The organism is Pseudomonas sp. AP19 (genome assembly GCF_001728855.1).
In the GTDB taxonomy this organism is placed as follows: Bacteria; Pseudomonadota; Gammaproteobacteria; order Pseudomonadales; family Pseudomonadaceae; genus Aquipseudomonas; species Aquipseudomonas fluorescens.
Genome location: NZ_LXJP01000021.1, coordinates 1 through 57,671, shown reverse-complemented (window position 1 = coordinate 57,671; position 57,671 = coordinate 1). Strand labels below are relative to the sequence as shown.

Genomic DNA, 57,671 nt, shown 5'->3' with positions numbered 1-57,671 from the left:
GGGCTTACCCGATTGGCCACTTGGCATCGATTGGGGTTGTCTCCTCAGACGGACCGTTCCAACCGTTAATTAGGGGCGCAGGCATGCACCTTCACTTCAAGGGGCTTGAACCTTTTTGGGATGGCCAACCGATGGCGCCAATCTACTATCAAGCCGAAAAGCAGGTTTCGAACCGAATCAAATCCAGCACCAAGAAAGGCTGATCTGTCCGCCTAGGAAGGGAGTGCAGCGAGGTAAGCGGTACCGTATCGCCAGCCAAGACTCGACGGCATCTGAGCCATTCTCAGTTTTCCGATTGCGCATTCATTTGTTCTACCTGGGCAGCATTATTGTCCATCAATCACGCCCGCAATAAATGCTCTCCGACGTCTTGAACCTCATTGATGGCCAGCAGCGTCCCATAACCCGGGTCTTGCTGGCGCATGCGCTGAGCCAACGTGATCTCGCCAAGGGCATCGAATTGACCTCTCATTGTAAATGGCAAGCTGCGCACGGCTAGGGGTACTCAATCTGGCAACGGGATGAAACGCAGACGGTCTTCAGTTTCTTCGACCAACGCGTCGATCAACTCCTCATCAGTTCTAAACTCGTTGCGGTGCACTGTGCGGATCAGCATATGGTCGGCGTCGACTAGTTTGTCGGGGTCAACGATAACTAAAAGTCGCTCTGCACCTTCGGCGACGTCCGTCTGCACGCACGCGATGCCGCCGTCAACAACGTCGAAGAAGCGGCTGCCGGTATTGAGCACATCTGATCCGAGCTCCCGCAGCTTCTTCGCGATGCTCAACTCAGGAGCGTCGGCGGAAACCAGAGGGGTGGGAAAAAGGGCCAGCCACCATGGAGGATCGGCTGGGGGCTGGCCACTGTCTCCCAATGCCTGGTTAATTCGGGTCTTCATGGTTTCAGTCGTTGCGACGGAGAGACGCACAGCAAACAGGCGTAATCCGCTTGAAATGACCTTAGGGGAGGGCGCACGGATTGTCAGCAGCGATTCGAACGCTGCGACGTTCGCAGACAGGATGGAAAAAAAATAGGCTTCGTCGGCGGAGTCTTGGTCAGTGACCAACAATGGAAGCACATTGCGCTTATCAAGGATCACTGCCACCGCTATGGGCATTAGGGGAAACTCGAATTCATTACGACGGATGTGCCCGCCGGCTGCCAAGGCAGCCTGGACGGCATACGAATCACCAGACCTCACGGACTTCTTCAGTTGTAGGTCTTCAGGGGCCAGGTTTGTGGGCTCGGCGGCGGCTAAGCAGGCTGCCGCCCACAAAACGATCACCAAAAATGCATGGATGGCGCAACGGGTACAGTTGCGCAACTTTGGCATCGTCCATTTCGGATTAGTGCCCACGCTCCGCCCCTCCTCGGACCGGTGCAAGGTCGTTGATTAAATGCTGCGCAAAAACCGGCATGCCATCCATTTTGAACCGCCGCAGCAATCTCCAGACAGAAGGATTGTGTTGCCTAATGACCAGATTGTAGACCGTTAATTCGGGCAACCCGGACCACTGAGCGTGTGTTGACCATTTCAAGAAACTGCACGGGCGCGCGGAGCGTAAAGGTGATTCCGCCGGAGGGATTTTTACGGAGTGGCGACAAAGGGCAGCAAACGGCCGACTCTGTTGAAACTCGGATTTTCAGCCTGCGTAAAATCAATTACGGCTACCACCGTAAATCAAAGCTATGCAGAAGGTGATTGGCCGGGATGTGATCTTCAAGGTTGAAGGAGAAAGCAGTCGCTGTTGCCCACTCGATAACTGACCCGTCATGCTCTGTGATCCCTCGCCAGCCAAGGCAGAGATTTTGCCCGCGCCAGAAAGGCGAGTTACTCTTCCAACAGAATCGACGGTTTGCTGCCCTTATGCGAGTGGCCAAGGAAAATGACGATCGATAAAAATGCTGATCAGTCAGGTTCAGGTACAACAGGTAAAGTGTCCAACGGAGCAGCAGCTCCATCTAGCCCCGAATTGCAGCGCTTTAAGGGAGATACCACGCAGAAGTTGGAACAATGTTGGGCATGACGGGAGTCCTAGGGCGTCGGCGCGCAGGCATACATTCAAAGCCATCAGCGCTAGCGAAGCTTAGCGGGTTAGTCGTTGCTTGAAGTCTTGCAGCCAGGCGCTTGCCATGGACGCGTAGGGGGCCTCTGGCGCGGCGGCTGCCTTAAGCTCATTCAGCATACGGTCACGCAGCAGCCGCAAACGTGCGGCGACGCCTACAGCGGGTGTACCAAGCAGTTGACGCTGGGCAGCAGGCGCCTCCAAGTCGGCAATCGATTTCGCCAAATCAATGATCAGGTCCCCGAGGAACTCCATTGCCCGCAGCACCCGGGTTCGGTCTTCAAGGAGCTTGAGGCGGTTTAACCCATAGACCTGAATCGAAACCGCGCCGCGTTCTCGCTGTTGCGTACTGCCAGTGGGCACGATCAGGCCGGTGGGATGTGCAGGATCGACGCTGTACATCAGGTGGGCGGCAGGATCATCATCGCAGGGATTGAGGAGCAATGGCTCCTCCCTGATAAAGTCATTAGACTCCGCCGTAGCCCGCACCCCGCTGTTGGCCAGGGGGAAGCTGTTTTTCTTACCTGCCTGGTGCAACTTGGGAGATGCGGTGGCAGCAAGTGCCGCGAGGCTAGTGGAAGCCTCGACGATCACCTGACCACGCTTGCGATTACAGTCGATACAGGACGGCAGCAGGTTTTCCCACTGCATGGCGATCCACCAATATCCCCCGTGTGTTTCAGCTTCGGTTACGCCTCCTTTCGGTCGATAGTGCTCGATGTCCACCGGTGCCGAGGCTGCGTAGTAAGTTTCACAGTAAGCACACTTGCCGTGGAACATTTTTTCCAGGGCGCGTCGTACATCTTCACCCTTGTAGGCCGTGTACACGAAACTCTGTTTCTTTTTCCCTGCAGGAGGAGGCGTGTTGCGGTGTAGTCGCAGACGGGCTAGTTCATCTGTACCTGCAGCTCCTGGCAGCAAAGATGGGGGGGTGGAAACGCGGTTAACGCGGCGCATGCTCAGAGGTTCTCCAGGGCGGCCAATATTTCGTCTTTAGCCTCGCGGCGCAATGCATGGAGCGCCTCGCTGCTCGCGGCACGTCGCCTGCCAAGATACTCTGCAACGGCCTGTTGTACGATCCGATGGACCTCGCTCGAACCAATTGGCAGCGCACTGGTAATGTCGCTGCTGAAATTGGTTAAAACCTGTTGATCCTCAGCACTGAGTGCCTCTCCGCGGGAGCGCGCCGCCATCAGGTCGGCGATGCTGGCCAAGCGGCGATCAGTATAGGCATCATCGGTGGACAGCATCTGGAAGAGATCCGAGGTCAGCAGCTGTTCGAGCCGCAAGTCCGCGACCGAGGGTAACCCCTCCATGCTTTCGATGATCATCGGCATCTGACTGTCAAGTTGGGTTTCAGATGTGGCTACACGTTGAAGTACCGCCACTTCGCCTTCTCCCATGCCTCGCAGGCACAGCGGATCATGCGTGGTCACGATGAAGGTCATGTTCGGCAATGCGGCACGCAGACGGGACATCACCTGGACCTTCCAGCGCGGATGAAGATGCGCCTCGATTTCGTCGATAAGGATTACCCCGCGTGCGGACTGAATGCTTTCAAATCCAGGGTGAACGGCTGGGCTCATGAGCCCTTTTATGATGTCGCAGACCATCGCCAGCATTGAGCGGTAGCCTGATGAAACAGCGTGAAACGGCGTGCGATTATAGCGGGTTGTTCCGTCGCTTTCGGTGATCGCGGTCACCACGCGTAGTCCATTGCTGTCCGCTGTTCGCTGAATGACATCAAAATCGCCATCAATTGCGAGCACATCGCGTAGCGTTCGGATCACCATGTCGAATCGGTCCTGCCGTAGCGTGCTCAGCCATGCCTCAGGATTGGACAGTGTATTGCTATCGAATAGGTTATGAACGTGTGCATGCCTGGTCACGCGTGGTTTGCCGTTGGTAAATCTACGAAACGCGCCATACGCGAAAACCGGAACCTGCTGGTTGCCAAGACTGCTGTCGTGAAGGTGGGTATGATTGTCGATACTCAGCGTCACCCAGTTGTCTTGAGTAAGACCAATGCGAATCTCGGCACGTAGTGCTTGAGTGGCACGTTCCGCCCCGAGCTGGCTGGGGTCAATCACCAAGTCCGACCAGGACACGCCAAGTGCACTGCGTGTCGCAGCAGGAATCAGGGCCAAGGCGATTGCCTCAAGGATCGAGGTTTTACCGGTCGCATTTTCTCCCAGTATGACGAGAGACGGAGCGGTTTTGCTCTGCCGCTCTGTGGAGCGAACAGCCGGCTCCTTGAGACTGAGCTTCAACTGCTCAATGGCTTTGAAATTATTAATCTGGATCGTAGTGACGGATTCTCTGATGGCGCTAGGTGCCACGGCCCGCCCACCATTCGCCCTGAGTGCTAGTTCCTCACGCTGAAGCCCTAGCAACGAGCGCTGAAGAATCGCTAAGGCATCGGGCGACTTCGCCAGCCTGTGAAAGGCGGGAACGATCTGCTCAGGCGTCAGAGTTCGAGCGATCCCATTGATCGGCACATGGCTGAGAAGGCGGCGTAGCAACAAGTACCAGGAGCCGCCGAATTCCAGGCTGGCAAAATCGAAGATTTTCCCGAGATCGGGTCGGTCCGGCTCCTTCAAGAAAGTGCGTAAATCGCTCAAGCGCGACAAGTAAGCATGATAGCGCTGGTTGCGGCGCGCAGATCGATTCAGATCGAAAATTGCAATCGTCGCCTCACCTTGCGGAGTGCCGTAGAGCAATTCACCGTCCAGGGTTGGGATGAGGTGTTTGACAAAGCTTCGAGTCTCCGTCGGATCTAACAGCAGCGCACGCTCCTTAGGTAAGTCTGAAGACCAGACTCCATCGCCGCGTGCAACGTAGGCTTCAACATGTTGAAGGCCGGGGAGGGCACAGCGTGCTCCCCGAACAGGGAACTGGGGTTCAATCGGCACGCAGCCGGAACAGATAGGTAACAGGTTTTGCCAGGCATCGGCCAACCAGAGGTAGTAAAGGTGGGCCTGACTCGACTTGACCAAGGGCAAGGCATTGCCTGTGGGACGGAATCGGTAAACCAAAAGCTCGTCGGTGGCCTCGCAGAACGCACACCGTTGTCGGCTCATTTGGCCGAGGGCATCTCGCAGTTGCGCATCCTCGGGGTCGAAACCGATCGCTGGCACACTGGTTTGGTCGCGTCGGCCCGACTCCAGTTGCCAGAACTGGAGCATCTGCAAACGAGACGCTTGCGCCTGCCGGGACTTGAGGGCTACGGGCGGCTCACCGGGGCGCTCAATGCTTTGCATGGTGATCTCCCGAGTGATGTTCGAAGGTGAAATGGAGGTCAAGATCGGCAGCGATGAGGGCGACTTGCTCAATACGCCACGGGCTGGGATCAGCTGCCTCCATTGCAAGCTGCACCGCACAGGAGCGCATGTAAGCACGGAAGCGTGGTACCGGATGGATTTTCGCGAGATCGAGAATCGCTTGGTAGGCGATCTGCCTTGGTATCTCGCTTAACAAGCCGAACAGACGCTCCCGGGCATCTTGGGCGTCGTCGCGAAGCGTCGGGGAGTAGACACCTTTATTCGCGCGGTCTAGGTCATTCGCCACCCTTACCGCGCTATGAACCAGCAGGTACAACTGTTTCAAATAGGTCGGTGTCTTGAACTTACCGATGGCGTTGACCGCGTCTCGCCGTCCACCGAGCAGCGCCACACTGAATCGCTCACCAAATTCCGCTCTCTCGTAGGCCGACCCTCTCCTGAACACTTTTTCCAACTTAGGTAGCGCCAAGGCGGGGTCTGCATCAGTCCTGATTGCATACCAGACAGGCAGTAGCTCTGAGGGCGTAGTAGAGTCGTCTATTTTTTTTGCCGCCAGAATGGCGATGTCAGACGCCTGGATCCCTCCAGCAGTCATGATCGCCCGACTGTAGCGCAGGCAATCTTGATTCAGCACCTGGTGCTCCGACAACCAGTGATAGACCATAGGTGCCAGATGATCGTGAAGATCGGGGGCGTGGTACACCAGGTCGTGCAACACATAGTAGGAAGACTGCTCAGGCAGACCGGTGGAAAGCTCCCATTCGATTTCCTGACGCAGAACCTTGCCAGTTACAACCGGCCATTGCTGTAAAAGGGCTTTGAACCAGCGGGGAAACCCATTGAGTTCCCAGAGCGCGTAACGCATTGCCGATTCCGCTTCAGCTTCGTTCAGGCAGGCAATCGCTTGGGCGTTTTCGAGCTCAATATCGAGGCCCGCCAAGCCGAACACGACGGCATAAGGGATGCTATTGGGTTCAGCACCCTCCGATCGAGTTAGCGGCTGGCTGGCCCGCCAGAAAGCTATGGCAGCATCGCGATAGGCTTCGGCAACCTCATTGCCAAACTCCGGGATCAAGGCCGTCCAGTTACTACCCTCCGATCTTTTCGAAAGCCCCTGACCTTCACGAACGTGGTCTAGCAAGTTAGCCTGGTTATGGCTCAATTGATCCGCTTTCAATCCCGGAGGATGCCGGATGATTTCTGGGTTGGCTTTCATGTGAGCGACAAAGGCGTCCCATTCCTTTTTTTTGGTTTGCTGTCGCCGGGTATGTTGTCGCTGAAATTTTTTATCTTGCGCTTGGTACCGCAACACCGCCGGATCAGGTGACGGGTTAAGCATGACCTGCAGGGTTGCTTGAATTTCGGCATCCTCGCTCTTCAAGCCAAGCAGTTCGTCACGCCAGTGATCAAGCTTGCCGTTTTCAGCGTAAGTGCGGTGCGCGCGAGCCAAGGCCACATATCGATCATCCGCAAGCGGCCGCTCCTGTACCCAGGCAAGCGTTCTGGCGAAGCTGGCCTCATCGAACGCCCAGAAATGCCCTGGCCAGGTCACCGGCCAGTCATCCCTGAGATTTTGGCCGGTCCGCTCCCTCTGGCAGCGGCATTCCGCAACGGTCCACCAGAACAACGCGTCGTTAAGCGCGTGCCATTTCGGAACCAACTCAGCCAATTTGCTCTTTGGCATCTGCAGATCAACGTCCCCCCAGAGCAGCAACGCAGGGACAACCGATAGGATGGTCAGAGACGTTGTCGACAAAGCCTGAGAGGAGCGCGCTCGGACGAGGCGCTCGACACACTGCAAGGCGATTGGCATGAGCCAGTGGTACTCTTTCGACACCGCACATTCGCCGCGCTCGAAATGAGGTTCGTGTTTCAGATACCCCAGCAAGCCTTCGGCAAAAACGTGCAACAATTCGACGTCATCGGATTGTTCGGTGAGAGGCAGGCGCTGAACGAGCCCGGTTAGGTTGCTGGTTAGACCGGTACCTTTATATCTATCATGCTTCCCTGATCTTGGAAGCGTCTGCAAAATTAAATCCACAGATTCCGCCAGGGGCGGCGCGTGCTCTACTATTTCGGTGAATAGTGCACGCGGAATCGCCGGCTCGTCGGCCAGAATTGCCTTCCAAAGCTCATAGAAACGGTCCACGCCACTCAGGGACGCGATCGCTCTCACCGATACTATACGTGCGTACACGTCTCGTGCTGGATCCGAAGCAATAGTGAATAGGCGCTCCGCGCACTGCCCCATTTTCCCTTGCCAGGCCAAACGTCCCAGGAAGAAAATTGCGTCGTCGCTGTCGAAGTGCTCGTCAATCAGGCGGAGGGTGAGCTGTTCCAGATCTGGGCGGGCGATTCTCACTATGGCGCCGTTGTCCAACCCTCTGAGGGACGAGGTGGCGTCAGTGATCTGCGCGAGCACACGGGATAAGGTTTCCTCTCGGGCAATTAACGGGAGCGTTGCTGCGTCCCCACCTTCGAGCACTACGTCAGGATACTCCGCAATGATTCGGTCTCGAATGGGGTCGTCGAACAGGATCAACCAGGGTAGCAGGGGGCGCAGGCGCGAACTCAGCACTGTTCTGCCGTACTGCCAACGAAAGATCCACGACTCTAGTTGGAGTCGGTTGGCTTCACTACCCAATCGGTTGCTGATCCAGTGGGCCGCCAGCAGTTCACGGATCTCGCGGTGGCGAAAGCGCACCTCGCCATAAACGGGCTCGCCAAAAATCCCGCTGGTTAACAATGCGGTGAGTTCAGCCGAAGACCAATCGCTAAGGAGGTTAGAAGGCTGAATAGCCTCTGCGGAGTTGAATCCCGGCAATCCTATGCTTGAAATGCCGGTCAGTACGACACAGATGGCGAGTAGCTGAGCAGCCGCCTCCATACGCGGCAGCGCAAGGCCCGGGAAGTCTGGGATGGCCTGGCTCAACTGACGCCTAACACTGTCCTGCAAGATCGTTAATCTATTAGAGAAAGCCTGCTCATCCTTCCAAGTGCTGATAAGGTCGCGAAGATCAAAGGGTAACTGAGCGAGAGAGAGGAGGTCGCCTCTTTCGAGTTCATTCATGAACAAGTTGCTGTCTGCAACACCGCTGTGCTCCGCAAACACTCGCACATCGTCTTTGCCAAGGGGAGTTAGCTGGTAAAGGCGCAGAGAGGAGAGGGGGTTATCGGTCTTGATTGTGGAATAACTGTCGACACTTGCTTGCGTATCGGCGATGTCATCGGTGGTCGCCCCACTGTTGAGCGAAGTCATCTGAGAGTCAAATGGAAGCACTTCCTCGACGAACGAACGGTCGCGCTGGGGTCTCCATGCGTAAGGCCGACTCGAAACATAGATGTGAGCCCTTTGGCCAGCTTGGCCAATCCGGCTGGCGAAGCTTCGTAAGGCCAGTTCGAAAGCCCGCGCCTCCGTCAGGCGGATTTCATCAACGGAGTCGAGAAAGAACCAGGCCTCGTCGGTACCCTCCAGCCAGGCAGCGAATGCTTCCGCTGTACCCACCTCAAAGGCAGCCTCAAAGCCATCCGTGAGATCTTCGACGCGGATGAAGAAGGCAGACTTGTCGCAAGCAGCCAGATGTCGCGCCGCCCACTTCAACTCATATGTTTTGCCCGCTCCAGCCTCAGCAAGGATGATCACACGGTACTCGCTAAACAACTCATCCCACGTTTTCTTTTCTCCATGGGCGTAGCCCAGCCAGAACTCTCCGAGCGGATGGTCTTCTTTCTGGAAGATGTCTGGAATGGGCGTGAAATGACGGGTGAGTGGTACTGGAGGCATCTAGCGTCCCTGCTGAGAGTATGGCGCATTGCTGTACGCCAATATATGTAGAAAATGGCAGAATGATATCCCAATTTCAGACACCCGGGCTGCTGCTCAAACACTGGCCCCGCAGTGGGTGCAGGGGGATGATCTTCACTTATGTACGCGAGCCTCCATTTCGAACGCGCCGCCTCGAAGTAGAATTGCAGGCACGGAACGATGTCTTTCATTACCTTTTTTTAGGGCTTATTGGCGACAACCGATGCTGCAGCTTCCTGTGCAGAGATTTTGGCAACTGGCTTGACGTCGCTCGGCTCCCCGAGCGAGGAGTTTAGGCTTACCAGCTCATTATTTTCGTCCAGTTCCACAGTAATCAAAGACCTGTACACTGGGATGTCGTGCAAGGTCTGGCGAAATTTGACCGTTTTGGTATCAGTCAACGGGACGGTTTCCGTGCCGATTACTTTGAACTGACTCTCGGCCGTTGGCGTCGTAAGTGCTGTGAATCCAGGCGCGTGATTACTCTCAAGCGCTAAGTAGAGGTATCGTTTCGTTGCTGTTTCTGGATCTGCAGCTTCGGTCGGTACCGCGGCAGCACTGAACGCTTTGAATGATGTGCATTCTTCCGCAAGGTCGCGAATGTGGGGCTTGCGCTGTCGTCAGCCGAATGAATAGAGAAGGACTTCAGCCCGTTCCCTTTTTCCTTTTCCATCTTGAATGTTGGCATTTCCTATTGTCTGCTGATTGCCCGCTACATCAGAATTCAACGGATATGGTGTTAGATCGGCACCCAAAGTTCATGACTCTGCCGGGTTCCCGCGCAAGGCATCAATGATGTCAGTATGGGATTGCAGATAGCGCGTTTGCTTACGGTAGTTGAAGATGGTGGCGCCGGCCATTGCGCCCGGCCAGGCGCAGCCCACGATGAGTAGCGATGTTCAGTCGCCCAATGAAAGCAATGTGTAATGCCGGCCCAAGCCAGATACGGCTCCAACCTTAAGGACTGACGATGCAAGAACGGACGACTTACGAAGGCAATGCGGAATTCATCCGCCAAACGGTGCAACGGCTCGAGGCCGGCGAAGTGTCGATCGACGAGCTTGAGACGCTGACACAGGAAATGGCCACGGCCATGAAGTTCTGCCAGGAACGACTGACCCGGACACGTCAATGCGTCGCAGAAACCATGAAACAGCAGTCGCCGCAGGGCGAGAGCTAACATGTCCGAACCCCAGGTCAAGGGGCACGTCACACTCCACGCGTACCTCCTCAACGTCCAAGGACTAATCAAGGAACACCTTGGCGGGCGCACGTGGGTGATCGCAGAACTCACAGAGTTCAACGTCCGTTCGAACGGCTACTGCCACATGGCGTTGATTGACGCTGTCGACGGCAAGGAAGCTGCCAAGTGCACTGCGACGATGTTTGCCAGCGTGGCCAACCTGCAGATGACAGCATTTCGGTCTGTCACCGGCTCTGATCCCGCACCTGGTATGAAGGTACTACTCAACGTTAGCGCCAGCTTTCACCCTCAGTACGGTTTCAAGCTGGAGGTCTTCCAGCTCGACGGAAATTACACGCTAGGGGAAATGAAAGCCCGTGTGGAGCAGATCGTTGAACGGCTAAAGGCCGAAGGCTATTACAGCAAACAAAAGCAACTCGCCTCGCCATCAGGCTATTGGCGGGTGGCCGTGATATCACCCGAAAATGCCGCCGGTCTTGGGGATTTCCGGCAGGATGCTGACTGCCTCAACCGCCATGGTCTAGTGGAGTTCGCCTACTACGACGCTGTGTTCCAGGGTGAAAAATCGCCTGCGTCAATCAAAGAGGCGCTTCGGCTGGCCTTTGCCGATCACCAGCGCACGCCATTCGACGCGGTCTGTCTGATTCGAGGTGGAGGCGCCAAGGCGGACCTTGCCTGGCTGAACGACTATTCGCTCGCCGTCTGGGTATGCCGTATTCCCATCCCGGTATTTACCGGCATTGGTCATGAGCGTGACGAAACGATCCTGGACCTGGTGGCCCACACTCGCTTTGACACTCCTTCCAAGGTGGTCGGAGCGCTCATGAGACATTTGCAACACGAAGCTCAGGAGCTGCAGAGGGACATTGATCGCAGTGGCATCGAAGTGGAGAGGTTGGTTTCGTTAGAAGAAAATCGACTGCAGGGGCTGGATTCTCGATACAGGCACTCCGTCCACCAGCAAATCACAGGTGCCATTCACGATTTCAAGGACAACGCGGCGCGCTTCGACGCCGGCATCAAGCGCCTACTGCATGAACAGGCGCTCTTTCTGCAACGCACCCAGTCCAGCATTGACCTGTTGATACAACGGCTTCTGGCTGAGGCGAGTGCGCAGCTTGTTGATTGGGGACAGCAGTACAGGCTGTCAATTTCTCAGACGGAGCGTGGAGCGACCGAAGGGCTGCTACACGCATGGAGTGAGGCATCGAGCTTAATGCGGACTCTGCTTCAGGAAGAGATCACTCGGTACCGCCAGGCCTATCACTCCTATCAGCGGCTAGTGCCGGCAATGCTGTCCCATGAGCAAACCCTTCTGCAGCAATCGTCCTTGCGGACTCAAGAGCTTTCTAACCGTCTACTGGACCAGAACCATCTGGAGTTGCAACACGCGGGAAGCAAGGTGGGCAGCATGGTCGGAGCTTTGGTCCATTCCCATGAATCGGATTTGAACATCCTGCGTCAGCGTTACGCGAGTGCCGTACGCTCCGCGGTCCAGGCCGAGGAGCATCGACTCGATCGTTACGGCGTATTGTTTTCCGCCCTCGATCCTCGAGCAGTGATGGCGAAAGGGTTTGCACTTATAAAGTCGCAGGAGGGCAAGCTGTTTCACAACGCCGCTTCGGTTGAGGCTGGCGTTGAACTGCTGATCCAGTTCCACGATGGCCAGGTACAGGCAACTGCCGGTGGGAGAGACGTCTGAACGCTAAGGTCCGGTGCAGTCCGCCCGCACCGCCCCTCCGAAAGTGCGATCTGTGTGCCACTGCTTGCTGCAGAAAACTTCCGATAAATGTAAAGCTCCGCTCCCAATTTTAACATTCGAGCCTCCGATGAGCAGCTACAAGCCATGGCCGACCTGGAAAAAACTCATGGGCGCAGTGCCAACTCAGAGGTCACCAGCGCCGTGATGGAGTTCCTGGCCGGGCGCGTGCATGCGCGAGCAACCCTCAAGATACTCGCGGCGCACCTGGGTGCCCGAACTCGCGGAATAAGTGATCAGCCAGGTTGAGCCCTTCGAACGCTCTGAGATCCGGGGGAAGTCGACAATTGTTATTCGACTACCCGAAGGCATTCGGGTAACCCGCGTGAGTGCTGCAAACGAAGGCGCACAGCGCACCAAACTCCTCCGGAGTACCGAAACGTTTAGCCGGGATATCGCTACGACAAACAGCGAGGAATGCTTCACTGTCCTGCCACATCTCTTGCGCAGCGGCGACGAATCCTGAAAGTCTCAAGATCACGCTCTAACATTAATGCTCGTAATTCGAGCGAGAGCCATTTGAGGTTGAAAGAGCTGGAAACATAGGGAGCTTGGAGGAGGGCGGGTTGAAGACAGGTTCCATTGTCGAGCAAAGTAAAATCACGTGTATATTACGATGAGCTTTCCAGCTCTAGTTTCCGATCAAAATAATCCAGTTAAAATGTTGTCGGGCTCATTACCTAAAGTTTAGAGTCGATATATAACTCAACTAAACATCTATTTAGTTGAGCTATTCTCATAGGCTATTTGCAGAGGAGGGGATCAGTTTCAGGAGTATAGGGGATATCCACCCAGAAACGATCATCCTCCATGGGTTCTATCAACAAACCGGCTCTTTCAACTAAGTCATCGATGATGTCTGCAATTAGAGTAAAGCTGGCCTTATTTTTCCACTCACCATAGTCTTTCGCGATTTCGAGACAGGCAGCTTGTAAGCGCTCAAAATATGGCAAAAACCAATGATCTTTGAGAGTTGAGGCCGTTTTTTCAGAGTCCTGCCAACGAATTCCCAAACCTTCGAGGTTACCCAAGTGGTAGGCAGCGAACTTTAGAACGTCGCCGTAGCACCCGTATATCTCACCTAGAATCTGATCAACTAAACCATGCTCTCTGTAGTTCAAAATCAGTCTATTGGAGCGTTTGTCAGCTTGACCTAAGTCATTAAAAAACGTGTTTTCATAGGCTTCTGTCTGGCTTTCTCCAAAACCAGCAGAAATGGACGTGACCGCAAATTCGTCCCACACGGCAAGAATTACTTGCCACTGCATTTGTTCCAGAATCGACCCATTTTTCTGACGCAGTAGCACGTTAGGGAAGCAGCGGTCGAACGCATTAGTCACTTCAACATGCCCGCACTCATGGGCCAAAATATGGATTGCATGATCTCGACCTTGGGCGTCTTCCAGGTCAATAAGAGGCGAAATATGGTGTGCATTTAGGACAATGTGCGATTTCAAAGCACCGTTACGCAAAACGCCAGGCGTCATGGCAACGCCTACACGGGCGAGTTAGTAGCGGTCAGCTTGTAGTTCGTTTCATACCCGCGATCCAGATCGAACAAAGCTTGGTTGTAGTCGACGGCAAGTGTTATGCCGTCGAGGCCGCTCAAATCGAATTTCCCACCCAGTGCACGCACGGCTTCGCCAACGATTGTGGCAAGGCGTGTTGCCGTGTCGGCATCAGTAAAGCCTCTTGCTTGGATACCAAACCGTTCAGGCATCTTGGAGGTAAACTTCTTGGTGGGTTCAGCGGAAGTATTCTGCGAGTCGTCCATGATGATTATTCTCTGGGAATGGGATGAGCGATGGTCGGCAAACCCATTATCGTCAAGGCGCGAGCGTGGTGTCGAGGTACCACGGATGGCAGCAGTTGAAATCTTTGCACCAACTCCACGCTGAACGCTGCAGATTTCACACAGCGTCGTGGCTGGTGACATTCCTGGAAGCGCTGTTCATACAGGTCGTTAGGTACGACGGATACGGCAAGATCAACGCTAGACCTTTGAGAGATCAAACGATTGCCTGACCTATGATCTGCAAACAGATCCCGCGACGAAGGACACCAGACTCGATTCTCACACTAGCGTTTAAGGATTTCCGATCACGGCATGAAGCTGATGCGCATATTTAAATAATATTTTTGCTGGATGCAGTGAGCGGAGGTCACTAAGGGGCTGATTTTGCGGCCGTTTCATATTTAGCTGTTTATTCGCATATTTAAACAATCTCGACAAGAGCCCCCCAGCCCCGCATAGGACGGTTCGCATAATGTATATTATGTTAAATCATGTACTACGTCAGATAGGTTCATAACGTGCCACGTTCCCTTTCAGCCACGTTCTGGATCTGGAGTCTGGTCACCAGTTCCTAATCGTCTGCTCAGGATTGTTGTCCCTGTTCAGTCTGGCGGCAGCACCTGGTTATTGGATTATTTTACGGAGTGACGAGCTTAGCTGTGCATAAGGTGCGGACGACTCGAAGGCCGAATAGCCGTCAAAATCGTGGAATGAATGATCTAAGTCGAGTGTCCATCATCATCTCTTAAGGAGTAGCTCCCCTAGGATTATCTGCCGCCAGCAACATTCAAGATTTCACCACTATGACGCTGGCGATTCACTGCTTGCCGCAATAACTTGCCGCTCGCTGAAAATCTAGCTAAGGAACTGTGCCCGTTTTCTTTCCCAAAATCCTGGCCGATTTCGCAAGGCAGATGGGAAATGACCAGCGTGTACCGAGTCCGTCCGGAGCTCAGGTTTCTGAAGAAAAATTAACTGCTGTGCGAGCGTGCAAAAACGCGGGATTGATTCAGCGTGAGGCAGTGCCAACGCTTGGGTTGCCCACCAAAAATCAATACAGCGCGGTCAGCATCCGCACAAATTTTCAACGCCCTCCTCTCCTGACTTGACCTTAGCACCGGCGGTCAGCGCACGATGGAGGTGAGCCGTGCATACCGCCCGCGCGCCCGAGGCCCACTGATGGACAGAGCCAAGGGTGCCGGGCGATAGACAAACGCAAAAAGAACGCCGCTGTCGAAACGTCCTTTTTTGCTAAATCAGCGGCGCAAGAGACGGTCTAGAACCAACAGAGCGACGGCACCAATCGCGATTGCAGCAACTGGTTTCTCTTTAACAAAGGTCGATACGCTGTCCAGTGCATCGCCATAGGTTTGGGTCAACTGACCAGCAGCTTGACGTCCCACGCCTTCAGCTTCCAGCTTCGAATCACCAAAGAGTTTACCCACTGCGCTCTGCGCCTTGCCGGCAACTTTTTCTACAGCGCCTTCAACTTGTTCGCTTTTCATGATTCACCAAGCCTTCGTGTGTGATTGAGTAACCCAGGCGTTGCCTGGGCTTGAGGCAACTTGCACAGAATTAGGGGGGCGGGCGTAGTGATTAGTTCAAAGTTGATTGTTGGGCGCTCAGTTGATCAAATGGCGAAGCGATCTTTGCGGTTCGCACGCCAAGGTAATGTTGATGTCCGACACTGGCCAACCCTGCAATTTCTAATCGACTCAGGGAGGAAACTGATGACTGCAGATCCGCTATGTCTCGTCTTTGTGCCGGCTCTGGCGGCAGTGCTGCGAGCCGCCGAGGATAAAAAAGGCGCGCCACTGACCGAGGCTGAGGTTTGCGAAATCCGAGACGCAGCTACGTGTATCGCTCTACCCTTCAGCACGGCTTTAGCCATGGAAGAAGAGCGCGGCTATCCAGACCTCATTGCGCAGGACTGCTGGAATGAATGGCAACGTCTACGCTCCCGGTGATTTGAGCCTGCACCGATGCTCGGCAGGTGGCCTTCGAGCCAGTGCAGAGAGAGCAGGATTGCAGCGCCGATCCATCCGATAAATTGTCGAGGTAACATGATGGACAGGAAGCAGAACGCAGAGCTCAGTCAGGACAGTGAAGCGTCAATTTGGCGAACGGCTGACTGGCTGAATAAACCGCGCTCTTGCCAAGCCTTTAGCGACGGCACCTTGGAGGTGGTTACCGATTCCCAAACCGACTTCTGGCGTAAAACGCACTACGGATTCATACGCGACAGCGGACATTTCTTAGGGTTTGCAACCTCAGCAAGCTTTACAGCCCAAGTCCGAGTTAACGCCGATTTTCGCGAGCTCTATGATCAAGCGGGCATTATGGTCAGGCTCAATGAGGAGACTTGGCTCAAAGCAGGCATTGAATATAACGATGGCATGCCGATGATCAGTAGCGTGCTGACACACGGCACGTCGGATTGGGCGCCCAGTTGCTTTTCTGGCGACCCAACCGATTTTTGGCTTCGCGTGACCGTTTCCGATGGCGTGCTGCGCTTGCAATACTCCACGGACGGCATGACTTGGCCATTGCTCAGGCTTGCACCATTTCCAGCGGCGCAAAGCTATACAGTTGGCCCAATGTGCTGCACGCCGCAGCGACAGGGGTTGAGGGTACGGTTTTCTGAGTGGTCGTTGAGCCAGCCTCTCGGGCGAGACCTGCATGATTTGAGCTAGGGGGATCGGTAGCTTCGGCCAATGTTCATCGGCGCAATTTAATACCCTTGCAGGCTGGATGAAACGCAACGGCTGTTGATTGGCACGCCGTTGAGCCGGGCGATCACTGGAGAGCCGCCGCGGTTCAATCGTCAGACGGCACAGTTATAGAACGGCTGCCATTACGCTCAGCCTCGTCGATTGTCGACGTATCCAGGGTGCGCAGCGCGATGCGTTGGGTGGGTTGGCAGCCGGAAGAGCACGTACCGCAACCGCTGGCGCAGCCTCCGGCCTTGGAGGGCGCCAAGCGTCGCCACACACTGAACACCGCGCCAATCAGCAACACGCCGATCACGGCATATTGAGCCATGAGTCCCAGGGTCATAAGGCGGCCTCTGCGATTCGATAAGTAATGAACGCGAGAGCATAGGCGACTGCGAACATGTAACTGAACGCCAGGGCGACCTGCCCCCAACTGGCGGTCTCCTTGCGGATCACCGCCAGGGTAGACATGCATTGCGGCGCGAAGGCGAACCACATCATCAGGGATAACGCGCTGGCCAGCGGCACTTGCGCGGCCAGGGTTTGGGTCAGCGAGGTGAGATCGTCGCCATTGGCCACGGCATACACCGTGGCCAAGGTCGCGACTGCGGTTTCGCGCGCGGCGAACGCTGGAATCAGCGCCAGCGTGATTTGCCAGTTGAAACCCAACGGCGCGAACACGTGCTGAAGCGAAGCGCCCAAATACCCGGCAAAGCTGTAATCAATCGCCGGGTTGGTCGCGCCAGCCGGAGGGTTGGGGAAGTTCGAGATAAACCACATGATCACCGTGAGCGCGAGAATGACGCCCGTCAGTTTCTTGAGAAACAAGTAACCGCGCTCCCAGAGCATTTGGATCAGGTCACGTGCGCGCGGCAGACGGTAGGCCGGCAGCTCCATCATCAGCATGGGTTGCTGCTGGGTCGTTGGCCTGAAACGCTTGCACACCCAGCCGACTGCCATGGCGCCGACGATGCCCACGCCATACAAACCGAGCAACACTAACCCCTGCAGACCGAACACGCCGCCGACACGGATGTCTGGAATTACCGCGCCGATCAACAGGGCATAGACCGGCAGCCGCGCTGAGCAAGTCATCAGCGGCGCCACCAGTATGGTGGTGAGCCGATCGTATTTATCACTGATACTGCGCGCGGCGATGATGCCTGGAATCGCGCAGGCAAAACTCGACAGCAGCGGAATGAACGAACGCCCCGTCAAGCCGACGGCACGCATCGGCCGATCCAGAATGAAAGCGGCCCGCGGCAGATAGCCAGACTCTTCAAGAATGAAGATGAAAAAGAACAGCACGAGGATCTCGGGCATAAACCCCAGCACGGTGCCCAGCCCGCTGATCAGTCCATCGCAAATCAGCCCGCGCAATGGCCCCTCTGGCAGATAGGTGCCAGCCAGGACGGACAGCGCACTGAAGCTGTCACCGATCCAGTCGGTGACAGGTTTGCCGATCAGGTAAACCCCTTGGAACACCAGAAACATGATGGTGACCAGTGCCAGCGGCCCTGCCACCGGGTGAATCAACCATCGATCAAGCGTATCAACACGCGCATCGGACAGGTGCGGCGTGTTCACACATGTTTCGAGGATGTCACGCACGCGCGCATGTAAGTCGGCGCCCTGCTCCGGGGCGGGTGCCGGTTGGATGGCATCGCAGCCATCCACCGCGTTCAGCAACGCCCGCGCACCATCGCGGCGAACGGCGACCGTTTCTATCACCGGCATCCCGAGCGCGGTCGAGAGTCGAGTGGTATCGATGCGAATACCTCGGCGATGTGCAGCGTCAGCCATGTTCAGGACCAGGACCGCCGGTAATCCCAGGCGTTGCAGCTCAAGCACGAAGCGCAGGTGCAAGCGCAGATTGGTGGCATCGACCACGCACAGCAACAACTCGGGGCGCTCCTCGCCGGGGTACAAGCCCTGCAGCACGTTCAAGGTGACCTGTTCGTCCTGGCTGACGCAGGCCAGGCTGTAAGTCCCCGGCAGATCCAGTACACGGAATGTGCGACCACTGGCCGTACGTGCAACACCCTCCTTGCGCTCCACCGTAGCACCGGCGTAGTTGGCAACCTTTTGCCTGGCGCCGGTCAGCAAATTGAACAGCGCGGTCTTTCCACAGTTCGGATTACCCACCAAGGCTAAACGGATGGTGGCCATTCAAACGCTCACTTCGACGAGGATCATTTGGGCTTCGTTGCGGCGCAGCGCAAACCGGCTGCCCCCCACCTGGATAAGCACCGGATCACCGCCCCAGGGCGCCCGCGCCACCACCGTAACCTGCTCGCCCGGCACGAAGCCGATGTCCTGTAACCGCTGACTCAGCGGATCAGCATTGCCGGTTCCTTCCACATGGGTTACGCAAGCTTTTTGGCGGTGAGGCAGGTCAACCAAACGCATAATGGCATCCGACGAAGATGGTAATGATTTCGGTTTGCACGATGCTAGGTGCCGGACGCGCCCGTTACAAGCAGATGAAGATATCTTCATTTTCAGCGCGCCTGGCTGGCGCAAGAACGCGTTTGAGAGAGGCAGCGCTGCCGCGAGGATTAAACACGTACCCATGACCAGCCAAGTTACGTCGATACTCGATTGCGCGTTTGGACCTGGTTTTGATGTAGCGCTTTATCCAGGAATAGAGGCTATGACGGCCGCCCATACCGATCCTGTTTAGGTTGAACCTCTGTGGCTTAGGTGGACTCCCAAGCCTACATCTAGGAGGAACTTATGAGCCAAACAGCTTTGGTCGTTGGCGCCAGCGGCATCGTCGGCAGCGCCATCACTCAGTTACTGATCGACAACACGTGGCAGGTCGCCGCGCTATCGCGGCACCCGTCGCCATCGCAAGGTGTGATCCCCATTGCGGCAGACCTCCAAGATCCAGCTGCGCTGGAACATGCGCTTGCGGATCTGCAACCGACGCATGTGTTCATTACCACATGGTCACGGCAAGCCACGGAGGCCGAGAACATTCGCGTCAATGCCGCCATGGTACGCAACGTGCTCGCCGCCATTCGCCCAGCCAAGAGCGTTGAGCACGTAGCACTGGTTACTGGCCTGAAACACTACCTCGGCCCTTTCGAAGACTATGGTAAAGGCCGCCTTGCGCAAACACCGTTCCGCGAAGAGCAGGGTCGTCTGAATGTCGAGAATTTCTATTACGCCCAAGAGGACGAACTTTTCGCCGCGGCTGAAAAGGACGGCTTCACATGGAGCGTTCATCGCCCGCACACGGTCACCGGAGTTGCCGTAGGCAACGCGATGAATATGGCCACCACCCTCGCCGTCTACGCTTCGATCTGCAAACACACCCATCGCCCTTTTGTGTTTCCGGGATCAAGCGTGCAGTGGGACAGCCTCACCGATATGACAGATGCACGGCAGTTGGCGAAACAACAACTGTGGGCGGCCACCACGCCGGCTGCGGCCAACCAGGCATTCAATGTCACTAATGGCGATGTGTTTCGCTGGAAATGGATGTGGAGCCGAATTGCCGAATACTTCGACGTACCTGCTGCCGATTATCCCGCCGCACTCTCACCGCTTGAGACGCAAATGGCGCAAGACCAAGCCGCGTGGACGCAAATAGTCGCGGAGCACGGCTTGAAAGAAGCCGATATAGATCGCCTGATCTCCCCATGGCATACCGACGCAGACCTAGGTCGACCCATCGAAGTCGTCACTGACATGTCGAAAAGCCGTGCAATGGGCTTCACCGCCTACCAGGCGAGCGATCAAGCGTTCTTTGATGTGTTCGACAAACTCCGCGCGATGCGCTTGATACCCTAGGTCGCGCTACAACGGATAGGTAAAGGCCATACGGTGCGGGCCCCTTTCCGGGGCCCGCAGTCGTTAACCAAGCACAGTGCGCCACTTTACCAATACTCACGGGGCAGTGACGTGCGGTAGCCCGGATGCCTAAAGAGCAGTAAATCTCTGCCCATTAGCCGGGCGTCCAGCAATGCCAGTCGATCAAGATCTGGCGCGTCTACTGAGTAATCTGAGGGAACATTGCTTTACGCGCGTCAGCATCCATCTCAGTCTTGTAGTTGTGCTGGGTCTTCAGTTCTTCAGTTCGCTGTGCTGCCGGTCGAGCATTGATGTCATCAAGGAGCCGTTTTACGTTTGGAAGTTTTGCCCAAGCGTCATTACCCAGGATGAACGGTACCGCGCGCGCCCAACCCCATACGGCCATGTCCACCAGCGTGTACTCACTTCCGAGCATATAAGGCTGTTTGGCCAGATGTTCGTTGATGATCGTCCAGTGACGCCAGGCTTCGAAGGTGTAGCGGGTAACGGCGTAGTCTTTTGGCTCGGGGGCGAAGTGCTTAAAGTGAACAGCCTGTCCAGAGTACGGGCCGATACCGGTCGCGACAAACATGAGCCAGGAATACATCTCACCTCGCGCCTTGAGGTTGTCAGCAGGCAGGAACATCCCGGTCTTTTCAGCCAGATAGAGCAGTATGGCATTGCTGTCGAATACCACGTTGTCACCATCAACCAGAGCCGGTGTCTTGGCATTCGGATTGATCTTGAGAAACGCCGGATCGTGCTGTTCACCCTTGCGCGTATCAACAGGGATGAGTTCGTACTCAAGGCCTGACTCCTCCAAGAACAGCGCAACCTTCGCGGGGTTAGGAGACGGGTGATAGTAGAGTTTGATCATATTGACTCCGTGCAGTGGTTTTCAGTGAACATCGCTAGAGCCAAGGGAGGAAGACCAAGGCTTTTGATGGCAATACCAATGGCGTCTATTACACACACCGGGTCGGGATTAATCCGAGACAAAACTCGAATCCCCAGTAACACACTGAGCAAATGATGCGCCCCCTGCTTTACATCAATCTCAACAAAATCGGCAGATTGCAGGTGGAAGGCTTGCAAGCGGCCTTCAAAAAAACTGCGAATGGACTCGAACTCTTCGGCAACGGCCTGTCGCAAATCCGTGTCTTCTGCATTGGCTTCGAGGGCAGAATTCACCAGCAGACACCCACGTTGAAAAGGATCGTTCAGTGTGCGATTCAACACTTCTGCGAAGAACCTGGTTATGGCCATTCCAGCGTTTGGCAGCGCTTCAAGGCGCCGAATTCGATCACGCACACTGCACTCCAGATAGTGCACGAGGGCGCGACGATAAAGACTACGTTTGTCGCCAAACGCGTTGTAAAGGCTTGGCTGATTGAGCCCTGTGCGATTGACCAGGTCTCGGGTCGAGGTACCCTCATAGCCTTGTGTCCAGAACGCTTCAGCGACTGCTGTTAAAACAGTCGACTCATCGAATGTACGGGGACGGGCCATGGTTTTCGCACGCGCTTGAGAACTGTCGTTGACCATAGCACAGGTTTTGTATCGATCACCACAAAACGAATTCCACACCTCCGAGCGTCACTGACCGGAGAGGCGCACGGAAGCATTCTCGACTGGAAGAACGAGAACTGGTCAGTTTTTGATCTCGGCTCGCATCCTTCCACATCCCGTGAAAAGGCGGCGCACGTGAACCCACCATTCAGCGCCAGGGTCATCTACCGCCGCAGGCAATCGGTAAACCTGCCTTTTGAAAGGCGAAGATCACTCTTTACCAAAATGATGAGTATGGGCGAGTAACGAATCGGGTATCCCGTCGCGAACCAATCCGCCCTCTTCTATCCAGGCTTGGGTTGACTGATAAGCACGCTGCAGCAATTGGTCTGTCTGGTTGAAGTCAAACACTGAAGCGTCCAGTGGGCACAACGGCGGGACGACATGGATGGCTGCGCGTGTGCGGTACAACTCGATGTCACGCACCAGTTGACGCATGCTCATCAAATTGAGCGTGTGCAAGGCCAGCGCAACGAGTCCACTGGGCGGACATGGGCAGGCACAACCGAATCCGGTAGGTAGAACCAGAACCCGCGTTGCGCCCAATGCCACCGCACTGGCAATCGGCGTGTTGCTGCTGACTCCGCCATCGACCAGGAACTTTTCTCCGACTCGCACGCTGGGAAACACAAGCGGAATTGCGGCGCTGGCGAGCAAAGCCTGCTCAGCACTGCCACTCGACAGAAGTTCTTCGGCACCACTGAGCAAATTGGTGGTGACGATATAAAGCGGTAACTCGGTGTCTTCGATCCATTTGACCGGCAGTGACCGGCTCACTAAACGATGCAATGCGGATGCGCTCAGCAAGTGCCCACGTCGATTAAGAATACCCTTGAGGGTATCGAGCGCCGAGAACGGAAACACATCCGACTTACGCAGACCGCGCCAAAAGTCCGCGAGTTCGCTCACGCCTTTGGCATTCGGTCTGGCTGCGAAGTAGGCACCGTTGATGGCGCCGACCGACGCTCCCACCACCAGGTCGAAGGCAACCTCAGCCTCAACGAGTGCCTTTAACATGCCGACCTGAACCGCGCCAAGGCTCCCACCACCCGCAAGTACAAGAGCAGTTTTTACAGTTGGCATAAACGCACCCTCATCGATAACGCCCTTCTGACGTTACAAGCCTAGCTGGCTGGCGACATAGGCTACGAAAATGATGTTGACTCGCCGTAAACCCCTGAATGCCGCTTCGAGCGTGAACCCCCCTTCAACGTGTTCGGCTTTGTCATCAACCCGTCAATTTGTCGGGGTCAATTAAAGCGTTCGGATCAAGGCCACCTGCCTGAGAGGCCTATTGGACGTACGGAACGCTTCGCCCGTCTCGAAGGTGCGTCGTGTTTTTAGTCAGCGTCTACACTCGATCAAATGGTTATGACGTTATTCCTGTTTGGAGTCTCCTCCAATGCAAGCGGCACCTGAAACAACCCGGGCTGCTCCTGTGACACCGCAAAGCAGCCATCCAGCCTGGTTGAGATTGGCCCATTGGCTGAACGCTTTGGCGGTGTTGGTAATGGTCACCAGTGGATGGCGTATCTATAACGCCTCTCCTCTTTATAATTTTAATTTTCCCTCATCGATTACCTTGGGTGGTTGGCTGGGGGGCGCGTTGCAATGGCATTTTGCAGCAATGTGGATGTTGGTCGTAGTCAGCCTTCTCTACCTACTTTTCAATCTTTTCAGCGGCCGCCTATCGCGACGTTTTTTTCCCGTATCACCCAAAGGCTTTTTTCATGACCTGCGGTCTGCACTCCATGGGCGGCTGAGGCATGACGATATAAGCCATTACAACCATGTGCAGCGTGTGGCGTATCTGTTTGTGATGCTCGACATTGCAGTTCTGGTGATTTCCGGGTTGGTTTTGTGGAAGTCAGTTCAGTTTCCGCTACTACGTGAACTGCTGGGCGGCTACGACAGCGCTCGGCATGTGCACTTCATTGCGATGTCTCTGTTGGTGGCTTTCATCGCAGTGCATTTGGTGATGGTCGCACTGGTTCCAAAGACGTTATGGGCCATGATTGCCGGCCATAAGGAGCGCGTATGAAGAAGCGTGAACAAAGTCCAGAGCTGGATGAGTCGTCCATTTTGATGGATGCGCGCAAAATTATTTCGCTCCAGGTCGAAGATCGCTCACGGCGCGCCTTTCTTCTGCGTAGCTTGACCCTGGGCGGAGTGGCGATGCTGTCCGGATGTAACATTTCCGATAACGATCAAGTTGAAACGGCGCTGTCCTCCATGTCGCGCTTCAATGACCGGGTGCAAGGCTGGTTGTTCAGCCCGAACGCCATGGCCCCCACCTACGCTGAGTCGATGATTACGCGGCCATTCCCCTTCAACGCCTTTTACGGCATCGATGAAGCGCCTGTCGTCGATGAAGAAACCTACCGATTGGAAGTCACCGGCATGGTCGCCGACAAGCGCAGTTGGAAGCTTGAGGAACTGCGTGCCATGGCACATAGCGACCAGATAACCCGGCACATCTGTGTCGAGGGTTGGAGCGCCATCGGGCGCTGGGGCGGTGTGCGCTTCAGTGATTTCCTAAAACGCGTCGGGGCCGATACCGACGCAAAGTACGTCGGTTTCAAATGTGCCGACGATTACTACACCAGTATCGACATGGCCACGGCACTCCATGCTCAAACGCTGCTGACGCTGACCTACGACGGTGCCGTCCTGCCGCGCGAATATGGCTTCCCAATGAAGCTGCGCATGCCTACCAAGCTTGGCTACAAGAACCCAAAACACATTCAAGCGATTTTCGTCACTAATACCTACCCGGGTGGTTACTGGGAAGACCAAGGCTACAACTGGTTCGGTGGCAGCTGACGCCCGTGGCAACTCCATTGCGCAGCCCGGGCTGCGCTTATTCGCAACCTGAGTATCAAGGAGCTTCACTATGAAAAGGTTTACTACTGCAATCCTAGGTATGTGCCTGGCAGTGGGCGTCGCCGTTGTACACGCCGACGATACGATGGGCAATGACACGATGAAGAAGGACACGATGTCCCACGATACGATGAAAAAGGACACGATGAAAAAGGATGCAATGCATAAAGACTCCATGGGTAAGGACACGATGAAGAAGGACTCAATGTCCAAAGACAGCATGAAAAAAGACGATATGAAAAAGAATGACATGTCTCAGTAAGTCAGAGCCCCACAGGCAAATGTTACTGCGTCTGGAAAACCCGCCTCGGCGGGTTTTCTCGATGGCACCTGAAGGTGCAATGGCATCAAGCGCCCTCGCCTCCTACTCGTCAGCCCATCAGCCATCTCGGCAACGACATGACGCGCCTGCGGCGAAATAGCGCACGTGTGAAACTTTTACATCGCTCCTTAATTGCGGCTAAATAAGCGCCCCTCTACGCTGACCTTGCACATGTCCTCGTTGAAACGCATCAGCCCTTGGATCGCCTGCCTGGCCGTGTTGCTAAACATGTTTGCCATGCCGCTGAGCCGCGCTATGCAGACGCCGGATGTTCAGTTGATGCTTTGGGGGGGATTCTGCTCGGGAGGTAGTTCTCAAGCTTTACCTCCCGGGTTCAAGAAAACACTCGAGACTGTCCAGCAAGCCCCTTCAAAAACGGTTATGCAGCACGGTGATTGCTGCTGTGGCCATGCGGGAATGGCAGCGCTTCCCTCCAACTACTACCGCCACTTCTTACCGCAATACACATCCGACACGTCCCTCGACAATCCTGAACTGCCGACGCTCCATCCCAGGATTCGGTGGCCAAGCCTAAGTCCACGCGCCTCTCCCTTCGCCTGATCACAACACCGCGACATTGTCCGGTGCTGCGTATTTAAATCTTTTAGCGGCCTCGATGGACGCTAGACGCCTTTAAAGTTTCTTGATCACCAGGAAGTGCGTGCCATGCCTGCTTCACTTACTTTGCGTCCTGCAAAGCGTTTGTCTGTGTCCCGTTCCCTATGGCCGTTGATGTCGGTTGGCCTATTCGCAATGGACCCTTTGTGCGCGGCGCTGGCCGACGTCGGTAAAGTCGAAGACTCGACCCTGACGCTGGGCACCGTGAACGTTCAGGGCTCAGCCAGCGGCCCCTTGAGTACCAGCAGTGTACTCAGCTCGGTGGATATCCTCGGGGGCGATATCTTGGAAAAAATGCCAGTCAATTACAGCTGGGAGTTGTTCAGCCGAGCTCCCGGCGTGATGCTCACCGAGTTCAACCAGGGCACGACCTCAGGGAAAATTTCCTTCCGGGGCTTTAACGGCGAAGGCGAAGTGAACGCCGTAAAGCTGTTGATCGACGGGATTCCGAGCAACAGCAACGACGGCAACATGCCGTTCATGGACATGATTTTCCCCATGGAGCTGGACAGCATCGAGGTTGTCCGAGGCACCAGTGATGCGCGCTATGGTCTGAATAACATCGCCGGTAACGTCAACATGCTGACCCGCACCGGTGGGGACTACAGCAAGGCGCGGATTCGTTACGGCAGCTTCAACACTCAGGAAACCCAACTTGCCAAGGGCATGCAAAGCAGCAACTGGACTCAGAACTATTTCTTTGCCTATCAAACATCCGATGGCTACCGGGATCATTCCCAGGCAGACAGGTTTTCGATGTCTGGTAAGTGGTTCTACACACCGGATGACGACAGCTACCGAATCGGCCTGATCGCCCGTCACTACGAAGCTGAGGCTCAGGAACCCGGCTATTTGACCGAAGATGACGCCCGCCATCATCCGAGCATGACCAACCGTTTCAACGCCACCGACAAGGGCACTCGGCGTATGAATCAGGTCAGCCTGCATTTCGATACAGACGTGGCTGAGAACCTCGCGTGGTCAGCGAAGACTTACGTCAACACCTTCGATGATCGACGCTGGACGCAATATTGGCGCACGAGCGCCCAACAGGAACGTGATGCCTACGAAACCCAGTATGGCGCCCTTACATCTCTGACATGGCGACCTGAAGTTAGCTGGCTGTATGACTTCGCTTTGGAAGGTGGTGCAGACGTACAACAACAGCAGAACAAGAGTGAACGCTATCGCACCAAAGACCGTGCTCGCCTGGCAACTACCCGCGACCAGCAGTTCGATTTCGACACCTACGGCGCTTACGTCCAGGCGGAGATCAAACCTTTCGAGTCGCTGAAGATCGTACCGGCGTATCGGGTCGACAAAATTCAGGGTGAGTTCACCAACGAAATGACCGGCCTGGACTACGACATCAACGATTATGGCCTGATCAAACAGCCCAAGCTTAGTGTGGTCTACTCGCCGTGGGACGCGGCCAGTTTTTATGCCAACTGGGGCCGTACCTTCCAGGTTGGCACCGGCGCGGCCGCCTACAAAATCCCGCCAAGAGATATCGATCTGGCACCTTCAATCAATGAAGGCTGGGAAACCGGCATCAAGTTCACCCCGGCGGACTGGATTGACGGTCGCATCGCCTACTGGCAGCAAGAGGCCTCGGGTGAAGTCAGTCGCCGCCTCAACGACCCGAGCGGCGACTCAGATAACGTTGGTGAAACCCGACGTTGGGGTTACGACTTACAGATGAACCTGCACCCTGACCAACGCACTGACATCTGGATGGCCTACTCCTGGCAGTATTCGAAAATACTTCAGCCAAGTACCAGTTTGCCCAACAGCAAAGGCCAGGAGATCGACCATATCCCCCATCACCTCTACAACGCTGGCATCAGCTATGAAGCAACACCTGCCTTGCAGTTGACCGCCTGGATGAACGGCCAGACCCACTCCTACCTGGAACGAGAAAACACCCAAGGAACGTATGGCGGATACGTGCTGATGAACCTCGGTGCCACCTACAAAGTGAGCGAGTCAGTGAGCGTCGACCTGCAGTTGAAAAACCTCACCAACCGTTATTACGAATACGTCTGGTACGACCCGGACGGTGCCCAAGCGTCCCTGCACTCACCCGGTGATGGGCGCGCGTTGTACGCCGGGCTTACCCTGGACTTTTGATGTGGGTAACCGCTGGGGCCCTGTTTGGCCTCAGCGGTACAGAGTACGAATTCGCAGCAAACCTTTACTCGTCGTTAAGCAGAGGTAATAAAGATGCCACTCATTTTGGAAAAAACCTGACGCTCCGTAGCGTTGCTTGCATCCTTTGCAACTGCCACCGCGGCGTTTGCTCATGCGCACTTAGAGAGTGAAACGCCAGCGCCTGATCGCACGGTAAGTGCACCGCAGCAACTGCGTCAGGTGTTCTCCGAGGGCGTTGAAGCCACATTCACCCCAGTCACCCTCACTGGTGGATCGAACAGCTACTCTTCAGAAGCCAAGAGCTTTTTAACTTCGGCAATGATCAAGTCGATGTCGAATGGCTTTGCCAATACCGCATCAAACAGATCGGATCTCTGCATACCGATGTGTGCCTGAGCGCCGCTCATCAAGATGATCGGCAAGTGATTCGCGCCAGGCAGTGCTCGAACGGCTGTGGCGAATTCCAGGCCGTCCATGACCGGCATCATAAAGTCGGTAATGATTAACGCAGGCCGCTCTCGATCGAGCACTTCGAGCGCTTTTCGACCATTGCTGGCCGTTACCACCATGAACCCCTCATCCTCCAGCGCGAAGCTGAGAATGTCAGCGATCAGATATTCGTCGTCGACGACCAGGATGGTGGTCATGTTAATTCAACCCGCACAAAGACTTAAGATGCTGAACCGGGCGATGACTCAGTGGGGACTGATGGTTCATGTCTCGAAGCCTTTTTCAGGAAAACGTCTTGATCACGAATGACGACCTCGAAACGCGAAGGGTCGTAAGAGCTGTCTCGTACTTTAAGAATGGAAAGCGTCCTGCTTAGTTCAGACTGATTTTCAGAGAACCGCATAAGCATAAGGTTGTCGACGATACTGGACAGGTCAGAGTTAGGTGCACTGACCTCGGAGCCAAAAAGATCGCGCATTTCCCACGAGGCAAATACCGTCACGCCCCTGGATCGCAGTTCGTTCATCAGCGCACTGAAGAAGTCATTAATTCGCGCCGGATTTGTGGTGACGCGGTTCATACCGCTCAAGCTGTCGATGAACAGGCGCTTGATACCCTTTTCTTCAACGAGACTCAGCAGTCGTGCGCCCAACCCATCCAGCAATCCCTCAGTCGTAGGCTGCCAGGCAATGCACAGGGCGCCACGGTCCTCCATGTCTTTGATATCGATACCCAGTGATTGGCCTTTGAGTCGCAGCCGTTGTGGGCTTTCGTAGAAGCCAAAATGCAGGCCCGGCGCTTCCACCGTCGACTCAGACAGGAATTTGAGGCCGAGCGTTGTCTTGCCAATGCCGGAGGGGCCTATGACCAGCGTCACACTGGAACTGTGCAGGCCTCCGCCGAGTATGTCGTCCAGTGATTGAATGCCACTGGCGATACGCGTCATGTCGGCGCTATCAGGAGAGGATGGGTGGCTATAGAGACTTTCCAGCCTTGGGTAAACCACCAAGCCATTTTCGGTAATTTCACACTCGTGAAGCCCCGTCATTGCCGAGCTGCCGCGCGTCTTACGCAGCTGAATTCTACGCACTGAACGCGTGCCATATAGCTCCTCGCCCATTTCAATCACGCCATCAACCATGGTGTGCTCTGGGCTGCCATCGTCGAGGCGGGAACTGGTCAGAAACAGCACGGTACAACCCGCAAAAGCGGCGTGCCCCTGCAGTTCAGAGATGAATTTTTTGGTGTCGATGTGCGAATCAGCTTTTGAGCGCGCATTGAGCAAACCATCCACCACCATAACGGTAGCTTTCTGGCGGCTTATCTCGCGCCGGAGCAGTTTGACTACTTCATCCAGTCCTTCGTTTTCCAGCGTATCGAATGCGCTGACAAACTGGATTTCAGCCCCGACCTTGGACGCGTCGAAAAAGCTCATCGTCGAAAGGAATTGAAAAAGACGGTCATGTGACTCGGCCAGAAGCGTTGCGACTAAAACCCGGCCTCCATTTTCGGCGTGATGGAACCCAAGCTGGTTGGCCAGAATCGTTTTACCAGACCCTGGGCGCCCTTGGATAATGTATGAAGAGCCTGCTACCAGCCCGCCCTTGAGCAGAGCGTCGAGCCCTTCGATTCCACTTTGGAGGCGTTTTAGCTTTTCCACGATGCGACCCTGATCTGAAAAACAGGCTGTTTAAGCCGAATGGACGGAATGCTAACGCCATTTTCGCTCTGGGGCCATTTATGCGTGGAGTATGGTTGGCTTAGAGCGCTGCACGTCCCGCCCCAGGGCTGCTTATTATTCGAGCTTCGCACCTAAAATCAACCTTCCAGATAGAGCACGCTCGCCACTCTGTCGCGACCGCTGAAAAGCCTCGGACGGCATGGTCCTTGAGACTCGAGTTCTGAAGGTGCGTGCGCCGGCGCCCTACGATATAGCCTTAAGCGAGCCTCTTATTCCATAAAACAAGTACAAACGTATTTTATAGTGCGTTTTAATCTATTCAGATTTTTGAATTGATTGGGGTATTTGTCTTTGAAAACTACGGCATTTCTACCGTGTGGCTTGGCGTTGCTCGCTACGTGTTCAACGGCTTTCGCAGGCCCCGTTCTGGATCGCGTGACGCAAAAAGGCGAGTTGACCGGTGTCTTGATGGAAAACTATCCACCCTTCTCTTTTCTCAATGAACAGAACCAGCTGGACGGTTTTGACGTGGATGTCGCCAAGGCTGTTGCACAACGGCTTGGAGTGAAGCTCACATTGGAAACACCGTCCTGGGATGTGATTGCTGCTGGCCGCTGGAGCGGGCGCTATGACATTTGCGTCTGCTCGATGACCCCGAGCAAGGCCCGCGCCGAAGTGTTCGATTTCCCCGTCGAGTATTACCAGTCGCCCGCGGTGATCGTGGTGAACGCCAAGGACAACGACATCAGGGCGAGCAAAGACTTGTCCGGCAAAAAAGTTGGCGTGATCAGTGCGTCGACTTACGAAGCCTACTTGAACAAAAACCTGGTGATCGAGGGCGCCGAGGACAAGCCTTTGAGTTATCCATTCGATAATGTTCAGGTGGCGCCCTACGACAATGAGACAGTGGCTTTCCAGGATCTAGCGCTGGGTACTGGCGTGCGTCTTGATGCCATGGTCACCAACCTCATTACTGCCCGCGAGCGAATTGCTCAGGACCCTCGCTTCAAAATTGCGGGCGATACGCTGTACGCCGAACCAAACGTAGTCGCCATCGAAAAAGGCGACCCTCAGTGGAATGCCAAAGTCACCGACGTGATTACTCAACTTAAAGCCGACGGCACGCTGAGCAAGATTTCGCAAAAGTGGATCGGCTCTGATATCAGCCAATGACAGCCCTTCCCCCTCTCCCAGCCAAGGTAAATATCGCATCCGCAAACGATTCGCGTCGATTGAGGCAGCTCTTTGGCTTTCGCACTCGGTTGTATTTGACGTGGTTAGGCTTGTTCGGCGTGTGCGCGATGTTTTTCATGAGCTTCGATCTGAAGTTCTCGATCATTCTGGAGAAGTGGCCAAATCTGGTCGGCCTGCATTTGGGGCCTAACGGCTTCTTGCAGGGTGCCGCACTGACGTTGTTTCTGTGCTTCTGTTCGATCTGGCTGTCGCTGCTTCTTGGCTTCATGACCGCGCTTGCACGCCTGTCACGTAGCGCAGTGGCGTTCGGTATCGCGAGCTTCTATGCGTCTTTTTTTCGCGGTACGCCGCTGCTGATCCAGATTCTGCTGATCTACTTGGGTTTGCCGCAGTTGGGCGTCGTACCTGGGGCGATCAGCGCGGGGATAATTGCGCTCTCGCTGAATTATGGTGCCTATCTGAGTGAGATTTTTCGCGCCGGTATCCTGGCTGTCGCCCCCGGACAACGCGAAGCGGCGATGGCTCTGGGTCTTAGCTCAACGGCGACCTTCGTGCACATTATCCTGCCGCAAGCGATGCGCACGATCATTCCCCCGACAACCAGTCAGTTCATTTCAATGCTGAAGGACTCATCGCTGATTTCGGTGATGGGCGTCTGGGAGGTGATGTTCCTGGCGCAGTCCTATGGGCGGTCTTCTTACCGCTACATCGAAATGCTGACCACCGCCGCCGTCATCTACTGGCTGTTGTCCATAGGGCTTGAATTGATACAGCACAGACTTGAACGCCACTACGGTAAAGGCTTCAAGAATCAGCGGTGACACGCTCCTCCACTTACTCTTTTTCAGGTACCACCATGTCAGATCCAAGACCTCTGTTGTTCGCGCTCTATGAGCAAGCCAGTGTGGGCTGTGGCGGTGCGCCAAGTCTTTGGACGCACCCGGCTGACGAACGACTGGCCATCAACTCGTTGGGTTACTGGTCGAACCTGGCGCGCATTGCAGACCAGGCTCACCTCGACATGTTGTTTTTCGGGGACGTCCTGGGGTTCTACGACGTGTTTGGTGGCAACGCTGATGCGGCGATGAAATGGGCCGTGGAAGCGCCGGCGAATGACCCGTTGATGATCATACCGGCATTGGCGGCAGTGACAGAAAACCTAGCCTTTGGGGTCACCGTGACCACCAGCTACGAGCATCCTTTTACTCACGCCCGACGCTTCAGTACGCTGGATCACCTCACCAATGGCAGGGTGGGCTGGAACATCGTTACCTCATACCTGTCCAGCGCAGCCCGCAACTTCGGCCTGGAGCAGATGATCAAGCACGATGATCGCTACGAGCGCGCTGAAGAGTTTATGGATGTGGTCTACAAGCTCTGGGAAGGCAGTTGGGCCAACGACGCGGTGGTCGCCGACAAGACTCGCCAGCTCTACGCGCAGGGTGATCGTGTACGCCCCATCAACCACGTTGGCGAACATTACCGGGTGGCCGGGCCGCACCTGACCTCTCCATCGCCCCAGCGCACACCTTTACTGATCCAGGCCGGCTGGTCAGGACGTGGACGGCAATTCGCGGCCAAGCATGCTGAATTGATCTTCATCGCCAAATCCAGCCCTCTGGAAATTCGTCAGGGGCTGGAAGAAATCTGGGCTCAAGCCCAGGCGCGCGGCCGGCAGGCTGAGGACGTGAAATCTTTAACAGTGCTGCGAATTGTCACCGCCAGGACCGAGATCGAAGCTCAGCGCAAATATGATGAGCTGCAAAGCAACTATCACTTGCAGGCCCAATTGGTGAGCTACGCCGGCGACACCGGTATCGATATCAGCCGTTACGCTGACAGTGAGGCGCTTTCGACCCACACCGAAGGAATGACCTCCTACGTGATGCGGCCTGACGGCAGTGGCAAACCGTTGACCGCCGGTGATGTGAAACAGCGCTTTGCCAATGTAACCCGAGGCAGTGACCTTATCCTTGTGGGTACTCCACAACAGGTAGCCGAACGCATTGAGGAACACGCGCGTATTTCTGGCACCAGCGGCTACATGCTCAATCCGCTGCTCAGCCCGGGCAGTCTTGAAGATTTCGTTGAGCTGGTCATTCCAGAGTTGCAAAAACGTGGCCTCTACCGAACCCAGCCGCAAAGCGGCACCTTCCGCTCTCGGTTACGGCGTGACGGTTCAAGCCATTTGCCCGCGTCAGCTTATGGCGCCTCGTTCCGTTTCGACTGAAACCTTTAGAGGGGGGCGACTCGTCCCCCCTAGGGTCATAGCCGCAGTATCGTGCCGATCCAGAACCTAATGCTTGTCGGCCCGAGCAGTGGCGGGCGTTTGCAGAAAGCCGCGTGCCAGCTGCTGATATAGCTCCGGCCCCATTCGAGCACTGACCGCTTTGGCAATCAGGGCAACGGCCATGAGACTGATCACCATCCCATGGCTGTCGATCATCTCCATGACGATAATTGCGGACGTGATGGGCGACTGGGTTACCGCGGCCAGGAAACCGACCATGCAGAGCGCAATCATCGGTTGCGCCGCCACGTTAAAAAAGTCGGCGGCATTCGCGCCCACCGCAGCACCTACCGCCAGGGATGGCGCAAAGATACCGCCGGGGATACCAGAAAAATAGGTCACGACGGTGGCCAGAAAGCGCGTGATCGGGGCATGCCATGGCAGGCCAATGTCGGTCACAATAAGCTGCGAGGTGATGCCGTAACCGCTGCCGAATGACATGCCGCCACTGAGCCAGCCGAGTATGGCCACAATCAGCCCACAGCCACCGGCGAACCAGACGGGGTGTAAGCGGCGCCACTCCCAGAGGACGAATCGCTGATGCCGTTGTGGCCACAGCAGCATGCGGCTGAACAACCCGCCCAGCAGGCCGCAACCGATACCGGACGCCAGCGCAGGAACGACGGTATCGAGGTTGACAGCTTGCACGTCAAAGTGGCCGAAATAGTTGTAGTTGCCCTGTAACGCGATCGCGACCATCCCCGACAGAATGATCGTGCTGAGCAACACGCCACTGGTGCGGGTCTCCAGCTTTCGCCCCAACTCTTCTACCGCAAACGCCACGCCGGCCAAGGGTGTGTTGAACGCGGCAGCAATGCCTGCGGCGCCTCCGGCCAGGATCAGGTCCTCGGGGCGGATAATCCGCGCATTGGGCAGGTAGCGGTGAAAGAAGTGCATGATCGAAGCGGCCACTTGAACCGAGGGGCCCTCGCGCCCTGCCGAAAAGCCCCCCGTCAATGCCAGCGTGCCAAGACCTATCTTGGCGAACGCAAGACGCAAAGACAGCAAATGATTGACGGGTTTGCCTTGGTGGGCCAGCCGTGTGGCTGCGATCACCTGGGGAATACCACTGCCCTGGGCCCCGGTAAAAAAGCGCGTGGTCAGCCAGACCACCAGCATCCCGATCAACGGCGTGTAGATAAACGGCAACCAAGGCCGCTCGGTTGTCTGCTGAGCAAACTGCATCAGTGCCAGGTCGGCCAGGCGGGCGAACATCACCACCAACAGCCCCGCAAGGGTGGCCGCGGCCCAGAGCGTGATGCGAGTACGCCAGCGGATAGAGGCGAAGCGACGGCGCAGCAACAATAACGGTTTGATCACCCGAGCAGATTCCTATTGAGGTTCGATGGCATGCAACGTCAAAACAAGGGTCGGGCGACAACGTGCGCTTAATGATATGTCACTAAAACGCTTGCCTGAGAAGCGCCGATATCTGACGCAACACGCTCTAGTGTGCGGTGAGCCGTCGCGTCACGGAGTATGACCTTGGCCACGAAGGGCCACCAATAATGATACCGAGCAAAACCCTTTAACAAGGCCTGCGGCAAAATAGCACGGCTCATTTTAGTTCTCAGGGGTAACGCGGTTACGTGCCCATATTCTTACTCGTGTGTTAACACGCGCGCCCCTCTTTACCAGCCGTTTGAACACCCTCTTCTAAACACTATGAAGCGATGAAAAAAATCTTTTTCGCGCTCATGATCTCTTGCTGCAGTGTTCCATAACTGCTTGTATCCTTGGCCGATACAAAGCCGAGTGGCGGCTGCTAACGCCCAGGTCCGATATCCGCTGTAATGGAAACCGTGCTTTCCATAAGGTAGTAACGTGAAGCGTGATACCCACTTGGTTGTGCTTTTACTGCTGGTTATTGGTTGTTCCCTGGCGTCATTGACTGTCTGGAAGGTGTTTGCCTCTCGAGATCGAGCACTGGAGGAAGTCAACGTCCATGGCTTGAACCTTACTCAGGCGCTCTCCACTTATTCCGAAGGCATCGTCCGCCAGAGCGCGCTGTTGTTGCTCGGGCTTGTCGAACGCCTGGAAACCGAAGGCAGCGGACCTGCGCAAATTCAGCGGCTGCGGGCGTTGGTAGGCCGCCAGGAGCCGCTGATGCCACAGCTGAGCGGTATCACCATTTACGATAATCAGGGGCACTGGTTAATGTCCTCCAACCGGCCGATTCCTGCCGGGGCAAACAGCTCTGATCGAGCCTACTTCATCCATCATCGTGATGATCCATCCCCCGAGATCTTTATCGGTCCACCGATCATCAGCCGCTCTAATCGGGAGTGGGTGATGACCATCAGCCGACGGTTTAATGGTGCTGACGGCGAATTTGCCGGGGTCGTGTCAGTCACCTTGGGGATCGAAAACTTCTTGCGGCTGTTTGGAAAAATCGATGTAGGACAGGAGGGTGCTATCGGCTTGTCCCACACCGACGGTACGTTGCTGGTTCGCTATCCCTTCCGCGAGCAGGACATGGGGCGCAACTTTTCCTCGTCGCCGATCTATTCAAAGTACCTTGTCGATCGGTCAGTCGGCACCGCGTCGTTCACCTCCAGCCTGGACGGGGTGGAGCGGCTCTACGCCTTCCGCAAGAGTGACCGGCTGCCGCTGATCACGACAGTGGCACTCGGTAAACGCGAAGCCCTCGCCGCGTGGCGAACAGAAGCCCTGCTCTCGGCGGTGGTCGTTTCGGGGTTGCTGGGGCTTATCGGCATTATCGGCTGGTTTTTGATCCTGGATATCCGTCGTCGAACCGAGGCAGAGGATCAGTTGCGTGAAACTCAGCAGCGGTTGCTCTCCTCGAACAGGCAGCTTGAACTGCTGGCAATGAAGGATGCCTTGACGGGTTTGGCAAACCGGCGCTGTTTTGATGAGAGCCTCGCCATGGAGGCGCTGCGAGCAAAGCGTGAGGGCACGACGCTGGCTTTGCTGATGATCGATATCGACTACTTCAAACGCTTTAACGACTCGTTCGGGCATGTGGCAGGCGACGCGTGCCTGCAGACGGTTGGCAGAATTTTCGAGGCGTGTTTAAGGCGACCGTCAGACCTGGTCGCACGTTATGGCGGCGAGGAGATGGGCATCATCATGCCAGACACCGACAGTGACGGCGCCACAGCGGTTGCACAGCGCATTCTCGACCTGTTGAAGAAAGAAAATATTGCGCATCACACCAGCCCGTTTGGACGGCTAAGTGTGAGCATCGGCATTGCGACAGCCACAGGGTCTCAACTGGAGCATTTGCAAGGGTTGATTGAGGTAGCAGATCAGGCTTTGTACAACGCTAAGGCGCAGGGACGTAACCAGTTTGTGAATGGGTGCTGGTAGTCGTGGAAAGGCACGTTATCTTGGACACCGATTTAGGTTACGCCGCCAACCCTGAGCGTGAACATCTGGCAAGCGCCCCATACTGGAGCGCTAGGGTCTGATGGATTGCTGCGTCTATAGGGTGTAAGTGACGCCCACTTGCACCGTACGAGGTTCACCGGGGTAAGCGTAGAAGTTCAGGAACGAGCCTTCTTCGTACTCACGGTTGAACAGGTTCTTCACGTCGAGGTTGAGTCTGACCTTTTCGTTGACTTTGTAATAGCTGAGCAAGTCGACGACGGTGTAAGCGCCCATCGTGAAGGTGCTGTTGGCGGTCTGCCCGGCACGCTCGGCTACGTATTTTCCACCTGCGCCGAGGCCCAATCCCTTGAGCGCGCCATCCTGAAATTCATACACGTTGAGCAGGCTGAAGCTATTGCGCGGAATATTCGCCAGGCGCGTGCCGGTGCGCACCGTGGTGTCTTTGGTCACTGCGGCATCCACGTAGCCATAGCCGCCGATCATCCGCCACTCGGGCGTCAGGTTGCCGGCCACGTTCAGATCAAAGCCGCGACTGCGTACCTGCCCTGTCGCGACATTGAAGGCTGAATCAACGGGGTCGACGCCCTGGACATTGCTCTTGTCGATCTGATAGATCGCCGCATCGACACTCAACTGCCGGTCAAGCGCTTCCCACTTCACACCCACCTCGTAGGACTTGCCCTTCTCCGGCGCGAACCCGCCGCCTTGGCGACTGGCGCCCGTGTTGGGCTTGAACGAGCGTGCGGCATCCGCGTAGATCGCGACAGTGTCAGTGAGGTCATACATCACACCCACGCGCGGAGTGACGGCGTTGTCGGCGGCGTTCCAGTTTTTCACGCCGGGCACGTAGGATTCGTACGCGTGCTCGAAGCGTTCAAAACGCGCACCGGCGAGTACTTTTAAACGCTCGGTCAGTGCCACTTGATCCTGCACGAAGGCCGCGTAAGTTTTGAGGTTTTCTTTGTCGTGGGTAGGCGTACGCGTCAGCGCCGGACGTGGCTGGCCATAGACCGGGTTGAAGATGTCGATTGGAAAAGCCCCCGCCGCGCCGCTGGAGCGTTGGATGATCGACGAGTAGTCATACACTTCGTACTCGACACCGGTCAGCAACGTGTGATCAAAGGCTCCCGTGGAAAAGCGCCCGGTCAGGTTCAGTTGATAGTCTTTGTCGGTCCAGTCCAACTTGCGGTAGTTGAAATTGCGCTGGAGCGTTCGCCCATCGGCATTCAAGCTGGTAGCGCCGTTGGCCTCAACCGCATTGCCCTTCATCGTACCGTCCAACCACTGGAAACCGCCGCCCAGGCTCCAGTTGTCGTTGAGCATGTGCTCGAACCGCAACTGAGCCATGTTGTTATCGTTGTGCAGGTTACCGGCGTATTTTTCACCCCAGAAGGTGTCGCGGGACGCGGTGCCGCGTTGGTTGGCGAAACGAGTCAGGCCTCGATCAAGCGGATGATTGTTGCGCATGAAGTCGCCTTCGAAAATCACCTTGGTGTCGTCATTGACCTGCCAACTCAGTACCGGCGTTACCCCATAGCGTTCGGTTGAGACATGGTCACGGAAGGTGTCACCGCCCTCGCCTACCACGTTGAGGCGATAGGCCAGGCGCCCTTGCTCGTCCAGTGGGCCGGAGGCATCCAGGGTGCCGCGCTTCATACCTTGATCATCCAGCTGGCTACCCAATGTGACCGTGCGCTCAGGCAATGGCTGCTTGGAGACCACATTGAAGGTACCGCCGGGATCGCCACGCCCATAGAGCATCGTCGCCGGTCCGCGAAGCACTTCAAGGCGCTCAATGCTGTTGGCGTCCGGCATGCTTGGATAGCCACGGTTAATCGGAAAACCGTTGCGGTAGAACTCGGCTGTGGTAAAGCCTCGCACCGTAAAGCTGGTAAGTCCCTGGCCGCCGAAGTTGTTCGCGCGGCCGACGCCGCCCGCATAGTCCAGGGCCTCCTGCAAGCGAGTCGCACCGATGTCCTCGACCACGTCTTTGGGCACGACGCTGATGGACTGAGGCGTCTCATGAATTGAGGTGTCAGTGCGCGTCGCACTGGCAGAGCGTGTGGCGCGATACCCCTTGACCGGTCCTTGCGCCGTCTCCGGGTTTGATTCGCCCGTGACATTGATGGCTTGCAGTTCAAGGCTGGTATTTTCGGTACTCGCAACCTGCGCCCAGGCAAACGTGGAAAACGACTGAAGCACGCAGAGAGAAATCAGGGTACGACGCATGGATTTTTTGACCTGATGGATGAGCGGACGGGAAAGTCAACCTGCCGGGAATTTCGCGAGGCATGATATACCAGCGATTCACATTTGCCACTCATTCTCATTCGTGCTTTTTCGAGTATCTGCTGTGTATCAGTCAAAAAAAGATGCTTTTGTGCGTTCCATACCCAGCCAAAGCGTGGCCTCTTTCCAGGCGCCGACGGTCACAAGTTCCTCCAATGTCTCCAACAGAATTTTTTCCCAACTCAACGCCAGGCGGCTACTTCTACGATCTTTCAGGGTGGTCAGCGACACAGTTGATCGAATACCGGGGCTTTCAATGGTGTGCCCGACCAGCAGCCCCCTCGCGATGTCCTCCTGAACAGCTGCATGGGCAAGAATCGAATAACCCATGCCTTCGGCGACCATCTGCTTGGTTAGGCTGACCCTGTCCACGTCGAATATCACATTCAAATGAAATCCGCTTTGCGCCGCCACGATCCGACCGTCCAGTAACCACTCCTGCAGCGATGTGCTCAAACCTTCCAATACATGCAATAGTTGGCCTTTATCTCGGTTTTTCAGGCGTCACGGATATAGCCATTTATAGAGGCAGTTTCCGCAACGGGGTATCTGCGTTCAATCACTTGTCTGACGGCTGCGGCCTTAAATTAAGGCATGCGTCGTTGAGTACTCATAGACGGGGTAAGTGGACTTAAGGCATAGAGGCGTTTACGGATCAGACCTCGTTAGGGCGCGGCATCATCGTGCCCGATTGAGGTATGTAACATTACTAGTCGAGTTCGATGTGTTTATCGTTCGGAGTCCATGCTGGAAAATATAGGAGTTTTCTTAAAGACAGGCGTCCCATACAGATCTAATCTAGTGTTGCAGTTCAAAAAGAGCTTCTCTTCCCTCCTACTGAAAATCGATTCGGAAGCCGGCAATGAGAAGCCCTATACACTCTGTAGAGGTGATGATGAGTAACGTATTTCTACATCGTATATTTTATTTGAACAACAGAGAAGAAGTTAAGTTGAAGGTCTTTGAACCTCAGCTTGAACCAGGGCTTGATTGGCGATGTGACATCGAAATAGATTGGCCAAGCCGTAAGTGGTCAAGACGTATTTTTGGAATAGACCCTATTCAATCGATATGGATAGCAATGCAAATCGCACATCTAGAGCTAATATCAACCTCTGTGCGTTCGGATGGCACATTGACCTGGTTGGGAAATAGCTGTTTAGGCTTGCCCACTATCGGAGTCTCCACGTCAGCGGCCATTGGCTCTAGAAGACCTGCAACGAAACACTAGCTGATTTGCATGAGTGGCCAACAGGCAGCAAATACCCGCAACACATTTAACCCCAAAAAACCATACCCGCAGCATGGAAAGTCCAAGGCGCTAAATAAACGTTTAGTGCACGTTGATAAGCGCCGGAAAGCACTTCAAGTACTTATTCTGAATTTATACTCTAGAGGCATCAAAATGAAATTAACGATACTCGCGTGTGCGCCATTGATTTTTTTTGGTATTTATAGCGAAGCCGCTCGAGCTGAACCCAGCAGCACCCTGACAATAGGGTATGCTCAAAGCCATGTAACTGGGAGCGCAGCGGATCGATATGCTTCAACGCCACTGAGTTCAAGCTTAAATCCGGGAGCGATTTTCGCCGACGCAATATTTGGAGATAGTCGTAGGAAATCAGGTTTTAACCTAAAGTATCGGTATGAGCTAGACAGCAACCTTGGGTTTATAGTTTCTTACACGGATACGGGAGGCACCCGCAGCAGCGGAAACAACAAAAAAACATTACAATACCGTGCTCTTACCGCCGGCCCTTCTTATCGCTTCAATGATTATTTTAGCGTTTATGGAGGGCTCGGCGTGTCTCATGGGGAATACGGGATTGATGTCACACACGCTAACGGCAGACTTAAAGAGTCAGACGCAAAATACGGACTGGCATCGATTGTAGGCGCACAGGTCAATGTCTTCAAAAATGTTACGCTGGATACGAGTTACGAATACTCTAAATTAGATTTTAAGAACAGCAAGACCGGTAAGTTTGGCACTTGGGCTGTGGGCCTCGGATATAAGTTCTGATCAAATAAACAGCAGTGTCAAACGATTTTAAGGCAGGCTGGTTACCTGATCGGCTTGTCTTTGGCGACAACGTCAAAAATAGTGGGCTTATTCTGATGCAATCAAACTTGTTTTTTGATCCCGGAAGCGCCTGTTGACAGGCGCTTGCATAAAAGTCTGACCAGAGCGCTTACCCTTCCCTTCCCGCTGCTTGATCAAGCATGCCAACTCAACAGCCTAACTGCCGAACAATTGCGCTGAAAGCGAGCGCCAGCCACAGCGCGAAAGCAGATGATGGCCACCTGAGAGATCGGGCATTCAAATTTTATCGCTACCACTTCGAGCACCAAATAACACGCGACGCATATGAAAGCGCCATATAGAGCAGTTACTAATCAATGGGTTCCTGTCTGAAGGCGCTGCGCCCTCGATAGTAGTCTACGCGGTGCTGGAGACGCTTAATCATCGTATAAATGTCTCCGCCAGCGAGCGCTAAGCCTTGCGAGTTAACTCGATGGCGCAAGGTCTCACAGGTGTCCGCCAACGACTTTTCATTCAGCACTAACAATGCCCCCTTTAACCGGTGCAGGCTGCCGATAAAGCGTTTTTGGTCGTTAGCCTCCAGAGATTCGATCAGCGTGGCTTTATCATTCTCCCAGCCGGATATAAATAGCTCATGCAAGTCGGTGAGCGTCGCTGAAGACTCATTAGATGGCGCATCTAAGGTGCCTAGAGCTTTTTCAATGGCTGCACTTAACCTGTCGAGCGTAATTGGCTTGTAGAGTACACTTGTAAAGCCCGAGGATCTGATTTGAATGGTTCCGCCGGTTTCCGCAGTGCTTAGAATTACCGGTGTCTGAATACCTCGATCACGTAGTGCCTTAAGAAAGGCTTGCCCATCCATCACAGGCATTCCAAGGTCGGTGACTATCAGGTCATAGATACGATCCTGACAAAGCTCCAACGCATCACTCCCATCAACTGCGCTATCAACTTTGTCAAAGCCTAGCGCTGCAAGTTGGTGCTCGATCAGCGCTCGATTTAACGGATCATCTTCTACAATCAATAGTCGACAGTCTTTGGGAGCGACCAGCTGAATCGGACTGTTCGCCCTCTGCTCAAGTACATCGTCATTATTCCCGCACGCGGTCAGCGCCAATCTAAACATGGACATTGAATACGCTGTGACATTTAGATGATTGTGCCTGCGTTCCGGATAAAGCGGGCCACAACTGGAAAAAATTATAGTATCAAGATAGGAGTGCTGAACATCGCACCAGTTTTTGGGCAGCCAAGTCGTGCTGCTTGCAAAGATGATGATCGAACTTTCATTTTCGGCCGAAAATGCAGCTGCCGAATCAGCTTCGATAATAGTAACATCGGGCAACCAGTGGTAGATCTGTGCAGTCAACGCTCGTTGCCACAGCAGCGACTCACAGATGAGCACTACCGTATTGAATCGGAATACAGTTTCTGCGACAAGAAGCTGATTAGGAAAACTCTCCTCTTGCAGCGGTAGACTCACTGTAAAGAGAGAACCAACTCCCTCTTCGCTGTCAACGTCAATGCGCCCCCCCATCAGTGTCACGATTCGGCTGCATAAGGTCAGTCCTAATCCTGTTCCGCCGAAACGGGCTGCGATTGACCTGTCCGCTTGGACGAAAGGCTCGAACACTTCTTCGAGGCGCGCCTGTGAGATACCGATCCCGGTATCGCTGACGGAGATACGTACCCACTGAATGCCATCAATGGATTCAGATCGCGTTGCCCGAAGTGTAATTGAACCGCTATCAGTGAATTTTCGAGCATTACTCAACAGGTTCATCAAGACCTGACCGAGGCGGTGGCCGTCACCGGCCCAGGTTCCGGTTAGATCTGGGTCGATCAAACAAAGGAAACGCAATTTTTTATCAAGGATAAGCGGTGCAAATGTTCGAGCACTTCTCTCTATGAGGTCGTCAAGTCGAAAAGATTCGGTATGCAATTGCAGCTCATGTGCCTCCATCTTAGATAAGTCAAGAATGTCGTTGATCAGTACCAGCAACGCATCGAAGGCTTGCCGTATTGTGGAAACACGTTCTTTTTGTTGTGGGGCGAGCTGCTCCATGGCGAGTAATTCAAGATTGCCTAATGCGCCATGCAGTGGCGTCCGGATTTCGTGACTCATCATCGCTAGAAAATGTGATTTAGCTTGGTTTGCCTGATCAGCCATCTCTCGCTCTTTCCGTAACAAGCGCACTGCGGCCTTCTGATCACTTATATCAGTCACTCCGAAAAGGACTGCCTCACGTTGTTGGTAACGAACAGGTGAAAAAGCCACAGAGATTTCGCGCTGTTCACCTGCTGCACCCACTATTGAAATTTCCACACTGCGCACATCGCTTTTCCCTTCGAGTATATCCGGCTCGTCCGGCTGCCGGATCCAAAAACTCGCTTTCAATAGTCGACGGTACAGCCCACTCCCTGTGTCTTGCGAGGTACTTAACATATTCCGGATAACTTCGTTTTGCATGACTATCGTGTCAGTAAGGGGGTCATAAACGGTTAACCCGACGGGGGCCGTTTGCAATACCGCGCGATTGAACGCTTCGCTTTCATAGACCATTTTTGAACGTACCCTTAATGGGGCAAGCACGAATCGATCAAGCAATACAGTAAATATCCACAGAATCGCAAGTACCGAAGATGTCAGAAACGCTATAAGAATAAGCTGCTTTTTCAGCGCCGCAAGCATAACCTTCCAGTCAAACGCATACACGGCGATCCAGGACGGCCCCTTAATTAGCTGTGACAGAAAAAACACCCCATCATTGTAAATAACTTTCATTGAGCCATGCGAGTGCTCTAAAGGCTCGGTTGAGTTGAGTACTGATTGGGCTAAGTGATATTCAGAGTCGTCAAAGCCATAAAGGTGTCGGCGATCTTGAGATATAATAAAAAAACCAGGCTCTGAACGCTCAACTCGGAAATACTCAGAGTATTGCGTATCTTCAAATAATAACGAAAACTTGCTGAAGGGTATGGTGATCACTAGTACAGCGACACGCTGTTTGTTGCGATAAAGGGGTACCGCATAATGAGTGATCAGCTCACCAGTAACCGGAGAGTTATAAGCAGTGACCCATGCCCCTCGCCGGCCACGCAAAGCTATTGCGGCTGTACTGTCCAGCACGGCATCCACTTTATCAGCATAGCTATCAATAAAGCTGCCGGCTGTTTCAATGCGCGCGTTGTCCAGTTGCTGGTCAGAAAGCGGCGGCCACGTTGCAAGAAGCCGTCGATCAGACGAGTAAACAAATCCGCCCAGAAAATAGCCAACATTGCATTCGCACAAGAGCGGCAACGGTGATATTTCGCGCATAAGGCGCAAAAAATCAGACAACGGCACCTCATCTTTAGCTTGGACGGATGTAGAAAAAAGCGTCATTGGCGTCACCGTAATGTCAGTGTCAGTGACAATGATGCCCTTGTGCTCATCCAACAGTTGCCGGTATCGCTTGGCGGGAACTTCATCCTTAGCATATAACTTCCAAAGCAGTTCATAGGCTTCGGCCGTTTGTTTCAAGCGCGCCTCATAACGATCGACATTCCCCTTGATCAGGTCGCGTTGGACTAAGAACAAATGCTTGCGCTCATCAAGAAATTGATTCGCCAGCATTGCAGTCCAGACGAACGATGCAACTAACACTGCAATACTCACAGCAATACTGCCGCCGATGAGTAGGCCGCGGGAAAAGCGTATTGGTAAATCGTGGCCTGTCTCAGTGCAATGTTTCAAATAATCACGCAATGAACGGAACGCGTTCTGGCCCACTCAAAATGCTCCAGATTGACTTCCATAGAGTTGATTGAACGCCTTGGCCAATTCTACGTCGTTTCCTACCCCCATCTTAAGCATGGCTTTTTGTTTCTGAGAGCTAATAGTCTTAATGCTACGGTCAGTATGTTGGGCGATCTCGGTAACCGACATACCTCTAGCAAACATCCGGACGACTTCCAGTTCCCGCGCTGTGAGCTTAGCTGTCGCCAGCGAGGGACTCGACTGATTATTAGCCACCATGTGTGCTATTAACATTTTTGATGTATCAGGGTCGAGGTACCGCTGACCGCGCAGAACCGCATTGATGACTTTTGGCAATGACGCGAAGTCACCACTTGTTTTACTCAGGAAACCGGAAATACCCAAAAGTAGCGCTTGCTGGACGATTACCAAGTCATCATGGGCCGTCAGAAGAATAATTTTGATATCTGGATAGAGCCTGCGGATACGCTGGAGCATCAATAGCCCATCCGGCTCTGAGTCACCCTCGAAGGAATAATCACAGATCAAGACATCACAGGACAATTGAGCTAATGCTTCGAACAATTCCGAGATGACTACTGGAGCAGCAACCACGTGCATGCCTTTAACGTCATCAAGCATTTTGCTGATACCCAAAACTACGACCGGGTGATCATCAGCAACAATGATATTGGTTTTGATCGACATCAGCTCTGTGGGGCTCATATATTTTTCCGAATTGATCAGAATACAACCCCGCCAAATGGTATCGGGCTAAAAAATAGTTACCGCTAACCAGGGTCAAATGATCTCGCGCCTCTGAAATTCACCTCTAGAGGCTGCGCGGGGCCTAAGCTTACGTAACCACCTGAGCCTGAAAAACTCGCTACAAAACTATAGCCCGTTTTACGTGGCAGTGTTCGCGCGATTCAGAAATATTTAAATTTCTCACAGTCGAGGACGCTGGGAGGATCCACCTCTGTTGAAATCTACAAAAATGTCGCATTCACTTGGCTCACGCTCACGTCGAGTAATCCTACCGTTGACGCCCGATCAAATGAGCCGCGGCAAACGTCGCAACGTCATTCTGACACAGGTGTGCACGCACTAAAATAGTGCAAATGTTCAATGGGCGGATTTTGCAGGTGTGAGAGCATAAAACAAATAAGATAATTCCTATTTTTTCAGTCGGCGTACTCCTCATTTATGGATAAGAACACTATTTTTCACAAAAGACTAACTCAATTCGAATACAGGAAGCCCCTGGAAATATATAGCTAAGTGATCTTTCCGTGGCTCAAGCAACTCAATGTTCAGAAGTAAAAACGCCGCGGGTTGCTAGTGTGTTGACCCGCCACCTCGTGCACCCGTCGGCGTTTGGGTATACGACGAAAGCTTGTCATATGCTGGCCATCAGTAGGAGTAATCTTATTTAAATTTAGGAGGCTTGCCGTTGTTGCAAGCACTTAGTTGACCTATTCTGGCCCTGCTTTCAAAACAACGCCACACGCTGAGGTGAGATTTGCTTTTTTGCGTGCCAAGCTCCCCTCGCCCGCTGCTAAGGAATAAGTAACAACAAAAAGCGTAACGCGTCACAGAAAATATTGTCATCGAGCACTACGTGCTGGCGCCATTAAAACATAAGCAATAAGGTTTCTAGTTCCCCTCGTTAGCTATCTGTAACAACAGCACTGTCTGTATTCAGTCATACCACCCACGAGGGCTGAGCGGAGACTTACAAGTCTTTAACCAACTGATTGACCCTGTGACGTTAGCGCTATCATTAATACATTAACACTTTATGCTGGGGCGCAGTTTTTTAGAGCGAACACCGCATGAACTATATTTGCTGGGGAACGATTATTAACATCTTCAACCGATCGTATTTGTACCGGTCAATATGCGCTTCAGTCGTATTTACGGCTCTTTCTGGATGTGCTGTCGCGCCGCAGCCCATATTGAACTCTTTGACTCCAGAGAATTGGCGTAATACTCAACGCCCGCTGTCACCTCAGGCATCTGATCTGAAGCAATGGTGGCACGCCTTCAATGATCCGAAGCTGAATGAGTTGGTCGATAAGGCGTTGCAAAACAACCTCGACGTAGCCGAAGCCGTCGAGCGCTTGCGGGCGATACGCGTACTCAGTAAAAAGGCTCAGTCCCCCTACTTGCCTTCGTTGAGTATCAACACCCGAGACTCAGTCAGCCCTGACACCAGGACGTCTTACTTTCTGATTGGTTTCGATTCGATTTGGGAGCTGCCGTTATTTGGCGCCAAACAAAGTGCTGATCGTCTTGCAAAGGGTAACCATGCCTTGTTTGAGGCTCAGTTACGTACCGTGCAGGTAACGTTAGTCGCCGAGGTCAGCCGCCGCTGGATCGAGCTGCGCACAGCACAACAAACGGAACAAACCCTCGCCGCTATTCGCGACATTCATCGAGACAAACTGAACCTGATGCAGGTGCGCGAAACACTCGCCTTAGAGCCGCGCGCGACCGTTGCAATGGCGCGCGCTGAGCTCGCACACGCTGAAATGGCTCTGACCGGGCCGCGCCAGCAGATAAACCGCAGTGCGCAGCAATTGGCGATATTGACCGGCCAGACCCAGCCCGATCCGCTCTGGTTAACCCCAGGGGCGCCACCCAAGCTCGGCCAGTGGCAGCTCGGCAGCTTACCCGCTGACCTGTTGCGCACGCGCCCGGAAATATCCAGCGCGGAAGCCTTAGTGATTGTCGCGGCCGGTGAGCTGGGCATGAGTGAGGCGGATATTTACCCCCATATCAGCCTCGGGGCGTCGTTGCAGTGGTCGCTGAACGTTGCAAGCAACCGCCGCCATACACCGAACGGCAACAGCATTTTCTCTTTCGGGCCGGGCATCAGTATCCCTTTGTTCGACTGGGGAATACGCGTGGCCAACGCGAAAGCGAAGAACCACCAGATGCGGGCAGCGGTATTTGCGTATCGAAAATCGATATTGGAAGGCATTGCTGAAACCGAAATCGCCATGGGTAATCTCGAACAATTGCGCATAAGCGAACAATCTTCCCGTCAGGCCTACACCTGCGCTCAAACCCGCGTGGATGGGCAACAGCTGCAAACTGACTTGGGTTTTTTGAGCAAACTCGATTTGAGCTCGGCCCAACTGGATAAATTGCGCGCCCAGCAACAACTCGACCAGATCAGCGCTGAGCGTAACATTGCCTACGTCTCTCTGTATAAAGCACTCGGCGGAGCGCCTCTGCCAATGAAGGAGGCTGACTGATGGTCGCGCTCGCACGCTTGACGCTCATTCATGAATGGCGTCGTTTCCTACCTGCAATTATTGCCGTGGGCTTCGCAGGTTTACTGCAATTGCTTCAAACGGCTCTTGTAATGGGTATCTTCAGCAGCGCCAGCGTCTACATCACAGGTTCCACCGCAGACCTGTGGGTGGGTTACCCAGGCACGCAAAGCGTCAATCTCGGCCGGCCAATCGATGCCGGCGTGGAGATGCGTCTACGTATGGATTCAGATGTACTCAAAGTAGAGCCCTTTCGGTGGGTCGATGCCGATTGGCGTGGGGAGCGCGACACGGGCGGCGTCTCGGTTTATGTCTCCGGCATTGACGCTGGTGCTCAGGGCCTGATGTTCTCGCAGCTTCTGCCGACAGCACTACGGGCACGCCTGAACGAACCGGGCGCAGTCATCGTAGATCGGGCTGACTTGAATAGCCTGGGCGTCACTCAGGGAGACGTCGCGACCCTCAACGGCCATCGCGTTCACGTTGTGGGTGTGATCAGCGGATTACGTGCATTGGGTGGCGTCAATGTAGTGACCTCATTGGCCACAGCCCAGCAACTTGAAACCGCTGCCGACGATGATCGAGTGACCTACCTGGTCGTCAAATTACGTGCCCCGAGCCAAGCAGATGCAGTTGCTGCTCGCCTCGCAGGTGCGTCGGCTTTCGGCACCTACGCAGTGTGGACCGCAGAACGTTTCAGCCGGCGCTCACAAATGTATTGGATGTTCGATACCGGCGCCGGCGCTGGCGTGCTGTTCCTGGCCGCCATTGTGTTTCTGGTGGGCGCCGTGATTACCAGTCAAACCCTGATGGCTGCTGTGGTGGGATCGATACGCGAATACGCGACCTTGAACGCCTTAGGCGTCGGCGTATCCACGTTGCGTAAGGTGGTCATTGAGCAAGCTTTCTGGGTCGGTGCATTGGGCTTGCTGGGTAGCACGGTGTTGGCCGGACTGTTCTTTGCCATCGCTCATTACTACAACGTACCGGTAATGCTCTCGCCTGTTGCTGCCCTCGTTTGCCTACTGTTGAGCATGACTCTCGCCTTGGTGTCGGGTCTTGCAGCCATTCGCACTCTGCGTCACGCCGATCCTACGAGCCTTCTGAGATAGCACATTATGAATTTGCCTGCATTCACACTACACGCTAATGGCATCGGCAAGTCGTTTCGATCTGGACAGATCGTCACACCGGTGCTGCATGACATCACCCTGGCAATACGGCCCGGGGAACTGACCCTAATCGCAGGCCCTTCAGGTTGTGGGAAAAGTACGCTGCTGGCAATTCTCAGTGGCTTACAGTACCCCGACAAGGGACGTGTACTGGCGCTGGGCCAAGACCTTGGCACACTTACACCTCGCGCATTGGAGCAGTTTCGCTTGCGGCATACGGGGTTCGTGTTCCAGGGCTTCAACCTGTTTCCAGCGCTGACAGCTTTGCAACAGGTGGAATTACCCCTGAGCTACCTTGGGCTCACGGCCAAAGAAGTACGCCACCGAGCCGCACAGGCTCTGGAGGAGGTCGGCCTCGGTTCGCGCATGTTACTGCGCCCTACCGCTTTGTCCGGCGGCGAGAAACAGCGCGTCGCCATTGCACGCGCTGTAGCCAAAGAACCGGGGTTGCTCTTCGCCGACGAACCCACGAGCGCATTGGATGCCGCCAACGGCCAGATCGTCATCGACATCCTGCATCGCATTGCACGCGAGCGTGGCACTACGGTGCTGTGTGTCAGCCACGACCCGCGTCTTATAAGCCACACCGACCGCGTCTTGGACATTGATGACGGTCGCATCGTCAGCGATCACTACTCCCACACCCGACCGACGGACGCTACCTGCACGAAGGAACTTACTGTATGAATTTGCTTTTACTCTACCCAGCACTTGCCTTGATCAGCACTTATGCATTCTTGACGGGCTGCTCGCAAGAGGAGCCCCTCACACAAGCCTTACCCACTTCACCGACTTATATAGCGGTTGCCCGCGGCCGCGTCGATGTTGAAGGTGGCCTGCTCAAGCTGGGTGTCACCCGTGAGGGAATCGTGACCGAGATCAAGGTTAAAGAAGGTGATCGCGTCCGAAAAGGTCAGTTGCTGACAACGCTGGACAGCGAGCTGGCAGGCCACGCTGTGAGTGCTGCCCTGGCCGAACAACTGCAGATACACCTTCAAGCTCAACAGTTGGAAAGACGTTATAAATTGTCCGATCAAAAGGCAACGCGCCTGGCGAAGGCGGCCGATGCAGGCGCGAGCGATGGCCAGAGCGCCGATGATGCCCGTGAAATGGCCGCCCAACTGCATGACGAACTTGCTAAGAACCGCATGGACGCCGAAACAGCCAAAAGAAACCTCGCCACTGCACGCTATGAACTGGCTCAACGCAGCCTTATTGCACCGGTCGACGCTGAAGTTGTCCGGCGTCTGGTTCAACCGGGCGCTGCCGTTTCACCCCAGTCGGGCCCTGCCTTCATCTTATTACCTGACCAGCCACAGATAGTGCGTGCTGAAATCAACGAGTCGCTCATAGGTGCAGTCCATCTCGGCATGAGAGCAGAAGTAACCGATGAAAGCGGCAGTGGCGCATTCCCTTTGCTCGCCCAAGTGGTGCGTATCAGCGCTGTGTTGGGCAATAGTACGCTGGAAGACGATCCACAGGTGCGAGCGAATATGCGCACGGTGGAATGCGTATTAGCCTTCGACGATCCTGCTCCTGAGTCATTGCGCGTGGGCCAGCGCATGCTGGTGCGATTTGGTAGGCAGTAGATTGTCTACTGCTGAGAAATAGATTAGCGGCGGTGATGGATGTCAATCAGCGACTTTCACCTTTAACATTATTGTCACTCTGGCCTGTTTTGGCACCGCTCGCTGCCTGACATGAACAATAAAGAGTTAAAGGCCTCATCGTTGCATATCAATTTGACTTGGCGCCTGCGGCGCATTGTCAGTGCCTCCGCTTAATCCAGGTCAGAGCTAAAGAATGCCGCGAGCCTTATAAAGGATCGGACACTTTAAAATCTTCTCGTTTTGGTCACTGCCTGAGGTGCGTATGTTTAAGTTTCTTTTAGTGGTTTTATTTACATTTACGGGGCTGGTTGGGTTTAACGCTCTGGCAGATAATAGGTATACGCAGCTGCGCACAAGTGGCTGGTCAAAAAATGCAGAAAAAGTAGAGGTGATGGCGTTCTTTTCGTATGGTTGCGGGCATTGCTATGAGTTGGAGCGTACGATCGGCCCTTGGATCGACCAATTACCCGCGGATGTGCATTTTCGACGGGTTCCAGCCATGTTTGGCGGCATTTGGAACACCTATGGACGGCTGTATCTTACCTTGGAAATACTGAAAGCGCCGGACTGGGTGCACTTAGCTGTATTCGAAGCGGTTCGGGCTAGAAAATCGCTGAAGACGCCTGCTGAGATGGCTGAATTCTTAGCGGCGCATGGCATTGAGCGGGAGACTTTCCTTTCTACTTATCACTCCTTCTTCGTCGAAGCCAAGATAAAAGAAGCGCAGCGCAATACGGATAAGTATGAGCTGACCGGCGTGCCTGCGCTTGTGATAGGTGGAAGATATAGGTTTGATCTATCCGCCGGTGGTGCATTGGGGATGGTGAGGCTAGCCGATGAGCTTATTGACAAAGAACGCCTTTTGTTGGATCAACCTACGTGATCGCAACAAAGTGAACGACAACTCGTTAAGCCTGTCACCTATCGTCTCGCATGACGTACATTTGAGTCCACGGCATGCAAGAATATATGGGCATGCCTTGATTTTTCAGGTATCCACCGCCACTTACTCGCGCTGACATAAAAGAAAAATAAATGACCCATACTAAAACGAGCAACCCAGTACATACCGCCCAGCGCAACTGCATATTTATCGCCTTGTTTTGAACTTATAAATACGTACCCTGCACGTGCCGACAACACGCTAAAAACTCGTTAACTGTAAGTGTTTGCCAGGCCGTGCAGCGATTATTATCGCGTTGGACAATGTGGTTCCAAGGCGCGAAAGGACACCTTTACCCCACACAACTCTATGTCTAGATCCAGATCGCGCATATATTCGAACGCCTAGAAATACACGAGATTAATCTGATTTAATAAGGGCCAGGCACGCCTAATGACTCCAACAACCGAACTTTTTCAGGTCAGCCCCCGGCCGGGTTCATACCCACCATTCGCGTCACTCGAAGCGACCGCTAGGATTCGGGAAATGGCAGTGGTACATCGCCATCCCGACGCACCTCAAAAACATTCAGCGTCATCGCGACTAACGCGTAGTACCCGTAGACCCCGATCAGCTCGACAACGGCTGGCTCGCCCAGCGAACTAACGGCTTGGGCGTATAGGGCGTCATCCACACGACGAGATTCATAGAGGGTCTTCCCAAGCCAATACACAATGCGCTCGTCATCCCTTTGAAACTCGGGCAATACCTGCTGTTTGAGCGAGGCTATTACGCTGTCTGGCACGCCAGCGCTACGGGCAATGGGTTCGTGAATTTGCCACTCAGCCTGGGACTGCCACCAAGCGGCAGTGAGCAGAATAGCGAGCTCGGTCAATCGAGGCTCCAGGCGCGTGCCGTATCGGCAAAACGCTCCCAGCCGTTGAGCATGATCGGCAAGCTCGGGGCTGTGAATCCACGCTAAAAACGGGCCGTCAAGGTTGCCTCGTGGGCCGCTGATGATATGTCTGAGGACGGTTCTCTGTGCTTCATCCATGTGTGCTTCAGACAGTGGGCTGAGGCGCGATTGAATGGGCATATCTCATACTCCTTATTTATTCACGTCGGAGCCCTGCTCCGCCCGGTGTCTTAAAGCGCTAGGCGAGTAAAAAGTACCTTTATCGCAGGCCGGGTCACAAGATAAAGCAGTCCATCGGAGTGATCCGTGTGGTCGATGGGTGGCTGCACGCCTGCCTACCGTTCATCTTTCCGAGGATAGAAAAAAACAACATCATAATGATGGCACTGTCTGATACGGTGTATATGACCACAGGTATTCCGAGGATTGTCATGGGCCAAGGCGCTCCTATTCCGCCGGATGAAATTGAACGGCTTAAAGAGGTCGAAAAATTTTGTCCAACTGACAGCGATTACGATGCTGTCTTCGATAAAATCGTCGAGATGGCTTCTGCTTACTACAACGCCCCCATAGCGCTGATTTCGATCGTTGATAAGCATCAGCAATGGTTCAAAGCGCGCGTAGGGCTTGAAGAAGCCCAGACATCACGGGAAGTGTCCTTCTGCGCTTACTCGACGCTGGACAACACCCCGTTGGAGGTATTGGACGCAACGCTTGATCCGCGCTTTGCAGACAATGCCCTGGTCACGGGGCCTCCGTATATTCGCTATTACGCGGGCACTCCACTGATTACCGAAGAGGGGTTTACGCTGGGAAGCCTGTGCATCATTGATACGATCTCACGCCCTGCGATGAGTGAGCGTGATAGCGAGATGCTCAAAGGTTTCGCTGAACTGGTGATGATGCGCATACGCGGCATGCGCTCTCGAAACTTTGTCGACCAACCCACGGGGCTGTTTAATCGACTGCGCCTTGAGGAAGATATACGCCAGGCGCTAAAGGCTGACAGCGCGTGCCAGGTGTATGCCGTTGATATCGTCTCGCCAAAGTTCCTCAACGATATCGTAAAGGCGCTGGGCTACAGTTTTGCCGCAGACTTGATCCTGGCAATCAAAGCGCGTCTACAAAAACTGTTACCGCCACAGTGCCTACTTTATAAAATAAGCCCGACGCGGTTTGGTTTCCTGCTTGAGGAGGATCAGACGGCCGAGCACATTTGTGAAAGCATCCTCAAGGACTTCAAAAAGCCTGTCGAGTGCCACGCCATCCCCATTCTCATGCAAGTGGGGATTGGCGTTCTGCCGATTCACAGCGCTGTGCTCCAGCAAGACTGGCTGCGCCTGGTGGTCAGTGCGGCGGATGAGGCCCGTGATCGTAAGCTGGGATGGTCGCTCTATGAACCCCATTTTGATGCGGCTCAACAACGCGCGTTCATGTTGTTGAGTTCGTTGCCGGAAGCGGTCAGCGCCGATAAACAGTTCAGCCTGGTGTACCAGCCCAAAGTCAAACTGCCCTCAGGGCAGTGTCACTCAGTCGAAGCACTATTACGTTGGACGCACCCGTTACTGGGCCCCATCAGCCCGGCTGAATTTATCCCCCTGGCTGAAAAAACCGCACTCATACCCTCCGTGGGACTGTGGGTGCTCAACGCAATCATCCAGCAAGCGATTAGTTGGAAAGCGCAAGGCGTGCACCTGCGTATTGCGATGAACATTACCGTCAGCGATCTTGAAAACGCCGAATTCGTCGATGCGATGATTCATGAAATTCAACAATACGGCCTGGACCCCGCCAGCTTTGAACTTGAGTTTACCGAAAGCATGCTCATGACCGACCCTGACGAAGTCATCCGGCAGTTGGAGCGCGTGCGTCAGTTTGGCGTAGAGGTAGCGGTTGATGACTTTGGTACCGGCTACAGCAACTGGGCTTATTTGAAAGAACTCCCGGCCAATACCGTCAAGCTTGACCAGTCGCTGATCAGCGGGTTGGGCAGCAATCAGAATGACAAGCAACTGGTTAAAACCCTCATCGGGCTGGCCAAGGGGCTCGGCTACCAGGTAGTTGCAGAAGGAGTAGAAAACCAGGAAATCCTCGACCTGTTAATACAGTGGGGATGTTCCGAAGCACAGGGCTACTTGATAGCCAAGCCTATGAGCGCCAAGGCCTTGGAAGCCTGGATAGGACAAGCAAGCGAAGAAGGTCGGTGCCAGTAGAATGACTGCCGGTTGCCTCGACGGGTATCCTCCGCCGAGGCAACCGGCTCAGCAACACCTTCCGGGTCCACGTAGGTCAAGGTCTTATATGTTTGGCCGTGCGGCTTTATCCACCCGTGACCCATCCGCTGCACTCAACTTGCCGAGTTGCCGTCGCGGATCAGTTCGGTCACCCAGTCAGCAAATGCTCGCACTGCCGGTGAGAGAAAACGCTGATGCGGATAGAGCAAGGTCACCGGCACGCACGCGGGTTGCCAATCTGCCAGGACTTCGATCAGCCGCCCTTCCCGCAGATGCTCTGAGACCACTCTCTCGGCGAGCTGCACCAGGCCGAAACCTTCAAGGCACATTTTTATGTAGAGCCCTGTCTCATTGACGGCCGCAGCGCCGCTGACCGGGACTGACATTTGTTCAGTGCCGGTGCCGAAGCACATTTCACCGGTTCGCCTGGCGTTTCCCGAGAAATAATGAATCGCCCGGTGATGTGACAAGTCGTCCGGAGTCTGCGGAATGCCGTTATCTTGCAGATAGGCCGCAGACGCACACGTCACCCAGCGGAACTGGCCGAGCGGGCGTGCAACAAGCGTGGAGTCATTGAGCTGCCCGGTCCGAATCACGCAATCCACGTTCTCCTGAATCAGATCAACCTGCCGATCGTTGACGCCTATCATCAGGTAGATATCCGGGTACCGCGTGTAAAAGTCTTTCAGCTTTGGCATGACGATAAAATGCGCAATGCCTGCGGGCATATCCACCCGCAATCGCCCCTGCGGCCGATTTGCGGACTCCGTCAGGCTGGCCTCGGTCTGCTCGATCAGTTCGAGGATTTCCCGGCATTGCGCCAGATACCGCGCGCCCTCAGGTGTCAGGCTGACCCGCCGCGTGGTTCTGTTCAGCAGGCGCACCTGCAGATATTTTTCAAGACCCTTAATGCTGCTGGTGACCGTAGAGGCCGGCAACGACAGCGTTTGCGCCGCGTGAATAAAGCTCCCCGCCTCTGCCACACGGACGAAAACCTGCATTGCCTGGATGCGGTCCATATTCTTTTTCCATAAACCAAGACAGCAGCAGCCGAACGGCCAGTATTGTTCGTATTTGCTGAATAATTAAAACAGTTTAACCGTCTTTGTCGGGAGTATCACTTTCCGTACCGTCTGTTCACCCCACTCAAACGGAGAGCAGAAGATGACTGGATATACCCGAAACATCGTCGCGCCGCCCGCCTCGCCAGCCGCCCGCACCCTTATCCGCGGCGCCACTGTGCTCAGCATGGACAGTGAAACAGGCAACCTGGCACACGGCGATATCCTTATCGAAGGCAGCACAATCACATCGATCAAGGCACACATTGAGGTCGACGACGCCGTTGTTATCGACGCATCCGGCATGATTGCCATGCCAGGTATGGTGGATACGCATCGCCATGCCTGGGAGGGGCAACTACGCCGGATTAATCCGAACGCGCAAACGCTTGAGGACTACTGCAACGCCACGCACTACTCGTTCGCCAAATTCTATCGCCCAGGTGACATGTATATCGGCAACCTGCTGACCGCATTAGGCTGCATTGACGCCGGCATCACCACCGTGATTGATAACTCCCATAACAGCCGCACCGGCGCGCACTCCGACGCCGCTGTCGAGGCGCTGCTTGACACAGGTATTCGCTCGATTCACGCCTGCGGTGCGCCGGTCTCCGGGGACTGGGATAAAGCCCACTGGCCCGGCAACCTCGAACGCCTGCAACAGAAATATTTCAAAAATGCAGACAACAGCCTGGTTTCGCTGGCCATGATGGCCCAACTGGAGCCCGAACTGTGGGCTGAAGCCCGGCGGCTGGGCCTGCCGATCGTCACCGAATTTTTTGGCGCAGACATGGCAACCGAGCTGGCAGGGTTGCATCGCAAAGGACTGCTCGGGCCGGATAACATCTTCAACCACTGCACCGCACTGCCGGACGCAGGTTGGCAAATCCTGCGCGAGGCGGGTGTGCGCGTGAACGTATGTCCGCGCTCCGATGCGCACTACGGCATCGAGGATGGAATGTTCGCCATGCAGGCCGCGTTGCGTCACGGTATCCGCCCGGGACTGAGCGTCGATAACGAAACGTCCTATAGCGGCGATATGTTTATGGAAATGCGGGTGGCATTTTACCTGCAACGCGTCATGGGCATGCACCCGCAGCGTTGCTGCGGTTCAGCGCATCATCTGGTGACCCTGCCGGCTCATAGCCTGCTCAAAGCCGCCACGGCTGACGGCGCAGCCTGTGCAGGATTACAGGACAAAATCGGCAGCCTGACCCCCGGCAAACAGGCCGATCTGATTCTTATCAATACCCAGGACATAAACCTTTACCCGTCGGGCAACGCATTCGGCACCGTGGTACACGCGGCCGAACGCAGCAATGTTGACACGGTCATGATCGGCGGTCGCATCGTCAAACGCGGCGGCAAAGTACTGGGCGTGGACAGTGAGCGGCTGCGTGCGGCGATCGACGAATCCCGTGAGCATCTATTTGCCGCAGCCGGCTATCGACCTGACCTGTTTGCCGAGGCGTTTGAGCATCCTCAGCCATAGCACAGCAAAAAAAAGG

At 54.7% G+C, this 57,671-nt stretch carries 47 protein-coding genes and 2 pseudogenes; 25 read left to right on the top strand and 24 right to left on the bottom strand.

The window, feature by feature from the left end; all coding sequences use genetic code 11:
• Nucleotides 1-340: 340 nt before the first annotated feature.
• From A7D21_RS36250 to A7D21_RS36635, 6 genes are all read right to left on the bottom strand, one after another.
• The gene (locus A7D21_RS36250; protein WP_256556254.1) at nucleotides 341-472 is read right to left on the bottom strand and encodes a hypothetical protein; all 132 of its coding nucleotides are present in this window, start codon (nucleotides 470-472) and stop codon (nucleotides 341-343) included.
• A gap of 33 nt (nucleotides 473-505) precedes the next feature.
• Nucleotides 506-1,357, bottom strand: a complete 852-nt coding sequence (locus tag A7D21_RS16250; protein WP_141718226.1) for a hypothetical protein — start codon at nucleotides 1,355-1,357, stop codon at nucleotides 506-508.
• Between the two features lie 730 nt (nucleotides 1,358-2,087).
• On the bottom strand, nucleotides 2,088-2,894 hold the full coding sequence (locus tag A7D21_RS16245; protein WP_256556253.1) for an HNH endonuclease: 807 nt from the start codon (nucleotides 2,892-2,894) through the stop codon (nucleotides 2,088-2,090).
• Between the two features lie 131 nt (nucleotides 2,895-3,025).
• Nucleotides 3,026-5,326, bottom strand: coding sequence for an AAA family ATPase (locus A7D21_RS16240; RefSeq protein ID WP_069552133.1), 2,301 nt, complete (start codon nucleotides 5,324-5,326; stop codon nucleotides 3,026-3,028).
• On the bottom strand, nucleotides 5,313-9,131 hold the full coding sequence (locus A7D21_RS16235) for an NACHT domain-containing NTPase (RefSeq protein WP_069552132.1): 3,819 nt from the start codon (nucleotides 9,129-9,131) through the stop codon (nucleotides 5,313-5,315). The genes A7D21_RS16240 and A7D21_RS16235 overlap by 14 nt, the downstream gene beginning before the upstream one ends.
• Nucleotides 9,132-9,352: 221 nt before the next feature.
• Nucleotides 9,353-9,574 carry a hypothetical protein gene (locus A7D21_RS36635; protein WP_371859220.1) on the bottom strand — a complete coding sequence of 74 codons (222 nt, stop codon included), beginning with the start codon at nucleotides 9,572-9,574 and terminating at the stop codon, nucleotides 9,353-9,355.
• A gap of 548 nt (nucleotides 9,575-10,122) precedes the next feature.
• On the opposite strand from A7D21_RS36635, the gene A7D21_RS16225 reads away from it, so the two are divergent.
• The 3 genes and pseudogenes from A7D21_RS16225 to A7D21_RS34395 all read left to right on the top strand — a co-directional run.
• Nucleotides 10,123-10,332 (top strand): exodeoxyribonuclease VII small subunit, encoded by a 210-nt coding sequence (locus tag A7D21_RS16225; protein ID WP_083272198.1) that lies wholly within the window; start codon nucleotides 10,123-10,125, stop codon nucleotides 10,330-10,332.
• Between the two features lies 1 nt (nucleotide 10,333).
• Entirely contained in the window at nucleotides 10,334-12,058 is a 1,725-nt protein-coding gene (gene xseA / locus A7D21_RS16220) for an exodeoxyribonuclease VII large subunit (protein ID WP_069552129.1), read from the top strand.
• Nucleotides 12,059-12,166: 108 nt separating this feature from the next.
• Nucleotides 12,167-12,364: pseudogene (locus A7D21_RS34395) on the top strand (Arc family DNA-binding protein); the annotation flags it as partial.
• 494 nt (nucleotides 12,365-12,858) lie between these two features.
• Here A7D21_RS34395 and A7D21_RS16215 read toward each other — a convergent pair.
• From A7D21_RS16215 to A7D21_RS16210, 3 genes are all read right to left on the bottom strand, one after another.
• Nucleotides 12,859-13,602, bottom strand: a complete 744-nt coding sequence (locus tag A7D21_RS16215) for a hypothetical protein (RefSeq protein ID WP_256556252.1) — start codon at nucleotides 13,600-13,602, stop codon at nucleotides 12,859-12,861.
• 8 nt (nucleotides 13,603-13,610) lie between these two features.
• Complete coding sequence (locus A7D21_RS36240) at nucleotides 13,611-13,889, bottom strand: hypothetical protein (protein ID WP_256556251.1); 279 nt, start codon at nucleotides 13,887-13,889, stop codon at nucleotides 13,611-13,613.
• 1,277 nt (nucleotides 13,890-15,166) lie between these two features.
• Nucleotides 15,167-15,415: a CsbD family protein gene (locus A7D21_RS16210; RefSeq protein ID WP_053256053.1), complete on the bottom strand. Its 249-nt coding sequence runs from the start codon at nucleotides 15,413-15,415 to the stop codon at nucleotides 15,167-15,169.
• 225 nt (nucleotides 15,416-15,640) lie between these two features.
• On the opposite strand from A7D21_RS16210, the gene A7D21_RS16205 reads away from it, so the two are divergent.
• Nucleotides 15,641-15,877 (top strand): hypothetical protein, encoded by a 237-nt coding sequence (locus A7D21_RS16205; protein WP_053256054.1) that lies wholly within the window; start codon nucleotides 15,641-15,643, stop codon nucleotides 15,875-15,877.
• A gap of 99 nt (nucleotides 15,878-15,976) precedes the next feature.
• A complete protein-coding gene (locus A7D21_RS16200) occupies nucleotides 15,977-16,603 on the top strand; it encodes a DUF1349 domain-containing protein (protein ID WP_083272196.1) in 627 nt (208 codons plus the stop codon).
• A 124-nt stretch (nucleotides 16,604-16,727) separates the two neighbouring features.
• Here A7D21_RS16200 and A7D21_RS35345 read toward each other — a convergent pair whose 3' ends face one another.
• Genes A7D21_RS35345 through A7D21_RS16190 form a run of 3 tightly spaced genes read right to left on the bottom strand, consistent with a single transcriptional unit; the run spans nucleotide 16,728 to nucleotide 19,033 of the window.
• Nucleotides 16,728-16,967 (bottom strand): FeoB-associated Cys-rich membrane protein, encoded by a 240-nt coding sequence (locus tag A7D21_RS35345; protein WP_141125131.1) that lies wholly within the window; start codon nucleotides 16,965-16,967, stop codon nucleotides 16,728-16,730.
• Nucleotides 16,964-18,793, bottom strand: coding sequence for a ferrous iron transporter B (locus tag A7D21_RS16195; RefSeq protein WP_069552128.1), 1,830 nt, complete (start codon nucleotides 18,791-18,793; stop codon nucleotides 16,964-16,966). Before A7D21_RS16195 ends, A7D21_RS35345 begins: the two co-directional genes overlap by 4 nt.
• Nucleotides 18,794-19,033, bottom strand: coding sequence for a FeoA family protein (locus tag A7D21_RS16190; protein ID WP_069552127.1), 240 nt, complete (start codon nucleotides 19,031-19,033; stop codon nucleotides 18,794-18,796).
• Nucleotides 19,034-19,360: 327 nt separating this feature from the next.
• On the opposite strand from A7D21_RS16190, the gene A7D21_RS16180 reads away from it, so the two are divergent.
• A complete protein-coding gene (locus A7D21_RS16180; RefSeq protein ID WP_069552125.1) occupies nucleotides 19,361-20,422 on the top strand; it encodes an SDR family oxidoreductase in 1,062 nt (353 codons plus the stop codon).
• A 199-nt stretch (nucleotides 20,423-20,621) separates the two neighbouring features.
• Here A7D21_RS16180 and A7D21_RS16175 read toward each other — a convergent pair whose 3' ends face one another.
• The 3 genes from A7D21_RS16175 to A7D21_RS16165 all read right to left on the bottom strand — a co-directional run bounded on the left by A7D21_RS16175 (nucleotide 20,622) and on the right by A7D21_RS16165 (nucleotide 23,074).
• Nucleotides 20,622-21,299 (bottom strand): glutathione S-transferase family protein, encoded by a 678-nt coding sequence (locus A7D21_RS16175; RefSeq protein WP_069552124.1) that lies wholly within the window; start codon nucleotides 21,297-21,299, stop codon nucleotides 20,622-20,624.
• On the bottom strand, nucleotides 21,296-21,931 hold the full coding sequence (locus A7D21_RS34385) for a TetR/AcrR family transcriptional regulator (protein ID WP_073637724.1): 636 nt from the start codon (nucleotides 21,929-21,931) through the stop codon (nucleotides 21,296-21,298). Before A7D21_RS34385 ends, A7D21_RS16175 begins: the two co-directional genes overlap by 4 nt.
• 270 nt (nucleotides 21,932-22,201) lie before the next feature.
• The gene (locus A7D21_RS16165; protein WP_069552122.1) at nucleotides 22,202-23,074 is read right to left on the bottom strand and encodes a patatin-like phospholipase family protein; all 873 of its coding nucleotides are present in this window, start codon (nucleotides 23,072-23,074) and stop codon (nucleotides 22,202-22,204) included.
• 319 nt (nucleotides 23,075-23,393) lie between these two features.
• Between A7D21_RS16165 and A7D21_RS16160 the strand changes: the two genes are divergently transcribed.
• The 6 genes and pseudogenes from A7D21_RS16160 to A7D21_RS36235 all read left to right on the top strand — a co-directional run.
• Nucleotides 23,394-24,032 (top strand): cytochrome b/b6 domain-containing protein, encoded by a 639-nt coding sequence (locus A7D21_RS16160; protein WP_069552121.1) that lies wholly within the window; start codon nucleotides 23,394-23,396, stop codon nucleotides 24,030-24,032.
• Nucleotides 24,029-24,814 carry a molybdopterin-dependent oxidoreductase gene (locus tag A7D21_RS16155; protein ID WP_069552120.1) on the top strand — a complete coding sequence of 262 codons (786 nt, stop codon included), beginning with the start codon at nucleotides 24,029-24,031 and terminating at the stop codon, nucleotides 24,812-24,814. The genes A7D21_RS16160 and A7D21_RS16155 overlap by 4 nt, the downstream gene beginning before the upstream one ends.
• 70 nt (nucleotides 24,815-24,884) lie before the next feature.
• Nucleotides 24,885-25,136, top strand: a complete 252-nt coding sequence (locus A7D21_RS16150) for a pentapeptide MXKDX repeat protein (protein WP_069552119.1) — start codon at nucleotides 24,885-24,887, stop codon at nucleotides 25,134-25,136.
• A 231-nt stretch (nucleotides 25,137-25,367) separates the two neighbouring features.
• Nucleotides 25,368-25,757 (top strand): DUF2946 domain-containing protein, encoded by a 390-nt coding sequence (locus A7D21_RS34380; RefSeq protein WP_073637496.1) that lies wholly within the window; start codon nucleotides 25,368-25,370, stop codon nucleotides 25,755-25,757.
• A gap of 171 nt (nucleotides 25,758-25,928) precedes the next feature.
• A complete protein-coding gene (locus A7D21_RS16145) occupies nucleotides 25,929-27,944 on the top strand; it encodes a TonB-dependent receptor (RefSeq protein WP_371859219.1) in 2,016 nt (671 codons plus the stop codon).
• Nucleotides 27,945-28,076: 132 nt separating this feature from the next.
• A pseudogene (locus tag A7D21_RS36235) lies at nucleotides 28,077-28,232 on the top strand (hypothetical protein); the annotation flags it as partial.
• Nucleotides 28,233-28,246: 14 nt separating this feature from the next.
• On the opposite strand, the gene A7D21_RS16140 reads toward A7D21_RS36235, so the two are convergent.
• Nucleotides 28,247-28,612 (bottom strand): response regulator, encoded by a 366-nt coding sequence (locus A7D21_RS16140; protein WP_053256058.1) that lies wholly within the window; start codon nucleotides 28,610-28,612, stop codon nucleotides 28,247-28,249.
• A gap of 23 nt (nucleotides 28,613-28,635) precedes the next feature.
• Nucleotides 28,636-30,078 (bottom strand): ATPase domain-containing protein, encoded by a 1,443-nt coding sequence (locus A7D21_RS16135; RefSeq protein ID WP_167422780.1) that lies wholly within the window; start codon nucleotides 30,076-30,078, stop codon nucleotides 28,636-28,638.
• A gap of 486 nt (nucleotides 30,079-30,564) precedes the next feature.
• Between A7D21_RS16135 and A7D21_RS16130 the strand changes: the two genes are divergently transcribed.
• Genes A7D21_RS16130 through A7D21_RS16120 form a run of 3 tightly spaced genes read left to right on the top strand, consistent with a single transcriptional unit; the run spans nucleotide 30,565 to nucleotide 33,520 of the window.
• Nucleotides 30,565-31,269 carry an ABC transporter substrate-binding protein gene (locus tag A7D21_RS16130; protein ID WP_256556250.1) on the top strand — a complete coding sequence of 235 codons (705 nt, stop codon included), beginning with the start codon at nucleotides 30,565-30,567 and terminating at the stop codon, nucleotides 31,267-31,269.
• Complete coding sequence (locus A7D21_RS16125; RefSeq protein WP_069552118.1) at nucleotides 31,266-32,111, top strand: amino acid ABC transporter permease; 846 nt, start codon at nucleotides 31,266-31,268, stop codon at nucleotides 32,109-32,111. The genes A7D21_RS16130 and A7D21_RS16125 overlap by 4 nt, the downstream gene beginning before the upstream one ends.
• Nucleotides 32,112-32,146: 35 nt before the next feature.
• Nucleotides 32,147-33,520, top strand: coding sequence for an LLM class flavin-dependent oxidoreductase (locus A7D21_RS16120; protein ID WP_069552117.1), 1,374 nt, complete (start codon nucleotides 32,147-32,149; stop codon nucleotides 33,518-33,520).
• Between the two features lie 66 nt (nucleotides 33,521-33,586).
• On the opposite strand, the gene A7D21_RS16115 is transcribed toward A7D21_RS16120, so the two are convergent.
• Nucleotides 33,587-34,900 (bottom strand): chloride channel protein, encoded by a 1,314-nt coding sequence (locus A7D21_RS16115; protein ID WP_069552116.1) that lies wholly within the window; start codon nucleotides 34,898-34,900, stop codon nucleotides 33,587-33,589.
• Between the two features lie 504 nt (nucleotides 34,901-35,404).
• Here A7D21_RS16115 and A7D21_RS16110 point away from each other — a divergent pair.
• Entirely contained in the window at nucleotides 35,405-36,910 is a 1,506-nt protein-coding gene (locus tag A7D21_RS16110; protein WP_069552115.1) for a sensor domain-containing diguanylate cyclase, read from the top strand.
• Nucleotides 36,911-37,024: 114 nt separating this feature from the next.
• Here A7D21_RS16110 and A7D21_RS16105 read toward each other — a convergent pair whose 3' ends face one another.
• The gene (locus A7D21_RS16105) at nucleotides 37,025-39,160 is read right to left on the bottom strand and encodes a TonB-dependent siderophore receptor (protein ID WP_069552114.1); all 2,136 of its coding nucleotides are present in this window, start codon (nucleotides 39,158-39,160) and stop codon (nucleotides 37,025-37,027) included.
• Between the two features lie 129 nt (nucleotides 39,161-39,289).
• Nucleotides 39,290-39,694: a LysR substrate-binding domain-containing protein gene (locus A7D21_RS16100; protein WP_256556249.1), complete on the bottom strand. Its 405-nt coding sequence runs from the start codon at nucleotides 39,692-39,694 to the stop codon at nucleotides 39,290-39,292.
• Nucleotides 39,695-40,082: 388 nt separating this feature from the next.
• Between A7D21_RS16100 and A7D21_RS36630 the strand changes: the two genes are divergently transcribed.
• Both A7D21_RS36630 and A7D21_RS34375 read left to right on the top strand, forming a co-directional pair.
• The gene (locus A7D21_RS36630) at nucleotides 40,083-40,451 is read left to right on the top strand and encodes a hypothetical protein (protein ID WP_371859217.1); all 369 of its coding nucleotides are present in this window, start codon (nucleotides 40,083-40,085) and stop codon (nucleotides 40,449-40,451) included.
• 9 nt (nucleotides 40,452-40,460) lie between these two features.
• Entirely contained in the window at nucleotides 40,461-41,243 is a 783-nt protein-coding gene (locus tag A7D21_RS34375; protein WP_217699518.1) for an Ail/Lom family outer membrane beta-barrel protein, read from the top strand.
• A gap of 370 nt (nucleotides 41,244-41,613) precedes the next feature.
• On the opposite strand, the gene A7D21_RS16090 is transcribed toward A7D21_RS34375, so the two are convergent.
• Nucleotides 41,614-45,036, bottom strand: coding sequence for a hybrid sensor histidine kinase/response regulator (locus tag A7D21_RS16090; RefSeq protein ID WP_069552112.1), 3,423 nt, complete (start codon nucleotides 45,034-45,036; stop codon nucleotides 41,614-41,616).
• Complete coding sequence (locus A7D21_RS16085; protein ID WP_083272194.1) at nucleotides 45,037-45,729, bottom strand: response regulator transcription factor; 693 nt, start codon at nucleotides 45,727-45,729, stop codon at nucleotides 45,037-45,039.
• A gap of 1,109 nt (nucleotides 45,730-46,838) precedes the next feature.
• Here A7D21_RS16085 and A7D21_RS16080 point away from each other — a divergent pair.
• The 5 genes from A7D21_RS16080 (at nucleotide 46,839) to A7D21_RS16060 (ending at nucleotide 51,949) form a co-directional block, all read left to right on the top strand.
• Nucleotides 46,839-48,266 (top strand): TolC family protein, encoded by a 1,428-nt coding sequence (locus tag A7D21_RS16080; RefSeq protein WP_069552111.1) that lies wholly within the window; start codon nucleotides 46,839-46,841, stop codon nucleotides 48,264-48,266.
• A complete protein-coding gene (locus tag A7D21_RS16075; RefSeq protein WP_069552110.1) occupies nucleotides 48,266-49,396 on the top strand; it encodes an FtsX-like permease family protein in 1,131 nt (376 codons plus the stop codon). The genes A7D21_RS16080 and A7D21_RS16075 overlap by 1 nt, the downstream gene beginning before the upstream one ends.
• Nucleotides 49,397-49,402: 6 nt before the next feature.
• Complete coding sequence (locus A7D21_RS16070; protein WP_069552109.1) at nucleotides 49,403-50,143, top strand: ABC transporter ATP-binding protein; 741 nt, start codon at nucleotides 49,403-49,405, stop codon at nucleotides 50,141-50,143.
• On the top strand, nucleotides 50,140-51,045 hold the full coding sequence (locus A7D21_RS16065; protein WP_069552108.1) for an efflux RND transporter periplasmic adaptor subunit: 906 nt from the start codon (nucleotides 50,140-50,142) through the stop codon (nucleotides 51,043-51,045). Before A7D21_RS16070 ends, A7D21_RS16065 begins: the two co-directional genes overlap by 4 nt.
• A 283-nt stretch (nucleotides 51,046-51,328) precedes the next feature.
• Nucleotides 51,329-51,949, top strand: a complete 621-nt coding sequence (locus A7D21_RS16060) for a thiol:disulfide interchange protein DsbA/DsbL (RefSeq protein WP_069552107.1) — start codon at nucleotides 51,329-51,331, stop codon at nucleotides 51,947-51,949.
• Between the two features lie 532 nt (nucleotides 51,950-52,481).
• Here the strand turns inward: A7D21_RS16060 and A7D21_RS16055 are convergent.
• On the bottom strand, nucleotides 52,482-53,045 hold the full coding sequence (locus A7D21_RS16055; protein ID WP_069552106.1) for a carboxymuconolactone decarboxylase family protein: 564 nt from the start codon (nucleotides 53,043-53,045) through the stop codon (nucleotides 52,482-52,484).
• A gap of 251 nt (nucleotides 53,046-53,296) precedes the next feature.
• Between A7D21_RS16055 and A7D21_RS16050 the strand changes: the two genes are divergently transcribed.
• Nucleotides 53,297-55,078 (top strand): GGDEF and EAL domain-containing protein, encoded by a 1,782-nt coding sequence (locus tag A7D21_RS16050; RefSeq protein ID WP_069552163.1) that lies wholly within the window; start codon nucleotides 53,297-53,299, stop codon nucleotides 55,076-55,078.
• 134 nt (nucleotides 55,079-55,212) lie between these two features.
• Here A7D21_RS16050 and A7D21_RS16045 read toward each other — a convergent pair whose 3' ends face one another.
• A complete protein-coding gene (locus A7D21_RS16045) occupies nucleotides 55,213-56,118 on the bottom strand; it encodes a LysR family transcriptional regulator (RefSeq protein WP_069552105.1) in 906 nt (301 codons plus the stop codon).
• Between the two features lie 145 nt (nucleotides 56,119-56,263).
• Between A7D21_RS16045 and A7D21_RS16040 the strand changes: the two genes are divergently transcribed.
• The gene (locus A7D21_RS16040) at nucleotides 56,264-57,655 is read left to right on the top strand and encodes an amidohydrolase family protein (RefSeq protein WP_069552104.1); all 1,392 of its coding nucleotides are present in this window, start codon (nucleotides 56,264-56,266) and stop codon (nucleotides 57,653-57,655) included.
• Nucleotides 57,656-57,671 lie beyond the last annotated feature (16 nt).

Coding starts and splice junctions, on each gene's coding strand:
- A7D21_RS36250 (WP_256556254.1), bottom strand. CDS start 472: ATGAGAGGTCAATTCGATGCCCTTGGCGAGATCACGTTGGCTCAGCGC.
- A7D21_RS16240 (WP_069552133.1), bottom strand. CDS start 5,326: ATGCAAAGCATTGAGCGCCCCGGTGAGCCGCCCGTAGCCCTCAAGTCC.
- A7D21_RS16235 (WP_069552132.1), bottom strand. CDS start 9,131: ATGCCTCCAGTACCACTCACCCGTCATTTCACGCCCATTCCAGACATC.
- A7D21_RS16225 (WP_083272198.1), top strand. CDS start 10,123: ATGCAAGAACGGACGACTTACGAAGGCAATGCGGAATTCATCCGCCAA.
- xseA (WP_069552129.1), top strand. CDS start 10,334: ATGTCCGAACCCCAGGTCAAGGGGCACGTCACACTCCACGCGTACCTC.
- A7D21_RS16215 (WP_256556252.1), bottom strand. CDS start 13,602: ATGACGCCTGGCGTTTTGCGTAACGGTGCTTTGAAATCGCACATTGTC.
- A7D21_RS36240 (WP_256556251.1), bottom strand. CDS start 13,889: ATGGACGACTCGCAGAATACTTCCGCTGAACCCACCAAGAAGTTTACC.
- A7D21_RS16210 (WP_053256053.1), bottom strand. CDS start 15,415: ATGAAAAGCGAACAAGTTGAAGGCGCTGTAGAAAAAGTTGCCGGCAAG.
- A7D21_RS16205 (WP_053256054.1), top strand. CDS start 15,641: ATGACTGCAGATCCGCTATGTCTCGTCTTTGTGCCGGCTCTGGCGGCA.
- A7D21_RS16200 (WP_083272196.1), top strand. CDS start 15,977: ATGGACAGGAAGCAGAACGCAGAGCTCAGTCAGGACAGTGAAGCGTCA.
- A7D21_RS35345 (WP_141125131.1), bottom strand. CDS start 16,967: ATGACCCTGGGACTCATGGCTCAATATGCCGTGATCGGCGTGTTGCTG.
- A7D21_RS16195 (WP_069552128.1), bottom strand. CDS start 18,793: ATGGCCACCATCCGTTTAGCCTTGGTGGGTAATCCGAACTGTGGAAAG.
- A7D21_RS16190 (WP_069552127.1), bottom strand. CDS start 19,033: ATGCGTTTGGTTGACCTGCCTCACCGCCAAAAAGCTTGCGTAACCCAT.
- A7D21_RS16180 (WP_069552125.1), top strand. CDS start 19,361: ATGAGCCAAACAGCTTTGGTCGTTGGCGCCAGCGGCATCGTCGGCAGC.
- A7D21_RS16175 (WP_069552124.1), bottom strand. CDS start 21,299: ATGATCAAACTCTACTATCACCCGTCTCCTAACCCCGCGAAGGTTGCG.
- A7D21_RS34385 (WP_073637724.1), bottom strand. CDS start 21,931: ATGGCCCGTCCCCGTACATTCGATGAGTCGACTGTTTTAACAGCAGTC.
- A7D21_RS16165 (WP_069552122.1), bottom strand. CDS start 23,074: ATGCCAACTGTAAAAACTGCTCTTGTACTTGCGGGTGGTGGGAGCCTT.
- A7D21_RS16160 (WP_069552121.1), top strand. CDS start 23,394: ATGCAAGCGGCACCTGAAACAACCCGGGCTGCTCCTGTGACACCGCAA.
- A7D21_RS16155 (WP_069552120.1), top strand. CDS start 24,029: ATGAAGAAGCGTGAACAAAGTCCAGAGCTGGATGAGTCGTCCATTTTG.
- A7D21_RS16150 (WP_069552119.1), top strand. CDS start 24,885: ATGAAAAGGTTTACTACTGCAATCCTAGGTATGTGCCTGGCAGTGGGC.
- A7D21_RS34380 (WP_073637496.1), top strand. CDS start 25,368: ATGTCCTCGTTGAAACGCATCAGCCCTTGGATCGCCTGCCTGGCCGTG.
- A7D21_RS16145 (WP_371859219.1), top strand. CDS start 25,929: ATGTCGGTTGGCCTATTCGCAATGGACCCTTTGTGCGCGGCGCTGGCC.
- A7D21_RS16140 (WP_053256058.1), bottom strand. CDS start 28,612: ATGACCACCATCCTGGTCGTCGACGACGAATATCTGATCGCTGACATT.
- A7D21_RS16130 (WP_256556250.1), top strand. CDS start 30,565: ATGGAAAACTATCCACCCTTCTCTTTTCTCAATGAACAGAACCAGCTG.
- A7D21_RS16125 (WP_069552118.1), top strand. CDS start 31,266: ATGACAGCCCTTCCCCCTCTCCCAGCCAAGGTAAATATCGCATCCGCA.
- A7D21_RS16120 (WP_069552117.1), top strand. CDS start 32,147: ATGTCAGATCCAAGACCTCTGTTGTTCGCGCTCTATGAGCAAGCCAGT.
- A7D21_RS16105 (WP_069552114.1), bottom strand. CDS start 39,160: ATGCGTCGTACCCTGATTTCTCTCTGCGTGCTTCAGTCGTTTTCCACG.
- A7D21_RS36630 (WP_371859217.1), top strand. CDS start 40,083: ATGAGAAGCCCTATACACTCTGTAGAGGTGATGATGAGTAACGTATTT.
- A7D21_RS34375 (WP_217699518.1), top strand. CDS start 40,461: ATGAGTGGCCAACAGGCAGCAAATACCCGCAACACATTTAACCCCAAA.
- A7D21_RS16085 (WP_083272194.1), bottom strand. CDS start 45,729: ATGAGCCCCACAGAGCTGATGTCGATCAAAACCAATATCATTGTTGCT.
- A7D21_RS16080 (WP_069552111.1), top strand. CDS start 46,839: ATGAACTATATTTGCTGGGGAACGATTATTAACATCTTCAACCGATCG.
- A7D21_RS16075 (WP_069552110.1), top strand. CDS start 48,266: ATGGTCGCGCTCGCACGCTTGACGCTCATTCATGAATGGCGTCGTTTC.
- A7D21_RS16070 (WP_069552109.1), top strand. CDS start 49,403: ATGAATTTGCCTGCATTCACACTACACGCTAATGGCATCGGCAAGTCG.
- A7D21_RS16065 (WP_069552108.1), top strand. CDS start 50,140: ATGAATTTGCTTTTACTCTACCCAGCACTTGCCTTGATCAGCACTTAT.
- A7D21_RS16060 (WP_069552107.1), top strand. CDS start 51,329: ATGTTTAAGTTTCTTTTAGTGGTTTTATTTACATTTACGGGGCTGGTT.
- A7D21_RS16055 (WP_069552106.1), bottom strand. CDS start 53,045: ATGCCCATTCAATCGCGCCTCAGCCCACTGTCTGAAGCACACATGGAT.
- A7D21_RS16050 (WP_069552163.1), top strand. CDS start 53,297: ATGGGCCAAGGCGCTCCTATTCCGCCGGATGAAATTGAACGGCTTAAA.
- A7D21_RS16045 (WP_069552105.1), bottom strand. CDS start 56,118: ATGGACCGCATCCAGGCAATGCAGGTTTTCGTCCGTGTGGCAGAGGCG.
- A7D21_RS16040 (WP_069552104.1), top strand. CDS start 56,264: ATGACTGGATATACCCGAAACATCGTCGCGCCGCCCGCCTCGCCAGCC.